Origin of the sequence: Streptomyces sp. NPDC055955, from assembly GCF_042270245.1 — a bacterium.
Lineage (GTDB): Bacteria > Actinomycetota > Actinomycetes > Streptomycetales > Streptomycetaceae > Streptomyces.
Window position 1 is genome coordinate 1 of sequence record NZ_JBHJYS010000028.1, and the last position, 57,069, is coordinate 57,069.

The window sequence follows — 57,069 nt, forward strand, 5'->3', positions numbered from 1 at the left end:
CCCATCGGCGTCTTCCGCTCCACCGAGCGACCCGTCTACGACGTCCAGATGTCCGACCAGCTCGACGAAGCCATCGAACAGAACGGAAAGGGCGACCTGGCCGCCCTGCTGGCCGGCGGCGACACCTGGACCGTCGTCGGCTAGTCGCCCCCAGCACCCGAACAGCCGAACAGACCCGCGTCCCCTTACGGGGCGCGGGTCTCGTCGTATGCGCTGCGGGCCTGCGCCACCGCTTCCATGCGGCGCTCCGTCCAGGTCGCCAGCGTGCGGACCTGTTCCGCCGCCTCGCGGCCGAGGTCCGTGAGCGAGTAGTCCACGCGCGGCGGGATGACCGGCTTCGCGTCGCGGTGCACCATGCCATCGCGCTCCAGGGTCTGGAGCGTCTGCGTGAGCATCTTCTCGCTGACCCGGCCGATCTCCCGGCGCAGTTCGCTGAAGCGGTACGAGCGCTCCTCAAGGGCGATCAGGACGAGGACGCCCCAGCGACTGGTGACGTGTTCGAGCACGAGGCGGTACGGGCACATGTCCTCGCCGCCGGAACTCCCCTTGCTTACTGCCATGCCAGTACCTTACTTCAAAGTGGGTACTTTCCAATAGTTAGCGCTACCCGTAGGCTCGGTGCCAGATAACCCCCTAAGACCGGATAACCCCCAAAGAGGAGATTCCAGACATGAGCATCGTCGTCACCGGAGCCACCGGACACCTCGGCCGTCTCGTCATCGACGGCCTCCTCGCCGCCGGCGTCCCGGCGGAGCGCGTCGCCGCCGTCGTCCGCGACAAGGAGAAGGCGGCCGACCTCGCCGCCCGCGGCGTCGAGCTGCGGATCGCCGACTACAGCGCGCCCGAGACACTGGCCGGGGCCTTCGCCGCCGGTGAAAGGGTCCTGCTGATCTCCGGCAGCGAGGTCGGGCAGCGTGTGGCGCAGCACCGGGCCGTGATCGACGCCGCGAAGGACGCGGGCGTCGCGCTGCTGGCCTACACGGGCGTCCTCGGCGGGCCGGGCGCCGACTTCGCCCTGGCGGCCGAGCACAAGGTGACCGAGCAGGCGATCCTCGACTCCGGCCTGCCGTACACGTTCCTGCGCAACGGCTGGTACCACGAGAACTACACCGGGAACCTCGCCCCGGTCCTGGAGCACGGCGCCGTCACCGCCTCCGCGGGCGAGGGGCGCGTCGCCTCCGCCGCCCGCGCCGACTACGCCGCCGCCGCGGTGGCCGTCCTCACCGGCGAGGGCCACGAGAACCAGGCGTACGAGCTGAGCGGCGACGTCGCCTGGTCCTTCGCGGAATACGCCGCCGAGCTGTCGAAGCAGACCGGCCGGACGATCACGTACCGCTCCGTCACGCCCGAGCAGAACCGGGAGATCCTGCTCGGTGCCGGACTGCCCGCGCCCGTCGCCGACATCTTCGTCGGCGTCGACACCGCCATCGAGCAGGGCCTGCTCGCCGCCACCGGCGGCGACCTGTCCCGGCTGACCGGCCGCCCCACGACCCCGCTCGCGGACGCGATCAAGGCCGCGCTCGCCTAGCCACGGGTGGTCTCCCACCTGCACGGACACCCTGTCATGACCGTATAGAGATACGGACATGACAGCCGGCACCCCGCGGCGCTACCTTCATGGGTGGCCGCCACGGGGCGTCCGCATGTGTGGAGGAGGGGCCGTGGAGGCTGGGCAGTCGAGAAGCGAACAGCGCACAGGGCTGTTGAACGGCATCGCGGCTTACGGAATGTGGGGCCTGGTGCCCCTGTTCTGGCCCCTGCTCAAGCCCGCCGGCGCCGGTGAGATCCTCGCCCACCGCATGGTGTGGTCGCTGGCCGTGGTCGGCGTCGCCCTGCTCTTCGTACGCCGCTGGGCCTGGGCCGGCGAACTGCTGCGCAACCCGCGCAGGCTGGCGCTCGTCACCGTCGCCGCGGCCGTCATCACGGTCAACTGGGGCGTCTACATCTGGGCCGTGAACGCGGGCCATGTCGTCGAGGCCTCGCTCGGCTACTTCATCAATCCACTGGTCACCATCGCGATGGGCGTCCTGCTCCTGGGCGAGCGGCTGCGGCCCGCGCAGTGGGCGGCGGTCGGCGTCGGCCTCGCCGCGGTCCTCGTTCTCGCCTTCGGATACGGGCAGCCGCCCTGGATCTCCCTCTGCCTCGCCTTCTCCTTCGCCACGTACGGCCTGGTGAAGAAGAAGGTCAACCTCGGCGGCCTGGAGTCGCTCGCCGCCGAGACCGCGATCCAGTTCGTGCCCGCGCTCGGTTATCTGCTGTGGATCGGCGCACAGGGCGAGTCGACCTTCGGTGACGGCGCGGGGCACGCCACGCTGCTCGCGGCGACGGGCCTGGTCACCGCGCTCCCCCTGGTCTGCTTCGGCGCCGCCGCGATCCGCGTACCGCTGTCGACGCTGGGGCTGCTCCAGTACCTGGCGCCGGTCTTCCAGTTCCTGCTCGGCATCCTGTACTTCCACGAGGCGATGCCCGCCGAGCGCTGGGCGGGCTTCGCTCTCGTATGGGTGGCGCTCACGCTCCTGACGTGGGACGCGCTGCGGACGGCCCGGCGGGGGCGGATCGCGCTTGCCGAGCAGGAGGCGCGGGTGACGGCTCCGGAGACGGTGCCGGAGGCGACGGCGAACCCCCAGGCACAGACCCAGCCGCAGCCCTAGAGACCCAGCCCCAGCCACAGCCCCCGCCCCAGCCGTGGACGGATCCGCGGCGCGGGCGGCCGGCCGCCCCATCTCCCGTGCGCCGACAGGTGCGCACCCGGCGTCCCCCACCGGCACCCCATGGGCCGCGCGGAGGGCGGAAGGCGGTCCGCCACGCGCCGGCCCTCTTCGAGGCGAGCCCGCACACCGGGGGTCACCGCTCCGCGCCCCCGGGGCTCCTGCGAACCCTCTGGACGGAATTACTTGCGCATGCATAAACTGCACGTGCAGGTAATCGGCGCGACCAACCGACCCCGGAGTGCCCCATGTCCCGCACGTTCCTCTTTCTGCTCGGCAGCAGCCGCGGCGAAGGCAACACCGAGATCCTGGCCCGCAAGGCCGCCGAGCAGCTCTCCCCCGAGGTCGGGCAGCGCTGGATCGACCTCACCGCGCACCCCCTCCCCGAATTCGAGGACCTGCGCCACGACAGCGACCACAGCCGGCCCACCGGGGACAGCGCGGCGCTGCTCCTGGACGCGACCCTCGAAGCCACCGACATCGTCATCGCGTCGCCGCTGTACTGGTACTCCCTCTCGGCCCCCACCAAGCGCTACCTCGACTACTGGTCGGGCTGGCTGCGCACCCCCGGCATCGACTTCAAGGCGACGCTCGAAGGGCGCACCCTGTGGGGCGTGACGGCGCTCGCCCACGAGGAGCAGGTCGTCGCAGACCCGCTGGTCGGTACGCTGCGCAACTCGGCCGCGTACATGGGCATGCGCTTCGGCGGCGTCCTGCTCGGCAACGGCAGCAAGCCCGGCGACGTGCTCAAGGACGAGCAGGCACTGCTGCGCGCCAAGACGTTCTTCGCGCCCGACCGGCAGCCGGAGATCGCCCGCTTCCCGTACGAGGTGCAGTAGCGCGGCAGTCGGCTACGCCGTGATGTCCTTCGCCGTGAAGCGCGCCCACGCCGCCGAGCCGAACACGGCCGCGTACAGGCCCTGGAGGCCCAGGTTCTTGACCAGGTCGTCCCAGTAGACCGGCTCGCGCATCAGGTCGGCGAAGGACAGCCAGTGGTGCGAGAACAGATACGGCTGGATCGCGTGCAGCTGGGGGATCTGGTCGAGGATCTGGACGGTGATGAGCAGGCCCACCGTCGTCGCCATCGCCGCGATGCCGCTGTTGGTGAGGGTCGAGACGAACAGTCCGAGCGCGGCGATCCCGACGAGTGACGCGGCCACGACGAGGGCGATCAGCAGGGCCCGCACGAGTCCCTCGCCGAAGCCGATCCGGGTGCCGGAGATCGTCACGAGGTCGCCGAGCGGGAAGAGCAGGGCGCCGGTGGCGAGCGCCGTCAGCGCCACGACCAATGTCGCGACCAGGCAGAACGTCATCGTCGTCGCGTACTTGGTGAGCAGCAGGCGGGTGCGGCCCGCGGGGGCGACGAGCAGATAGCGCAGCGTCCCCGCGTTCGCCTCGCCGGCGATCGCGTCGCCCGCGATCACCCCGACGGCCATCGGCAGGAAGAACGGGAGCGTCGCGGCGAGCGACGTGAAGACCAGGAACAGGCCGTTGTTGGTGATCTGCGCGATGAACGCGGGTCCTCCCCCGCCGCCGCCCGCGGCCGGTGAACCGCCGCTGGTCTCGATCTTCACGGCGATCCCGACGAGGACGGGCACCCCGGCCAGGACGGCGAGCAGGGCGATCGTGCGCCAGCGGCGGAACGTGGTGACCAGCTCGCTGCGGAACAGGCCGAGCGTCCAGATCCGCTTCCGCACGGGCGACGCGTCCGTCACAGCGGTGGCGGTGGCGCCGGCGGGCGTGGCCTCAGCCTGCGACATCGAATCCCTCTCCCGTCAGGGCCACGAACGCGTCCTCCAGCGAAGCCCGTTCAAGTCCGAAGCCGCGGACCCGGACGCCCGCGGTGACCAGCGCGGCGTTCAGCTCGGCGAGGTCGGTGCCCGGACCGGGCGGCTCGCCCGTCACCTGGCCGTCCGCCACGGTCAGGTCCGCGATGCCACGCTCCTTCAGGACACGCGCCGCGTCGCCCGGGTCGGGGGTCGTGACCACGAGCCGGCCGCGGGCGCCCGCCGCCAGTTCGGCGACCGGACCCTGCGTGACGAGCCGGCCCCGTGCCATCACGGCCGCGTGCGTGCAGACCTGCTCGATCTCGTCGAGGAGGTGCGAGGAGAGGAAGACCGTCGTACCGTCCGACGCCAGCTCCCGCACCAGGGAACGGATTTCGCGCATGCCCTGCGGGTCGAGGCCGTTCGTCGGCTCGTCGAGCACGAGGAGCCGACGGGGCTGGAGCAGCGCGGCCGCGAGTCCGAGGCGCTGCTTCATGCCGAGCGAGTACGCCTTCGCCTTCTTGCCCGCGGCGGCCGTCAGGCCCACCCGGTCGAGGGCGTCGGCGACGCGGGCGCGGCGGGTGCGGGGGTCGGCGGCCGGGTCCGCGGAGTCGTATCTGACGAGGTTGTCCCGGCCGGACAGGAACCCGTACAGGGCGGGGCCCTCGATGAGCGCGCCGACGTGCGGGAGGACCGTGCGCGTGGCGCGGGGCATGGGGAGGCCGAGGACGCTGGCCGCGCCGGACGTCGGCTCGATCAGACCCATCAGCATGCGGATGGTGGTGGTCTTGCCCGAGCCGTTCGGCCCGAGGAAGCCGAAGACGCTGCCGGCGGGAACGGTGAGGTCGAGTCCGTCGACCGCCAACTGGTCGCCGCCGTAGCGCTTGGTGAGAGCCCGTGTCTCGATCACGGACTCCTCGGCAGTGCTCGCCGCCATCTCGCTCCCGTCGTGCCCGTCGCTCCTGGTGGAGTGCGGGAGTGGAGGCACCGGGACCGGCGCCTCCACTCCTGCCTGCCAACTCTCGTGCCGCGTACGGCTACTGCGCCGCGTTCGCCGCCTTCACGAGCGCGTCCTTGGTGACCGCGCCCGCGTAGACCTTGCCGTCGTCCGTGACGAGCGCGTTGATCAGGCGCGTCGAGAAGACCGTGCCCGAGCCGAACCTGCCTGTCACGTGGTCGCCGAGCGCGTCCATGAACTTCTGCGCCTCCGGCGGGACGTCGCCCGAGGCCGAGCCGCCCGTCGGGAGGCCCTGCCCACCGGGCAGCTTCAGCTCGGCGATGGACGTCCAGCCCTCGCCGATGACCTTCAGGTCCTTCATGCCGCCGCCCTGGGCGCCCTTCAGCTCCTTCGGCATGTCCTTGGGCATGTCCTTGGGCATGCCCTTCGGCATGTCCTTCGGCGCGTGGGACTTGTCCCGCGCCTTGAGGTCGTCGCCCTCGGTGACCTTGGTGCCCTTCGGCGGGGTGAAGTCGAACGTCGAAGCGGCCGGCTTGGAGAAGTCCACCTTGGTGAAGCCCGCGTCCACGACCGCCTTGCCGCCGCCCGCGGGCGTCAGCGTGAACTTCAGCGGCACACCGGTCTTCGCGTCCACCGAGACGGTGATCCCGCCGACCGTCGAACCGGCCTGCTTCGGCTTGACGAGCAGCTTGTACGCGTCACGCCCCGCGACCTGCGAGGTGCCTTCCACGGAGATCGACGTCGTCTTGCCGGACGCCTTCAGGACCTCGTCCGCGAGCTCCTTCGGCGTGGCCGGGACACCCTGCGGCGTCTCGCCCTTGCGGTGCTTCGCGGCCCGGTCGCCCGCGGCGGCGTCCTTGGAGTGGTACGCCTCGTTCGACGCGCTGTCGTAGGCCCAGACCTCGTCGCCGTTGTGGATCACGCTGTACTCGGCGGCGTTGTCCAGGACCGACAGCTTGTGCCGGTCGGCGCCGTCCGCCGCGATACGCAGGGTGTGCGTGCCGGTGGCCAGCTCCATCAGCTTGGACTGCGGGTCGGCGGAGGAGCCCGCCTTGCCGTCCGAGGAGCCGCCGGCGCCCGGGGTGAAACCGCCCGCCATACCGCCCAGGGACGGCAGTCCGAGATCCGTGGAGATCTTCACCGTGCCGGACATCTGCTGCACGTCCGACTTGGCGATCTTCTCGATGAGCTGCTGTGCGCTGATCTTCGGCAGATCGGGATTGCCGGAGTCGGCCAGCGCGGGGACGAGCCCGATCGTCGCCGCGGCCACCCCCACCACCGCGACCGGGACCACATAGCGGGTCGCCTTGCGACGGCCGGCGCTTTCGGATTCGTACGGTGCCATGTTGTTGCCCTACCTCCGTGTTGGGCGGCGGCCTACCGTCCTTGCTCGTCTGTCCACCCCAAGCCGCCATTCTCACCCGAACTGGTCGGGAGTGGTGCTATCAATCTGACCAAATCGGCCGGGCGGAAGCGTCAGACCCCAGGATCAACTCCGCGTACTCCCGCGGTATGACACGGAAGGGCGGCGCGTCCCCCATCCCGTAGGGGACGCCGCCGGTCTTCAGGCGCGGGATCTCGGTGGTGCCGGAGAGCAGCCCGTACCGCTTGCCGGCCTGTGACCCGCATCACCGGTCACGTCGCCGTGGGCGCCGCCGTCTTCGCGCTCGCGCTCAGCGGATGCGGCAGCTGCGGTGGCCGAAGCAGCAGCGACACCAAGAGCGGCAGTTCCCCCGCCAGTTCCGCCACTCCGACCGCCGCCGAGGTCGACAGGGTCGGCAGGGTCGTCACCGACAGCAGGGGCCACGTCCTGTACCGCTTCGGCGAGGATTCGGCGAGGCCACCGAGGTGACCTGCTACGACAACCGCGCCACGCTCTGGTCTGCCGCCACGACCGCCGACGCCAGGAGCGTCACGGCCGAGGGCGTCGACAAGAGGCTGGTCTCGACGGTGAAACGGTCGGACGGCACCACCCGGATCACCCTCGCCGGCCGGCCGCCCCACCGCTACGCCAGGGACGCCGAACCGACGCAGGCATACGGGCAAGGGCGTGGACGGCACAGGGTTCGCGGCGCTCCCCCACCGGCGCCGGGCACAGGGCGGCGCGGGGCCGGGCAGCAACGGCTACCGACCCCGCGGACCCGCGCGTCGACGGCCCCGTGAGGCGGGAGGGCGTCAGCCCGCCCGGTGCACCACCGCGTCGCACAGCTCCAGAAGGGACGCCTTCGCGTCGCACTCGGGCAGCGGCGCGAGGGTCGCCCGTGCCTCCTCCGCGTACCGCACGGTGTCCCTGCGGGCCTGCTCCAGGGACGGGTGGACGCGCAGCCGCTCGAGCGCCTCGGCGTGGCGCGCGTCGTCCGTCAGATCGGAGTCGAGGAGCTCGCACAGGGCGCGGTCCTCGGGCAGGCCGAGCTGCTCGGCGCGCTCGCGCAGGCGGAGCACCGGCAGCGTGGGAATGCCCTCGCGCAGGTCGGTGCCGGGGGTCTTGCCGGACTCGTGCGAGTCGGAGGCGATGTCCAGGACGTCGTCGGCGAGCTGGAAGGCGACGCCGAGGCGCTCGCCGTACTGCGCGAGGACGTCCACGACGCGCTCGTCGGCACCCGCCATCATCGCGCCGAACCGCACGGCCACGGCGATCAGCGAGCCGGTCTTGCCACCGAGGACGTCGAGGTAGTGGTCGACCGGGTCGCGGCCGTCGCGCGGTCCGGCCGTCTCCAGGATCTGCCCGGTGACGAGGCGCTCGAAGGCCTCCGCCTGGATGCGGACGGCCTCGGGCCCGAGGTCGGCCAGCATGTGGGAGGCGCGCGAGAAGAGGAAGTCGCCGGTCAGGACCGCGACGGAGTTGCCCCAGCGGGTGTTGGCGCTGTCGACGCCGCGGCGCACGTCGGCCTCGTCCATCACGTCGTCGTGGTAGAGCGTCGCGAGATGCGTCAGCTCGACGACGACGGCGGCGGGCACGACACCCGGCGCGTACGGGTCACCGAACTGCGCGGCGAGCATCGCGAGGAGGGGCCTGAAGCGCTTGCCGCCCGCGCGCACGAGATGCTGCGCGGCCTCCGTGATGAAGGGGACCTCGCTCTTCGTTGCCTCGAGCAGACCCTCCTCGACAGCCGCCAACCCGGCCTGGACATCGGCTTCGAGAGCCTGGTCCCGCACGCTAAGACCGAAAGTCCCGACGACGGTCACGAGAGGTTCTCCTGTCTGCTGACGATCACATGGCGAACTCGGTCGATCATTTGGTCGATGACACGGTTTGTCGATGTGTCGCTGCCATCACTCAAGTCAGCGTATCCGGTCGCGTTTCGATCACAGTGGGGGCCTGCCCGCACAGACCAGGCCGAGCGACCCACGAACACCCCCGGTATGTTCTTGATCAGCTCATACGACCGAGTAGACCGGGAGTCTCCCCTTTGTCCCGCACCACGGCCGAGACCGAGCCGAGCGAACCGGAGAGCGAGCAGCCGCCGCCGGGCGACGACCACGCGTTCCTCGGCCAGCCGCGCGGCCTGCTCACGCTGTCGGGCCTCGAGGTCTGGGAGCGTTTCTCGTTCCTCGGCATGCAGGCCATCCTCGTCCTCTACTTCGCGGACACGGTGACACACGGCGGCCTGGGCATGTCCGCGGGAACGGCGGCGTCCGTATCGGCAGCGTACGGAACCCTCGTGTACCTCGTCTCGGTGGGGGGCGGCTGGCTCGCCGACCGGATCCTCGGCTCGTACCGCGCGGTCCTCTACGGCGGCGTCCTGATCGCCTGCGGCCACTACGCCATGGCGGTGCCGACGGCGGCCATGACCTGGGTCGGCCTCGGCCTGATCAGCGCGGGAACCGGCCTGGTCAAACCCAATGTCGCCACCATGGTCGGCAAGCTCTACCGCACCGACGACGAGCGCCGCGACGCCGGCTTCGCGCTGTACTACATGGGCATCAACATCGGTGCTTTCGCGGGCCCCTTGATCACCGGCTGGCTCGGCGACCACAAGGGCTGGCACTGGGGCTTCGGGGCCGCCGCGATCGGCATGACGTTCGGTCTCGTCCAGTACGTCGCCGGGCGGCGTCACCTGGCCGGACGCAAGCACTCCGCCGAGTACGCCCTGCCGCCCGAGGGGATGCGGCGCGCGGTCCGGCTCATGATCGCGGGCGCGATCGCCGTCGCCGTGCTCGCCGTGGTCCTCGTGTGGGCCGGCCGGCTGACGATGAGCCGTTTCGTGGACGTCCTCACGGTCATCTCGGTGATCGCGCCGCTCGTGTACTTCGCGGTGATGTTCCGCAGCCCCCGGGTGACCGCCGAGGAGCGCGGCAGGCTCAGGCCGTACGTCGTGCTCTTCCTGGCCTCCGTGGTCTTCAACTTCATCCTGTTCCAGGCGTACTCGACGATGATCCTGCTGGCCTCGACGAACGCCAGGACCGAGATCCTCGGCTTCCACTTCCCCGCCGGCTGGTACGCGTCCGCGCTCGGCGCCTTCGAGGTCGCGCTCGCCCCCGTGGTGGCCGGTCTGTGGGCCCGGATGGGGCCGCGGCAGCCGCACGCCTCCAACAAGATCGCGTTCGGTGTGATCCTGGGCGGCCTGTCGTTCCTGCTCATGGTCATCCCCACCTCGGGCCACAGCGGGGACACGTACAAGATGGCCGCCTGGTGGATCGTCGGCTCGTATCTGCTGCTCGGCCTCGGCGACATCCTCCTGGAGACCTCCGGCATGTCGGCGACGACGAAGCTCGCCCCGAAGGCCTTCTCCAGCCAGACCATGTCGCTCTGGTTCCTGTCGCTCGCCCTCGCCAACGGCATCCAGGCACAGACCGTGAAGCTCTACGGCGAGGTCTCCAATCCCGTGTACTTCGGCGTCAACGGCGCCATCGCCGTCGCCATCGGCCTGGTCGTGATCGCGCTCGCGCCATGGCTGCGCAGGACCATGCACCCCGTTCACTGAGGTGACTCCCATGTCAGAAAACCCGGCCATCACCATCCGTACCTCCTTCCCCTACGAGACGACCCGCGAGGACGTTCGCGTACCCCTGCCGGACGGCACCACGCTGTTCGCCCGCATCTGGCGTCCGGTGACCGACGAGCCGGTGCCCGCCCTCCTCGAATACCTTCCGTACCGCCTGAGCGACTGGACCGCACCGCGCGACTGGCAACGCCACCCCTGGTACGCGGGCCACGGCTACGCCTCCGTGCGCGTCGACGTGCGCGGGCACGGCAACTCGGACGGCCTGCCCGGCGACGAGTACGACACGACGGAGCTCGCGGACGGGGTCGCCGTCGTCAACTGGCTGGCCGCACAGCCCTGGTGCAGCGGCAAAGTCGGCATGTTCGGCATCTCCTGGGGCGGCTTCAACTCCCTCCAGATCGCGGCCCTCGCGCCCGAGCCGCTCAAGGCGGTCGTCACGGTCTGCTCGACGGACGACCGCTATGACAACGACGTGCACTACATGGGAGGTTCCGTCCTCGCGGTGGACATGCACGCGTGGGCGGCGACCATGCTCGCCTTCGTGTCGCGCCCGCCCGACCCGCAGTTCGTCGGCGACGACTGGCGCGCGATGTGGCTGAAGCGCCTCGAAGCCGTCGACCCGTTCATCCACACCTGGCTCGGCCACCAGACGCGCGACGCCTACTGGCGGCACGGCAGCGTCTGCGAGGACTACACCGCCGTCCGGGCGGCCGTCCTCGCGGTGGGCGGCTGGCACGACCCCTACCGCGACACCGTCCTGCGTCTGGTCGAGAACCTGCCCGACCAGCAGGTACGCGGGATCATCGGCCCCTGGTCGCACCAGTACCCGGACCGCGGCCTGCCGCCGGGCCCCGCGATCGGCTTCCTCCAGGAGACCCTCCGCTGGTGGGACCACCACCTCAAGGGCGTCGACAACGGCGTCATGGCGGAGCCCAAGCTCCGCTCCTGGATCAGCGACTCGCACCCGCCCGCCACCGTGTACCCGACGCTGCCGGGCCACTGGGCCGGCGACCCGTCCTGGCCGTCCCCGAACGTCGCGCCCCTCGCGTACGCCCTCCAGGGCCCGCCCGTGATCGTGCGGTCGCCCCAGCAGACGGGCCTGGACGCGGGCCGCTTCTTCCCCTTCGGGAACGACGCGGACCTGCCGCCGGACCAGCGGGACGAGGACGCGAAGTCGGCGTGCTTCGACTTCGCGGTGCCCTCGGACATCCAGATCCTCGGCCGGCCGCAGGTGACGCTGCGGATCACCAGCGAGGCGCCGCGCGGGCAGGTCGCCGTCCGGGTGTGCGACGTGGCACCGGACGGCTCCTCGACGCTCGTCACGCGCGGCGTCCTGAACCTCTCCTCGCGTGAGGGCCGCGACAAGGCCGTCGCCTGGCCCCCCGGCACCACGGACGAGGTCTCCTTCGAGCTGAACGGGATCGGCCACACCTTCCCCGCCGGGCACCGCATCCGCCTCGCGGTGTCGTCCGCGTACTGGCCGTGGATCTGGCCGCAGCCCGGGTCGGAGGCCGGCTTCACCCTCGAACCGGCGGGCAGCACCCTCGAACTGCCGGTCAGGATGGTCGACGCCGAGAACGGCGCCGACATCGGCTTCGAGCGGCCCGAACAGTCCGAGCCCATGGGTGTCGTCCACCCGGCCACCCTGGACGAACAGCGCCCCGAGCGGCTCTGCGTCCGCGACGTCGCCAAGGGTGAATGGCGCCTGGAGGTCGACCCCCGTTACGGCGGCACCCGTGTCTACCCCGACGGCCTCGAATTCACCGAGGACGCCGTGGAGACGTACGTCATCCAGGAGTCGGACCCGCTGAGCGCGCGGACCCGCTCCGACTGGTCGATCCGTCTGCACCGGCCCGAGCTGGCGTGGGACGTGACGATCAAGACCCGCTCCGAGATCGCCTGCGACGCGGCGGACTTCATCACCAGCAACGAGGTGGTGTGCCGGGACGGCGACGAGGTGGTCTTCCACCGGACATGGGAACAGCGGATTCCGCGTACGGCGGGGTGAGCTGAGCGGGCGGGGCCGGCGGGCGCGTGGCTAGCGTCGTACGAAGTGGCGTTCCAGAATCACCGCTACGCCGTCCTCCTCGTTCGACAGGGTCACCTCGTCGGCCGCCGCCCTGAGTTCGGCGTGGGCGTTGGCCATCGCGACGCCGTGGCCCGCCCACGCGAACATCGGCAGGTCGTTCGGCATGTCACCGAACGCCATCGTGCGCTCCGCCGTCAGGCCGAGCCGCTCGGCGGCCAGCGCGAGCCCCGTCGCCTTGGTGACACCGCACGGCTGGAGCTCCACGGTGCCGGGGCCCGACATGGTGACCGTCGCCAGGTCGCCGACGACCGCCCGCGCCACCGTCGCCAACTCGTCGTCGGTCAGCCGGGGATGACGGAGCAGCACCTTGCTGATGGGCTCGGCCCACAGCTCCTCGCGGCGCTCGACGCGCACGGCGGGAAGTGTGGGGTGCGGCATCACATAGCCGGGCTCGATGAGCGTCAACCCGTCCCTGCCGTCCTGATCGACCGCCGCGTCGACCTGGCCGACCTCGGCCTCGATCTTGCCGAGCGCCTGTTCGGCGAGGTCACGGTCGAGGGTCAGGGACCACACGATGCGGTCCGTCGCCGCGTCGTACAGCTGGGCGCCCTGGGCGCAGACCGCGAGCCCCGTGCCGCCGAGCTCGTCGAGCAGCGGCCGCACGCGCGGCGCGGGCCGTCCCGTCACCACGAGGTGGCGGGCCCCCGCGGCGGCCGCGGCCGCGAGGGCACCACGCGTTCGGCCGGAGACCGTGTCGTCGCCGCGCAGCAGCGTCCCGTCCAGGTCTGTGGCGATGAGTTCGAACGGGGCGGAGCGCAACGGAGCGGGCATGATCGAGAGAATACGGACCGCTCCCCCGGGCCGCTCCGCCCGGCCACCCCCTCCGTGGCCCCGGCCCCTGCCCCGCTCGTCCACCGTGCGCGGGGTGCCTCACGCAAGGGGTCCGCAGGCCGTCGCCGAGGAAGTCCACGCGTCCTGCCCCTCTTCGGACCCGGCCCCACCCCACCCGCGTCCCCCGACAGGGCGCCGAGCCGGAAGTCACCACTCCGGCAAGGCGTTTCCGGACATTGCGAACTCTTTGGGCACTGCCCCAACACGTCGCTCCCACGTAACGTGTGGCCCACCCCTATGGAAAGCGAGGCAGGTACGCATGTCCGAGCAGACCCCGCTCACTCCCCTCGACCTCCCCGAAGGCGACCCCTTCGGACCGCACAACCTCCCGTACGGGGTGTTCTCCCTGCCGGGGGACGCCGTGGAAGCGCGCCGGGTCGGCGTGCGCCTCGGCTCGTACGTGCTGGACGCGGGCGCCGCGGCGGCAGCGCTCGGCTCGCCCTACGTCTCCCTGCTCGCCCGTCCCACCCTGAACCCGCTCATGGCGGCGGGCCGCACCGCCTGGTCGGACGTGCGCCGCGCGCTCACCGCCTGGGTCACGGTCCCGGCCCACCGCGAGACCGTACGGCCCCTGCTGCACCCGCTCGCCGATGTCACCCTGCACCTCCCCTTCGAGGTCGCTGACTACGTCGACTTCTACGCCTCGGAGAACCACGCCCGGAACCTGGGCCGGATGTTCCGCCCGGACGAGGAGCCGCTGAAGCCCAACTGGAAGCATCTGCCGGTGGGTTACCACGGCCGCGCCGGGACGGTCGTGGTCTCGGGCACGGACGTGGTCCGCCCCTCGGGCCAGCGCAAGCCCCCGGCCGACCCTGCTCCCGTCTTCGGCCCCTCGGTGCGGCTCGACATCGAGACGGAGCTCGGGTTCGTCGTCGGGACGCCGTCCGCGCAGGGCACGCCGGTGCCGCTGTCCGCGTACCGCGACCACGTGTTCGGGCTCTGCCTCCTCAACGACTGGTCGGCGCGCGACATCCAGTCCTGGGAGACCGTGCCGCTCGGCCCGCACCTCGGCAAGTCGTTCGCCACGTCGGTCTCGGCCTGGATCACTCCGCTCGACGCGCTGGACGAGGCGCGCGTGGCGCCCCCCGAGCGCACGTACCCGCTGCTGCCGTATCTGGACGACTCGGCACCGTCCGCCGACGGCATCGCGGACGAGCCCGGCGGCTACGACCTGCACATCACCGTCACTCTCAACGGCCATGTCATCTCCGAGACCTCCTCCGCCTCCCTCTACTGGACGGCGGCGCAGATGCTGGCCCACATGACGGTCGCCGGCGCCTCCCTGCGCACGGGCGACCTGTACGGCTCCGGCACGATCAGCGGCGCCTCGGAGAACGCGCGCGGCTCCCTCATCGAGATCACCTGGAACGGCCGCGACCCCATCGAACTCCCCAACGGCAAGCGGACGTTCCTCGAGGACGGCGACGTGGTCACGATGACGGCGTGGGCCCCCGGCCCGGGCAACACCCGCGTGGGCCTCGGCGAGGTGACCGGGCGGATCGTGGCGGGCGCCTGAGCAGGGAACGCCCCGGTTCAGTACTGGAGCGCTGTCGCCACGTCCCGGCCGATGCGTTCGACGGCGTCGAGGTCGAGGCCGTAGTGCACGAAGCGGCCGTCGCGTTCGGTGCGTACGAGGCCGAGGTCGCGCAGCGCACGCAGGTGACGGGAGACCTGCGGGCGGGTCATCGAGAGCCTGTCCGCCAGGTCTGCCGTGGTCAGCGGCTGGCGCGCGATGAGCCGGCACAGGCGCACCCTGCGCGGATCCGTGAGGGCGAGCATGCGGCTTCGGGCCAGGGTGACGCCGACCTCGGGGGCGTCCACCGGGAAGTGCAGGACGGGCGGCAGCCCCGGTTCGTTCTTCACGATCAGGTGCGGCGCCCCGTAGCGGGTGGGGATCAGCAGCACCTGGGTGCGGGCCGGGGTGATCACGGAGTGGTGCAGCTTGTCGAAGACGACCCGGGGCGGGTCGGCGAGGCGGGTGCTCGACGGGCTCAGCGACGCCAGGGCCGGGGCCGGCCCCTCATCGGCGAGGCGCTGGCGCATGCGGTGCGCGGCGGCGGCGAGCGCGGGTTCCGTCTCGGCCCACAGGTCGGCGAAGAAGGCCGAGCGGCACAGGCCGAGGAACGCGAGCAGTTCGGCGCGCACCCCTTCCGGATCGCTCAGCAGATCGGCGGCGAGCGCGCGGTGGGGCGCGGGCAGCCCGGAGACCGCGTGCCGCAACCCGTCGGCCTGCACGGGCTCCTGGCGCAGCCGGGCGAAGTCGAAGCCGCGGTAGCCGCTGGCGCAGGCGTAGGCCGTCAGCTCGGCGAACCGGTCGGTCGGCAGCTCGGCGAGGGAGCGCAGCTGCTCGGGCAGGGTGCGCCGGGCGCCGTCGGCCGCGAGATAGAAGCCGCGCCAGCGCAGGGCGGCCCACAACGGCGAGAACCGTTCGAGACCGGCACGGAAGTCGTCCCCCGCCGCGCCGACGACCCGCTCGGCCAGCGTCCGGTGCTCGGGGTGATGGGACCGCTCGGTCAGCACGTGCAGGGACGCGGCCAGCTCGGCGAGCGGGGACACTCCGACGGCGAAGTGGGCGGGAGTGGCCCCTTCGAGTACGAGGACGACCGACATGAACCGGAGTGTACGGAGCGACGGCGCACCGCTTCGGGCCCGGGCGCTCTGACCGAACGGCCCGCTCAACGGCCCGGGCGGGTGGACACGGCGGGACCGCTTCACTGCGCGGGCGGCGCGAACCGGCGGATCGTGGCAGAACCCGGCCGGGGCACCCGGGCCGGTCAGGCCCCGTCGAACTCCGCCCGGGCCGCCGCCAGGAACACCGGGTCCGCCGCCAGGTCCAGGACCACCCGGGCCAGGCCCGTCGCGGCGATCTGCGCGCGGTCATGTGCGAAGCCGGTGGCCGCCGCCTCACGCATCGCCTCGGAGTGGCTGGGCGTGCCGTGCGGCGCGATCTGCACATAAGGGTGAATGACGGGCACGAGCTGCGACAGATTACCGATGTCGGACGATCCCGCCGGGGTGTCCGGGTCGCCGGGCACGATGTCGGCGAGGCCGAGGCCGCGCACCGTGTCCCCGAAGCGCTCGGCCATCACGGAGTTGTTGCGCCGGTCCGCGTACATGGGCCCGGTCTCCGCCAGCTCGGCCTCGGTCTCGGTGGCGAGCGCCGCGCCCAGGGCGGCCTTGCGCACCCGCTCGACCAGCACCTCGGCGGAAGCCGCCGTCCGGTCACGCACATAGAGGTCGACCGAGGCGTGGGCGGGCACCACGTTCGGGGCCTGCCCGCCGTCCGTGACGATCCCGTGCACGCGGGCCGTGGGCGGCATGAACTGGCGCATCGCGTCGAGCGCCTGGAGGAAGAGCTGGGCGGCCGCCAGCGCGCTGCGCCCCTCCCACGGCGACTTCGCGGCGTGCGCGCTGACGCCCGTGAAGTCTGCCCGCAGGTGCGCGGCGGCAAGGCCGTGCCGGGCGGTCAGGGAGCGGTCGGCGGGGTGGAACATCACCGCCGCGTCGACTCCCTCGAAGACTCCCGCGTCGGCGAGCCGGATCTTGCCCGCGCCGCCCATCTCCTCGCCGGGCGTGCCGATCACCGCGATCGTGCCCGGGTGGTCGGGCATGGCGCGCACGGCCGCGATCGCCGCCGCGGCCCCGCCCGCCGCGATGAGGTTGTGTCCGCACCCGTGCCCGATCCCGGGCAGCGCGTCGTACTCCGCGAGCACGGCGACGTACGGGCCCGGCGTCCCTGTCCGGTGCACCGCGACGAACGCCGTCTCCATTCCTCCGGCGGGCGACTCGACGGTGAAGCCCTCCTCTCCGAGCCACCCGGTGAGTACGTCCCGCGCGTGGAACTCGGCGAACTTCAGTTCCGGTCGCCGGTGCACGGCCCGGCTCACCTCCTCCATACGAAGGCGCAGTGCGGTCAGCTCCGCGGTGAGCGTCTCGGTCGAGGCGGCCGTGGCGGCGGGGGCGGGGATGGGGGAAGCGGCGGGCACGAGGGCTCCTGACGTGCTGATGAGCTGGGTCCTACGTCGAGACTGCGGCCGGCGTCCCACGCCTCGGCCCGGATTACCGCACGCCAGGTAACCCTGGTCAGACTCCTTCCTGCTGCTCGTAGGGTCGCCGCACCGCAGACCACCCCCCAGCAGACGTACGACAGAAGGAGGGACCGATGGCAGCCGTGGACGCCCCTGCCGCAGCACCCGCGCCCCCGCACGGATTCATGAGATTCCTGGGCGGGATCGAACGGGCGGGCAATCGCCTGCCGCACCCCTTCTGGCTCTTCTGGATCCTGTTCGCCGTCACAGCCGTCGCGAGCTGGGGCATGGCCGAGGGCGCGCTCGGCGTCGCCGACCCGGGCACCGGCAAGCTGGTCGCCGTGCGGACCGTGCTCACCGTGGACGGTGCCCGCGAGTTCCTCTCCTCCGTCGAGCAGAACTTCGTCACGTTCGGGCCGCTCGGCACGGTCACGATCGTGATGCTCGGCGTGGCGGTCGCGGAGCGCACCGGCCTGTTCGAGGCGCTCGCCGTGAAGTCGCTGTCGCGGGTCTCGGCGAAGTACGTGGTGCTCGCCGTCGCCCTCGCCGGCGCCCTGTCGAAGTTCCTCTCCGACTCGGCCTACATCATCCTGATCCCACTCGGCGCGATCGCGTTCCAGACCGTGGGCCGCTCCCCCGTCCTCGGCATGATCGTCGCGTTCGTCTCCATCAACGCGGCCGGAGACGCCAACCCCCTCATCGCCCCCGGCGACGCGGCCTTCGCCGCGATGGCGACCGAGGCCGCCCAGACCGTCTCCCCGCACACCTCCGTGCGCCCGACGGACAACATGTACTTCACGACCGTCTCGGCGATCGTCCTCGCGCTCGTCATCACCTACGTCACCGAGAAGATCCTGGCCCGCCGGGAACACACGCTGCTGCCCGACGACGCCGAGGCCGCAGTCGAATCGGCCCGCCCGGCTCCCGGCTCCCGCGAGATACGGGCGCTGAAGCTCACCGGCGTTGCCGCGCTTGCCTATTGGGGTCTGGTCACGCTCGCCTTGCTGCCCCGGAGCTCGCCACTGCGTGCCCCCGACGGCGCGATCGTCGAATCCCCGCTCTTCGACAACATCGCCGTCTTCCTCGCCCTGTTCTTCCTGGTCATCGGCTTCGTCTACGGACGCCTGACCGGGGCCATCGGCTCCAACCACGACGTGCCCGCCTTCATGGCGGACGGCCTGCGCTCCATCGCACCGCTGCTCGTGATCTTCTTCGCGGTCTCGCAGTTCGTGGCGCTGTTCAAATGGACCAACATCGGTACGTACGTCGCCGTGCGCGGCGCCGACGTCATCCGCGACGCGGGCGCTCCGACGCTCGTCCTCTTCGCCCTCCTCATCGCCGCCGTCGCCTGCATGAACCTGCTGATCACCAGCGGGCAGGCGCTGTGGGCCCTTGTCGCGCCCGTCCTCGTGCCGATGCTGATGCTGCTGCACATCAGCCCCGCGACGACCATGGCGCTGTATCGGATCGCGGACTCCTGCACGAACTCCATCACCCCGATGTCGACGACCTTCATGCTGACCGTCGGCTTCATCCAGACCCGCAAGAAGCGGGCCGGGATCGGGACGCTCGTCTCCTGCACGCTGCCGGTGGCGCTCAGCATGCTCGTCGTGTGGACGGTCCTGTTCTTCGTGTGGTGGCTGCTGGGGATCCCGCTGGGGCCGGGGGCACCCGTGCGATGACGGGCTGAGGCACCGTCACCAGTCGATGTCGTCGGGTTCCGGCTCCGGCTCGTGCTCGGGCCAGTGCTCTTCCGGCGCCGCCGCCTCCGTGGCGGCGCCGGAGCCGGTCGGGGTCGAGTCGCCGCCGGAACCGGCGCCGTCCAGGCCCGCCAGGACCTCGAGGACACCCTCGCCCCACGTCGCCAGCTTCTTCTCGCCGACGCCGCCGATCGCGCCCAACTGGCCGATGGACGTGGGGTGCTGGACGGCGATCTCCTTGAGCGTCGCGTCGTGGAAGATGACGTACGCCGGGACCCCGTTCTCCTTCGCCTGCGCGCCGCGCCACGCGCGCAGTGCCTCGAAGACGGGCAGCAACTGCTCCGGCAGGTCCGCCGCGGGCGACTTCGCCTTGCGATCGCGCGAGGCCGAGCGGGACGTGGCGGGCCGGGGCGCCTCCTTGCGCAGCCGCACCTCCCGCTGCCGCCCGAGGACACTCCCACTGTCCTCGGTGAGCACCAGCGTCCCGTACTCACCCTCGACGGCGATGAGCCCCTGGGCCAGCAACTGCCTCACCACGCCCCGCCATTCGGCCTCGCTCAGGTCCTCGCCGATGCCGAAGACGGAGAGCTGGTCGTGGTCGAACTGGATGACCTTGGCCGTGCGCCGGCCCATCAGGATGTCGATGATCTGACCCGCGCCGAACTTCTGTCTGCGCTCCCGGTCGAGGCGCACCACCGTGGAGAGGATCTTCTGCGCGGCGACGGTGCCGTCCCAGGTCTCCGGCGGCGAGAGGCACGTGTCGCAGTTGCCGCAGCCGGCCGTCTGCGACTCCTGCCCGAAGTACATGAGCAACTGGGACCTGCGGCACTGCGCCGTCTCGCACAGCGCCAGCATGGCGTCGAGGTGGGACCCCGCCCGGCGCCGGAACGCCTCGTCGCCCTCCCCCGTGTTGATCAGCTTCCGCTGCTGGACGACGTCCTGCAGCCCGTACGCCATCCAGGCCGTGGACGCGAGCCCGTCACGCCCGGCGCGGCCCGTCTCCTGGTAGTAGCCCTCGACCGACTTCGGGAGGTCGAGATGCGCGACGAACCGGACGTCGGGCTTGTCGATGCCCATGCCGAACGCGATGGTCGCGCAGACGACCAGGCCCTCCTCGCGCAGGAAGCGGGACTGGTGCGCCGCGCGGGTGCCCGCGTCGAGACCCGCGTGGTACGGGACCGCCTCGATGCCGTTCCGGCTGAGGAACTCGGCCGTCGCCTCCACCGACTTGCGCGACAGGCAGTACACGATGCCCGCGTCGCCCTCGTGCTCCTGCTTGAGGAAGCTGAGGAGCTGCTTCTTCGGGTCGGCCTTCGGCACGATCCGGTACTGGATGTTGGGCCGGTCGAAGCTCGCCACGAAGTGCTTCGCGTCCGGCATGCCCAGGCGCTGGGTGATCTCCTGGTGCGTGGCGTGTGTCGCGGTCGCCGTGAGCGCGATGCGCGGGACGTCCGGCCAGCGCCGGCCGAGGACGGACAGGGCCAGGTAGTCCGGGCGGAAGTCGTGCCCCCACTGCGCCACACAGTGCGCCTCGTCGATCGCGAAGACGGAGATCCTGCCGCGGGAGAGCAGGTCGAGCGTGGAGTCGAGGCGCAGCCGCTCCGGCGCCAGATAGATGACGTCCAGCTCGCCCGCGAGAAACTCGGCCTCGACGGTGCGGCGCTCGTCGAAGTCCTGCGTCGAGTTCATGAACCCGGCGCGGACGCCGAGAGCGCGCAGCGCGTCCACCTGGTCCTGCATGAGGGCGATGAGGGGCGAGATCACGACGCCCGTGCCGGGCCTGACCAGGGCCGGGATCTGGTAGCACAGGGACTTTCCGCCGCCGGTCGGCATCAGGACGACGGCGTCCCCGCCGTCCACGACATGGTCGATGATCGCTTCCTGCTCACCGCGGAACGCGTCATATCCGAAGACGCGGTGCAGCGTCTCCAGCGCGCCGCCGCGCATCGCCGTCGCCACGCCGGGCTCCGTCACCTCGCTCATGCCACCGATCCCATTCATCGCCCTGTCCCCCGTACGTCCATGCTGTGTGGTTCGACCACTGCTGCCACGATAGGGCTCCGCACCGACAGCCCGAAAAGTTATCCACAGGCTGGGGGCGAAGTCACCTCCCGGCCCGGGCCCCGGGGACGCGCCCTCCACCGCGGCTCGGAACGCCTCCGCCCGGCGCCCCCTCGCGGGGACACCGGGCGGTGACGACCGTACGCGGCGCGGTTACCGTACGAACACGCTCGCCTGGTTCGCCAGGTCCAGGAAGTACTGCGGCGCGAGGCCCAGCACCACCGTGACCGCCACTCCCATCGCGATCGTGGTCATGGTGAGCGGCGAGGGCACGGCGACCGTCGGGCCGTCCGCCTTCGGCTCGCTGAAGAACATGAGCACGATCACACGGATGTAGAAGAACGCCGCGATGGCCGACGAGATCACACCGACCACGACGAGCGCGCCCGCGCCGCCCTCCGCCGCTGCCTTGAACACGGCGAACTTTCCGGCGAAGCCCGAGGTCAGCGGGATGCCGGCGAAGGCGAGCAGGAACACCGCGAAGACGGCCGCGACCAGCGGCGAGCGGCGCCCGAGACCCGCCCACTTCGACAGGTGCGTGGCCTCGCCGCCCGCGTCCCTGACCAGCGTCACCACGGCGAACGCGCCGACGGTCACGAACGAGTACGCGCCCAGGTAGAAGAGCACGGCCGAGATGCCGTCGGGCGTCGTGGCGATGACACCGGCGAGGATGAATCCGGCGTGCGCGATCGACGAGTACGCGAGGAGCCGCTTGATGTCGGTCTGGGTGATGGCGACGATCGCGCCGCCCAGCATCGTGATGATCGCGACGGCCCACATGACCGGCCGCCAGTCCCAGCGCAGGCCGGGCAGGACGACGTACAGGAGCCGCAGGAGGGCGCCGAAGGCGGCGACCTTCGTGGCGGCCGCCATGAAGCCCGTGACCGGCGTGGGCGCGCCCTGGTAGACGTCCGGGGTCCACATGTGGAACGGCACGGCGCCGACCTTGAACAGCAGACCCATGACGACCATGGCGACGCCGATGAGCAGCAGCGCGTCGTTCCCCATGGTGTCGGCGAGCGCCGGGTCGATGTTCTGGATCGACCCGTCCACGACGTCGGCGATCGTCGCGTACGACACCGAGCCCGCGTACCCGTACAGGAGGGCGATGCCGAACAGGGTGAACGCCGAGGCGAAGGCACCGAGGAGGAAGTACTTGACCGCCGCCTCCTGCGACATGAGCCGCTTGCGGCGGGCCACGGCGCACAGGAGGTAGAGCGGCAGGGAGAAGACCTCCAGGGCGATGAACAGCGTCAGCAGGTCGTTCGCCGAGGGGAAGACCAGCATGCCGCCGATCGCGAAGAGCGCGAGCGGGAACACCTCGGTGGTGGTGAACCCGGCCTTCACGGCGGCCTTCTCGCTGTCGCTGCCGGGCACGGCCGAGGCCTGCGCGGCGAACGAGTCGACGCGGTTGCCGTGCGCCTCCGGGTCCAGGCGGCGCTCGGCGAAGGTGAAGATCGCGACGAGGCCGGTCAGCAGGATCACGCCCTGGAGGAACAGGGCCGGGCCGTCGACGGAGATCGCGCCCATGGCCGCGATGTGCGCCTTCGTGGTGCCGTACCCGCCGGCCGCGAGTCCGACCACCGCGGCGAACGCGGCGGCCAGGGCGACGACGGCGAGGAACACCTGGACGTAGTAACGGGACTTGCGCGGCAGGAACGCCTCGACAAGGACCCCGAGGACCGCCGCCCCGATGACGATCAGGGTGGGCGACAATTGGCCGTACTCGATCTTCGGCGCGTTGATCTTCGAGATTTGTTCCTTGAGCGGCGACGTGGCCGCCGTTGTCCACAGGCTGTGGACGGCTGCTGCGCTCACTTGGCCGCCTCCACCGCTGGCTTCGGGTCCTTCTCGTGTACGTCGGACAGGGTCTGCTTGACCGCCGGGTTCACCAGATCGGTGACCGGCTTCGGGTAGACGCCCAGGAAGATCAGCACGGCGATCAGCGGGACGACCACCGCGAGTTCACGCACCCGCAGGTCCGGCAGGGCCGAGACCTCCGGCTTCACCGGGCCCGTCATCGTCCGCTGGTAGAGGACGAGCGTGTAGAGCGCGGCGAGCACGATGCCGAAGGTCGCGATGATCCCGATCACCGGGTAGCGCGAGAACGTGCCGACCAGGACCAGGAATTCACTCACGAAGGGCGCGAGGCCCGGCAGCGAGAGGGTCGCGAGGCCGCCGATCAGGAACGTGCCGGCGAGCACCGGGGCGACCTTCTGCACGCCTCCGTAGTCCGCGATCAGGCGCGAGCCGCGGCGCGAGATCAGGAAGCCCGCCACCAGCATCAGGGCGGCCGTCGAGATCCCGTGGTTGACCATGTAGAGCGTCGCGCCCGACTGGCCCTGGCTCGTCATCGCGAAGATGCCGAGGACGATGAACCCGAAGTGCGAGATCGACGCGTACGCCACCAGGCGCTTGATGTCCCGCTGACCGACCGCGAGCAGCGCACCGTAGACGATGCTGATGAGGGCCAGTACGAGGATGACCGGCGTCGCCCACTTCGACGCCTCCGGGAAGAGCTGGAGGCAGAAGCGGAGCATCGCGAACGTGCCGACCTTGTCGACCACCGCCGTGATGAGGACGGCGACCGGGGCGGTGGCCTCCCCCATCGCGTTCGGCAGCCAGGTGTGCAGCGGCCACAGCGGCGCCTTCACCGCGAAGGCGAAGAAGAAGCCGAGGAAGAGCCAGCGCTCGGTGCTGGTCGCCATGTGCAGCGAACCGTTCGCCCGCGCGGCGACGATCTCCTGGAGCGAGAAGTTCCCCGCCACCACGTAGAGACCGATCACGGCCGCCAGCATGATGAGGCCGCCGACGAGGTTGTAGAGGAGGAACTTCACGGCGGCGTATGAGCGTTGGGTCGCTGCGTTCTCGTCGCTGCCCGAGTGGGCGCGGTCTCCGAAGCCGCCGATGAGGAAGTACATCGGGATGAGCATGGCTTCGAAGAAGATGTAGAAGAGGAAGACGTCGGTGGCCTCGAAGGAGATGATCACCATCGCCTCGACACCGAGGATCAGGGCGAAGAAGCCCTGCGTCGGCCGCCACCTCGAACTCCCGGTCTCCTGCGGGTCGGCGTCGTGCCAGCCCGCGAGGATCACGAACGGGATCAGGAGGGCGGTGAGCGCGATGAGCGCCACCGCGATGCCGTCCACACCCAGCTCGTACCGCACCCCGAAGTCCTTGATCCAGGGGTGGGATTCGGTGAGCTGGTAGCGGGCACCGCCGGGCTCGAAGCGCACGAGCACGACCGCGGCCAGCACGAGCGTGGCGACCGAGACGAGCAGCGCGAGCCACTTCGCCGCCGTGCGCCGCGCGGCCGGGACGGCAGCCGTGGCGATGGCTCCCACGGCGGGGAGCACCGCCGTCGCTGTCAGCAGAGGAAAGGACATTGCTATCAGACCGCCCTCATCAGCAGGGTCGCGGCGACGATGAGTGCCGCACCGCCGAACATCGAGACGGCGTACGAGCGGGCGTAGCCGTTCTGGAGCTTGCGCAGCCGGCCGGAGAGCCCGCCGACCGAGGCCGCCGTCCCGTTGACCACTCCGTCGACCAGGGTGTGGTCGACGTAGACCAGGGAGCGGGTGAGGTGCTCGCCGCCGCGCACCAGGACCACGTGGTTGAAGTCGTCCTGGAGCAGGTCACGGCGGGCGGCCCGGGTGAGCAACGAGCCGCGCGGGGCGACGACGGGGACCGGGCGGCGGCCGTACTGGAGGTAGGCCACGACCACGCCGACCACCAGGACCACCATGGTGGCCGCGGTGACGGTCGTGGCGCTGATCGGCGCGTCCCCGTGGCTGTGCCCGGTGACCGGCTCCAGCCACTGCAGGAAGCGGTCACCGATGCTGAAGAAGCCACCCGCGAAGACGGATCCGAACGCGAGCACGATCATCGGGATCGTCATGGACTTCGGCGACTCGTGCGGGTGCGGCTCGTGGCCCGACCCCGCGGCGGAGCCGCTGTCAGACGCTGTCGGCTGCCAGCGCTTCTCACCGAAGAACGTCATGATCATCACGCGCGTCATGTAGTACGCGGTGATGGCCGCGCCGAGCAGGGCCACCGAGCCGAGGATCCACCCCTCCGTGCCGCCCTTCGCGAACGCGGCCTCGATGATCTTGTCCTTGGAGAAGAAGCCGGACAGACCAGGGAAGCCGATGATCGCGAGATAGCCGAGCCCGAACGTGACGAACGTGACCGGCATGTACTTCCTGAGGGCGCCGTACTTCCTCATGTCCACCTCGTCGTTCATGCCGTGCATGACCGAACCGGCGCCGAGGAAGAGGCCCGCCTTGAAGAAGCCGTGCGTCACGAGGTGCATGATCGCGAAGACGTAGCCGATGGGGCCGAGGCCCGCGGCCAGCACCATGTAGCCGATCTGCGACATCGTCGAGCCGGCCAGCGCCTTCTTGATGTCGTCCTTCGCGCAACCGACGATCGCACCGAACAGGAGCGTGACCGATCCGACGATGACGACGACGAGCTGCGCGTCCGGCGACGCGTTGAACACCGTGCTGGAACGGACGATCAGATAGACACCTGCGGTCACCATGGTCGCGGCGTGGATGAGGGCGGAGACCGGGGTCGGGCCCTCCATCGCGTCACCGAGCCAGGACTGCAGCGGCACCTGGGCGGACTTGCCGCACGCGGCGAGCAGCAGCATCAGGGCGATGCCCGTCAGCGTCGCGCCGCCGCCCTGGTGCTCCCCCGCCGCCTTCAGGACCGGCGCGAAGGCGAACGTCCCGAACGTCGTGAACATCAGCATGATGGCGATCGACAGGCCCATGTCGCCGACGCGGTTGACCAGGAAGGCCTTCTTCGCCGCGGTGGCCGCGCTGGGCTTGTGCTGCCAGAAGCCGATCAGGAGGTACGAGGCGAGGCCCACACCCTCCCAGCCGACGTACAGGAGGAGGTAGTTGTCGGCGAGGACCAGGAGGAGCATCGCCGCGAGGAACAGGTTCAGGTAGCCGAAGAAGCGGCGGCGCCGCTCGTCGTGCTCCATGTACCCGATCGAGTAGATGTGGATCAGCGTGCCCACACCGGAGATCAGGAGCACGAACGTCATCGACAGCTGGTCCAGCTGGAAGGAGACGTCCGCCTGGAAGCCCTCGACCGGGATCCAGCTGAACAGGTGCTGGGTGAAGGTGCGGTCGTCGGCGCTCTTGCCGAGCATGTCGGTGAAGAGGAGGACGCCGATGACGAAGGAGGCGGCCGAGAGCAGCGTGCCGAGCAGATGGCCCACACGGTCCAACCGCCGTCCGCCGCACAGCAGTACGGCCGCTCCGAGCAGTGGCGCCGCTACCAGCAGCGCAATCAGGTTTTCCACTGTGCAGCGACCCCTTACAGCTTCATCAGGCTGGCGTCGTCGACCGAGGCCGAGTGGCGGGAACGGAACAGCGACACGATGATCGCGAGCCCGACCACGACCTCCGCGGCGGCGACGACCATCGTGAAGAAGGCGATGATCTGGCCGTCGAGATTGCCGTGCATCCGGGAGAACGCGACGAACGCGAGGTTGCACGCGTTGAGCATCAGCTCGACGCACATGAACAGCACGATCGCGTTCCGCCTGATGAGCACGCCGGTGGCGCCGATCGTGAACAACAGGGCGGCGAGATAGAGGTAGTTGACCGGATTCACTTCGACGCCTCCTCGGTCCGCTCAAGGCGCTCGGCCGAGCGCTGCTCCAGGGCCTTCAGGTCACCGAGCGCCTCGTCCGACACGTCGCGGATCTGGCCGCGCTCGCGCAGCGTCTGCATGACCGTGAGCTCCGACGGGGTGCCGTCGGGGAGCAGGCCCGCGATGTCGACCGCGTTGTGCCGGGCGTAGACACCCGGGGCGGGCAGCGGCGGCAGGTGCTTGCCCTCGCGCACACGCTGCTCGGACATCTCGCGCTGCGTCCTGGCCCGCTCGACGCGCTCGCGGTGCGTGAGCACCATGGCTCCGAGGGTGGCCGTGATCAGCAGGGCGCCGGTGATCTCGAAGGCGAAGACGTACTTCGTGAAGATGAGGGCGGCGAGCCCTTCCACGTTTCCGCCCGCGTTCGCCTTGCCCAGTCCGACGAACTGGTGGAGCGAGGCGTTCCCGATGCCCGCGAGGAGCAGGATCCCGAAGCCGAGTCCGCACAGCAGGGCCAGCCAGCGCTGCCCCTTGATGGTCTCCTTCAGGGAGTCGGCCGCGGTGACGCCGACGAGCATGACCACGAAGAGGAACAGCATCATGATCGCGCCGGTGTAGACGATGATCTGGACGACGCCCAGGAAGTACGCGCCGTTGGCCAGGTAGAAGACCGCCAGGACGATCATGGTCCCGGCGAGACACAGCGCGCTGTGCACCGCCTTCCTCATCAGGACCGTGCACAGGGCACCGATGACGGCGACCGTGCCGAGGACCCAGAACTGGAAGGCCTCACCGGTGGAGGTGTCGGCGGCAAGCGTGGCCGCGGCGGCGAGCCGGCTCATGCCTCCGCCCCCTCGGGTTCGGGCTTCTCGCCCTTGGAGACGGCGACCTGACGCACCGTGCCAGGCGCGGCCTCCGTGACCAGCCCCCGGTAGTAGTCCTGCTCGTCCGTGCCGGGGAAGATCGAGTGGGGCGATTCGACCATGCCCTCCTCGAGCCCGGCGAGCAGCTGCTCCTTGGTGTAGATCAGGTTCTCGCGGCTGCTGTCGGCGAGCTCGAACTCGTTCGTCATCGTCAGCGCGCGCGTGGGGCACGCCTCGATGCACAGGCCGCACAGGATGCAGCGGGCGTAGTTGATCTGGTAGACGCGGCCGTACCGCTCGCCCGGCGAGTAGCGCTCCTCGTCGGTGTTGTCCGCGCCCTCCACGTAGATGGCGTCCGCGGGACAGGCCCAGGCGCACAACTCGCAGCCGATGCACTTCTCCAGGCCGTCCGGATGACGGTTGAGCTGGTGCCGGCCGTGGAAGCGCGGGGCCGTGGTCTTGGGCTGCTCCGGGTACTGCTCCGTCAGCCGCTTCTTGAACATGGCCTTGAAGGTCACGCCGAAGCCGGCCACGGGGTTCTGGAAGCCGGGCTTGGTCTGCCCGCCCTCCGTCGACTCCTCAGCCATGGGACGCCTCCTTTCCGTCACGAGGACCCTCACCGGTTCCGTCACCGGCAGTATCCGGTCCGCCACTGACAATCAACTCCCGCTCGCCGCGCGGGCGTCGGCGCGGCACGGCCGGCGGGGTCTGGCCTGGCAGCGGCGGAACCGGGAAGCCGCCTGCCATCGGGTCGAAGGCCGCGGCGCGTTCGGCCGCCTCCTGTGCCTCGCGTTCCTTGCCCCCGCGGTCCCTGAAGATGTCGACGAGGAACGAGAGCAGCAGCAGCGCGAGGACTCCGCCGCCCACGTACAGGGCGATGGAGGCGAAGTCGTAGTTCTCGTTGCGCAGGGTCCGCACGGTGGCGACGAGCATCAGCCAGACCACGGAGACCGGGATGAGGACCTTCCAGCCGAGCTTCATCAGCTGGTCGTAGCGCACGCGCGGGAGCGTGCCGCGCAGCCAGATGAAGAAGAACAGCAGCAGCTGGACCTTGATGACGAACCAGAGCATCGGCCACCAGCCGTGGTTCGCGCCCTCCCAGAAGGTGGACACCGGCCACGGGGCCCGCCAGCCGCCCAGGAAGAGCGTCACCGACACGGCCGAGACCGTCACCATGTTCACGTACTCGGCGAGCATGAACAGCGCGAACTTGATCGACGAGTACTCGGTGTTGAAGCCGCCGACGAGGTCGCCCTCGGACTCCGGCATGTCGAACGGCGCACGGTTCGTCTCGCCGACCATCGTCACGATGTAGATGAGGAACGAGACCGGCAGGAGCACGATGTACCAGCGGTCGTGCTGCTGGGCGACGATCTCCGAGGTGGACATCGACCCGGAGTAGAGGAAGACCGAGGCGAACGCCGCGCCCATCGCGATCTCGTACGAGATCATCTGGGCGCAGGACCGCAGACCACCCAGCAAGGGGTAGGTCGATCCGGAACTCCACCCCGCGAGCACGATGCCGTAGATGCCGACCGAGGCGACCGCCAGGATGTAGAGCATCGCGATCGGCAGGTCGGTGAGCTGCATCGTGGTGCGGTGGCCGAAGATCGAGACCTCGTTGCCGGAGGGCCCGAAGGGGATCACGGCGATCGCCATGAAGGCCGGGATCGCGGCGACGACCGGGGCCAGGATGTAGACCACCTTGTCGGCGCGCTTGACGACGACGTCTTCCTTCAGCATCAGCTTGATGCCGTCGGCCAGCGACTGGAGCATGCCCCAGGGGCCGTGCCGGTTGGGGCCGATGCGCAGCTGCATCCAGGCGACGACCTTGCGCTCCCACACGATGGAGAAGAGCACGGTCACCATCAGGAAGGCGAAGCAGAAGACCGCCTTGATCGCGACCAGCCACCAGGGATCGCGGCCGAACAACGAGAGGTCTTCGAGAGCGAGCGGGATCATGACTGCACCTCCTTGGCCTCGTCGATGCCCGCGGGGCCGATCCGGACGAGCGTGCCGGGCACGGCCCCCGTGTCGGAGGCCACGCCCCCGCCGGTGGAGTTCAGCGGAAGCCACACGACGCGGTCCGGCATCTCCGTGACCTGGAGCGGGAGTCGGGTCGTGCCCGCGGGTCCCGTGACGGCGAGCACGTCGCCGTCCTTGACGCCCGCCTCGGCGGCCGTGGCGGCCGACACGCGCGCGCGTGCCGCGTGCCGGGTGCCGGCGAGCGCGTCGTCGCCCTCCTGGAGGCGGCCCTGGTCGAGCAGCAGCCGGTGCCCCGCGAGGACGGCCTCACCGGACGCGGGCCGCGGCAGCTGCGTGGCCGACTCCAGCGCGTCCGTCGCGCGGGGCCCGCTCCAGCCGCCCAGGCGGTCGAGCTCCCCCCGCGCGGCCCGCAGGTCCGGCAGGCCCAGGTGTACGTCCATGGCGTCCGCGAGCATCTGGAGGACCCGCGCGTCGGCGGGCGCCAGGGAGCGCGTCATCTGGTCGGGCTTGAGCGCGGCCTCGAAGAGGCGCGCCCGGCCTTCCCAGTTGAGGAACGTGCCCGCCTTCTCGGCGACCGCGGCGACCGGGAGCACGACGTCCGCGTGGTCGGTGACCTCGCTGGGACGCTGCTCCAGGGAGACGACGAACGCCACCTCGTGCAGTGCTTCACGCGCGCGTGCCGGGTCCGGCAGGTCGGCGACCTCGACACCGGCGACGACCAGGGCCCGCAGCTCGCCGCCGGCGGCGGCCTCCACGATCTGGCCCGTGTCGCGCCCGTAGCGGTGCGGGAGTTCGGACACTCCCCAGGCGGCCGCGACCTCTTCCCGCGCGCGCGGGTCGGTGGCCGGGCGTCCGCCCGGAAGCAGCGACGGCAGCGCGCCCGCCTCGATCGCACCGCGCTCCCCGGCCCGGCGCGGAATCCACACCAGCTGGGCGCCGGTCGCCGTGGCGGCCCGTACGACGGCCGTCAGGGCGCCCGGCACGGCCGCGAGCCGCTCGCCGACGACGATGACGGCGCCCTCGGCACGCAGCGCCTGCGACGCCTCGGCGCCCCCGTCCTCCAGGCCGAAGCCGGAGGCGAGCGCGTCGAGCCACTCGGTCTCGGTGCCCGGAGCGGCCGGCAGCAGCGTGCCGCCCGCCTTCTCCAGACCCCGCGTCGCGAACGGGGCGAGCCCGAACGTCCGCTGGCCGTGGCCGCGCCACGCCTTGCGCAGCTTCAGGAAGACGCCGGGCGCCTCCTCCTCCGCCTCGATCCCGACGAGGAGCACGGCCGGCGCCTTCTCCAGGGACGTGTACGTGACCCCGACACCGTCGAGGTCGCGCCCGCGCCCCGCGACCCGCGCCGCGAGGAAGTCGGCCTCCTCGCTGCTGTGCACGCGCGCGCGGAAGTCGATGTCGTTCGTGTCGAGCGCCACGCGCGCGAACTTGCTGTACGCGTACGCGTCCTCGACGGTGAGCCGGCCACCGGTCAGGACCCCGGCGCGGCCGCGGGCCGACGAGAGACCCCGGGCCGCGACGTCCAGGGCCTCGGGCCAGGACGCGGGCTCCAGCACACCGTCCGCGTTGCGCACGAGCGGCGTGGTCAGCCGGTCGGGCTTCTGCGCGTAACGGAACCCGAAGCGGCCCTTGTCGCAGACCCACTCCTCGTTGACCTCGGGGTCCGGCGACGCGAGGCGCCGCATGACCTTGCCGCGCCGGTGGTCCGTGCGGGTCGCACAGCCGCCCGCGCAGTGCTCGCACACGCTGTGCGAAGACACGAGGTCGAAGGGCCGGGAGCGGAACCGGTACGCCGCCGAGGTCAGCGCGCCGACCGGACAGATCTGGATCGTGTTCCCGGAGAAGTACGACTCGAAGGGGTCGCCCTCGCCCGTGCCGACCTGCTGGAGCGCGCCGCGCTCGAGGAGCTCGATCATCGGGTCACCGGCGATCTGGTTGCTGAACCGCGTGCAGCGGGCGCAGAGCACACACCGCTCACGGTCGAGCAGGATCTGGGTCGAGATCGGGACCGGCTTCTCGAACGTCCGCTTCTTCCCGTCGAAGCGGGAGTCGGACTGGCCGTGCGACATGGCCTGGTTCTGCAGCGGGCACTCGCCGCCCTTGTCGCAGACCGGGCAGTCCAGCGGGTGGTTGATGAGGAGCAGCTCCATCACACCGCGCTGTGCCTTCTCGGCGACGGGCGAGCTGAGCTGGCTCTTGACCACCATGCCGTCGGTGCAGGTGATGGTGCAGGACGCCATCGGCTTGCGCTGGCCCTCGACCTCGACGATGCACTGGCGGCAGGCGCCGGCCGGGTCGAGCAGGGGGTGGTCGCAGAAGCGGGGGATCTCGATGCCGAGCTGTTCGGCGGCGCGGATGACCAGGGTGCCCTTGGGCACGCTGATCCCGATGCCGTCGATCGTCAGCGAGACGAGATCTTCCGGCGGCACCGCCGCCTCGCCGCCCCCGGAGGGAGCGCCTGTGGTTACCGTCATGCGTTCACCTCCGTGCGCTGGTCCGCCCAAGCGGTCGACTTGGCGGGGTCGAAGGGGCAGCCCTTGCCCGTGATGTGCTGCTCGTACTCCTCGCGGAAGTACTTGAGCGAGGAGAAGATCGGGGACGCGGCGCCGTCGCCGAGCGCGCAGAACGACTTGCCGTTGATGTTGTCGGCGATGTCGTTCAGCTTGTCGAGGTCGCTCATCGAGCCCTTGCCGGCCTCGATGTCCCGCAGCAACTGCACGAGCCAGTACGTCCCCTCACGGCACGGTGTGCACTTGCCGCAGGACTCGTGGGCGTAGAACTCGGTCCAGCGGGTGACCGCCCGCACGACGCACGTCGTCTCGTCGAAGCACTGGAGCGCCTTCGTGCCGAGCATCGATCCCGCGGCGCCCACGCCCTCGTAGTCGAGGGGCACGTCGAGGTGCTCGTCGGTGAACATCGGGGTCGAGCTTCCGCCGGGAGTCCAGAACTTGAGGCGGTGGCCCGGGCGCATGCCGCCGCTCATGTCGAGGAGCTGGCGCAGCGTGATGCCGAGCGGCGCCTCGTACTGGCCGGGGTTGGTGACGTGCCCGCTGAGCGAGTACAGCGTGAAGCCCGGGGACTTCTCGCTGCCCATCGACTTGAACCAGTCCTTGCCGCGATGCAGGATCGCGGGAACCGACGCGATGGACTCGACGTTGTTGACGACAGTGGGGCACGCGTAGAGCCCCGCGACCGCGGGGAAGGGGGGTCGGAGCCGCGGCTGGCCACGGCGGCCTTCCAGCGAGTCGAGCAGTGCGGTCTCCTCGCCACAGATGTACGCGCCCGCGCCCGCGTGCACCGTGAGTTCGAGGTTCAGCCCACTGCCCAGCACGTTCTCGCCGAGGTAGCCCGCCGCGTAGGCCTCCCGTACGGCCTCGTGGAGCCGTCGCAGTACGGGGACGGCCTCGCCCCGCAGATAGATGAAGGCGTGCGAAGAGCGGATCGCGTAGCACGCGATCACGATCCCCTCGATGAGGGAATGCGGGTTCGCGAAGAGGAGCGGGATGTCCTTGCAGGTCCCCGGCTCCGACTCGTCGGCGTTGACCACCAGATAGTGCGGTTTGCCGTCGCCCTGCGGAATGAACTGCCACTTCATTCCGGTGGGGAAGCCCGCGCCGCCACGGCCGCGCAGGCCGGAGTCCTTCACATAGGCGATCAGGTCGTCCGGCGACATGGCGAGGGCCTTGCGCAGACCCTCGTAGCCGTCGTGCCGCCGGTAGACGTCCAGGGACCAGGACTTGTCCTCGTCCCAGAACGCCGAAAGTACCGGCGCGAGCAGCTTCTCGGGGCTGGTGTCGTTGTCGATCTCGGCTGCCAAGGTCATCACTCCCCCTCCTCGGCGACAGGGCCCGCCGGGTGGGCCGGATCGGAGGACGACGTGTCCTGGGGCGCATCGTGCGAGCTCAGGTGCTCGGCGGGCGACGCCTCGTGCGGTGGCGCGTCGCCGACGTCCCCGTGGGGACCTCCGTCGCGCGGATGGACCACGCGCGCGGGGGCGGCCTCGCCCCTGGCGAGACGCAGGCCGATCAGCGAGGCAGGTCCCGCGCTGCCGCTCGCCTCGACGGCACCGGGCCGCTCGTCCGGGAAGCCGGCGAGGATCCGCGCGGTCTCCTTGTACGTGCACAGGGGAGCGCCGCGGGTGGGTTCGACCTGCGTGCCCGCGCGCAGGTCGTCGACCAGCCGCTTCGCGCTGCCCACCGTCTGGTTGTCGAAGAACTCCCAGTTGACCATCACGACGGGCGCGAAGTCGCAGGCCGCGTTGCACTCGATGTGCTCGAGGGTGACCTTGCCGTCCTCGGTGGTCCCGCCGTTGCCGACGCCCAGGTGCTCCTGGAGGGCCTCGAAGATGGCGTCGCCGCCCATCACGGCGCACAGCGTGTTCGTGCAGACCCCGACCTGGTAGTCGCCGCTCGGCTTGCGCCGGTACATCGTGTAGAAGGTCGCGACGGCGGTGACCTCGGCGGTGGTCAGGCCCAGCATGTCGGCGCAGAACTGCATGCCCGTGCGCGTGACATGGCCCTCCTCCGACTGCACGAGGTGCAGCAGCGGGAGGAGCGCGGAGCGCGATCCCGGGTAGCGGGCGATGATCTCGCGCGCGTCCGTCTCGAGCCGGGCTCGGACGTCGTCCGGGTAGTCGGGCGCGGGCAGTTGGGGCATGCCCAGGCTGACGCCCTGGCCCTGCTCGGAAGGAGTGGTGGTCACCGGTCGACGCCTCCCATCACGGGGTCGATGGACGCGACGGCGACGATGACGTCGGCGACCTGGCCGCCCTCGCACATCGCCGCCATGGCCTGAAGGTTGGTGAAAGACGGGTCGCGGTAGTGGACCCGGTAGGGACGGGTGCCGCCGTCGGACACGACGTGCACCCCCAGCTCCCCCTTGGGGGATTCGACGGCGGAGTACGCCTGCCCGGCGGGGACCCGGAAGCCCTCGGTCACCAGCTTGAAGTGGTGGATCAGGGACTCCATGGAGGTGCCCATGATCTGCTTGATGTGGTCGAGCGAGTTGCCGAGTCCGTCCGGGCCGAGCGCGAGCTGCGCCGGCCAGGCGATCTTCTTGTCGGCGACCATGACCGGGCCCGGGGCGAGCCGGTCCAGGCACTGTTCGACGATGCGCAGCGACTGGCGCATCTCCTCCAGGCGGATCAGGAAGCGTCCGTAGGAGTCGCAGGTGTCGGCGGTCGGGACCTCGAAGTCGTAGTTCTCGTAGCCGCAGTACGGCTGCGACTTGCGCAGGTCGTGCGGGAGGCCCGCCGAGCGCAGGATCGGTCCGGTGGCGCCGAGGGCCATGCAGCCGGTGAGGTCGAGATAGCCGACGTCCTGCATGCGGGCCTTGAAGATGGGGTTCCCGGTGGCGAGCTTGTCGTACTCGGGAAGGTTCTTCGACATCTTCTTCACGAACTCGCGGATCTGGTCCACCGCGCCGGGCGGCAGGTCCTGGGCGAGTCCGCCGGGCCGGATGTACGCGTGGTTCATGCGCAGGCCGGTGATGAGTTCGTAGATATCGAGAATGAGTTCACGATCGCGGAAGCCGTAGATCATGATCGTCGTGGCGCCGAGCTCCATGCCGCCGGTGGCGATGGCGACCAGGTGCGAGGACATCCGGTTCAGCTCCATCAGGAGCACTCGGATGATCGACGCCCGGTCGGGGATCTCGCCCTCGATACCGAGGAGCTTCTCGACCGCGAGGCAGTAGGCCGTCTCGTTGAAGAACGGCGTCAGGTAGTCCATGCGCGTCACGAACGTGGTGCCCTGCGTCCACGTGCGGTACTCGAGGTTCTTCTCGATGCCGGTGTGCAGATAGCCGATGCCGCAGCGGGCCTCGGTGACCGTCTCGCCGTCGATCTCCAGGATCAGCCGGAGCACGCCGTGCGTGGACGGGTGCTGCGGGCCCATGTTGACGATGATGCGCTCGTCGTCGGCCTTGGCCGCGGACTGGACGACCTCGTCCCAGTCGCCACCGGTGACCGTGTACACGGTCCCCTCGGTCGTCTCGCGCGGCGATGCAGAAGGAGTAGACATCAGGAGTACGACCTCCGCTGGTCCGGAGCCGGGATCTGGGCGCCCTTGTACTCGACGGGGATGCCGCCGAGGGGGTAGTCCTTGCGCTGCGGGAAGCCCTGCCAGTCGTCCGGCATCATGATCCGCGTCAGCGCCGGGTGGCCGTCGAAGACCAGACCGAAGAAGTCGTACGTCTCGCGCTCGTGCCAGTCGTTCGTCGGATAGACGGCGACCAGCGACGGGACGTGCGGATCCGCGTCGGGGGCGCTGACCTCGAGGCGGATCAGGCGATTGTGGGTGATCGAGCGCAGGTGGTAGACGGCGTGCAGCTCACGGCCCTTGTCGTCCGGGTAGTGCACCCCGCTCACGCCCGTGCAGAGCTCGAAGCGCAGAGCCGGGTCGTCGCGCAGGGTCCGGGCGACGCGCACCAGGTACTCGCGTTCGATGTGGAAGGTGAGCTCGTCGCGGTCGACGACGGTCTTGTCGATCGCGTTCTCGGGGACGAGGCCCTGTTCCTCCAGGGCCCCCTCCAGCTCGTCGGCCACCTCGTCGAACCAGCCGCCGTACGGCCGCGAGGCGGCGCCCGGCAGCCGTACGGAGCGGACGAGGCCGCCGTATCCCGACGTGTCGCCGCCGTTGTTGGCGCCGAACATGCCGCGCTGGACGCGGATCTCCTCGCCCTGGTCGCCGCGCTGCCCCGGCAGGTTGGCCGCGCTGAGGTCCTTCTCGGGGTTGACCCCGTTGCTGTCCGCGTCGCTCACCGCAGCAGCCCCTTCATCTCGATCGTCGGGAGCGCCTTGAGCGCCGCTTCCTCCGCCTCGCGGGCCGCCTCCTCGGCGTTCACGCCGAGCTTGGAGGACTGGATCTTCTGATGGAGCTTGAGAATCGCGTCCATCAGCATCTCCGGTCGCGGCGGACAGCCGGGCAGGTAGATGTCCACAGGGACTACGTGGTCGACGCCCTGCACGATCGCGTAGTTGTTGAACATCCCGCCCGACGAGGCACACACGCCCATGGAGATGACCCACTTGGGGTTCGGCATCTGGTCGTAGACCTGCCGCAGGACGGGCGCCATCTTCTGGCTCACGCGCCCGGCCACGATCATCAGGTCCGCCTGCCGCGGCGAGCCGCGGAAGACCTCCATGCCGAAGCGCGCCAGGTCATAGCGACCGGCGCCCGTCGTCATCATCTCGATGGCGCAGCACGCCAGGCCGAACGTGGCGGGGAAGACGGATGACTTGCGCACCCAGCCCGCGGCCTGCTCGACGGTGGTCAGCAGAAAGCCGCTCGGCAGCTTTTCTTCGAGTCCCATGGCTAAGGCCCCTCAGTCCCATTCCAGGCCGCCGCGCCGCCATACGTACGCGTACGCGACGAAGACGGTGAGCACGAAGAGCAGCATCTCCACGAGCCCGAAAACACCCAGGGCGTCGAAGGTGACGGCCCAGGGGTAGAGGAAGACGATCTCGATGTCGAAGACGATGAAGAGCATCGCCGTCAGGTAGTACTTGATGGGGAAGCGCCCGCCGCCGGCCGGCGTGGGGGTCGGCTCGATACCGCATTCGTAGGCCTCGAGCTTGGCCCGGTTGTACCGCTTTGGACCGATAAGCGTGGCCATGACCACGGAGAAGATCGCAAAGCCTGCCCCGAGGGCTCCCAGTACGAGGATGGGCGCATACGCGTTCACCGCTCCTCGCTCCTCTCAGTCGGCGCTGACTGCTGGCGGATACGTCGGGCCCGCCCCCGCTCCCCCGCGAAGCCACCCCCCGACTGCACGAAGATCGCTCACATGTGAAGCAGGTCACAAGCCCAACTGCCCCGCATCCTATGCCTGCCGGTCTGTGATCTGCGACACGGGGTGCGCCAACAGCTTTGTGATCTCCACCACCTGACGAAGGATCATGAAGTCGGATGAGCGGTGATCTTCACACGCGAAGCGCCTGAGTGATCACCAGAGGTGACATCTTGGCTCGTTACCCCAGGTAGAAGCGTTGGTTCACTATCAAGAGGTGGCGCACGCAGGCAAATTGGCGCTGGACAGAACTGGCTGATAGTGGCCGCCGTTCACACATCCGAGGGAAAGGTGTGGACGTAAGTGGACGCGGGCACGCGCTCATGAGGAGCGCGCGACAGCGAAGGTGACCCCATTGTGACCTGTGCCACATGGACCGTTACCTGTTAGAAACCGGGCTTGGCCATCGGCATCAACGAGTGGTAGGTCGAGGGCAATTCGGGCGTATTACAGAAAGCCCGTGATCACAGCCTTGAGCAGCCCTGTCCGGATTGCCCGTTACGGCGTCAATAAAGGCCGCCACGCCCGGGATTCAAACGTTCACACGGCAACTGTGGCGCACCACACGTTTCTTGAAGGAACCGTGGAGGCCCTGATAGCGGTTGTACTCATGTCCCACACCGCTCACATACCCAGCCACCGGAAGCCCCGTCGCAGCGCGTCGAAAATCGCCCTGCGCGCCGGAGTTGCCGGTGGCGTCCTCAGCACCCTGGCAGTGGCCGGTGCGTCCGGCCCGGCGTTCGCCGCCGAGCCGGTGACCGAGACCATCGAGATGCCGACGATCACGGCGGACCTCTCCACTCAGGTCGCCCAGTCCGCGGACGCCACCCAGCAGGCCGCGAACTCGTACGCGCTGCAGGCCGAGCAGGACCTGGCCGTCGCGAAGGCCGCAAAGCAGGCCAAGGCGGACCAGGCCCTCGCGGAGAAGAAGGCGGAGGCCAAGAAGAAGGCCGAGGCCGAGGCGAAGCGCAAGGCCGAGGAAGCGCGTGCGTCGCGCTCCGCCGAGCGCACCACGCTCTCCACCGCCTCCGCGGCCTCCAAGGTCGCGGCCCCCGCCAGCGGCAGCGTCGCGTCCGTCATCGCCTTCCTGAAGGCGCAGCTCGGCGACGCGTACGTCATGGGCGGCACCGGCCCCAACTCCTGGGACTGCTCCGGCCTGACCCAGGCCGCGTTCGCGCAGGCCGGCGTCAGCCTGCCGCGCGTCTCGCAGGACCAGTCGACGGCCGGCACCCCGGTCTCCCTCGACAACCTGCAGGTCGGCGACCTCCTCTACTGGGGCGCCGCGGGCTCGGCGTACCACGTGGGCGTGTACATCGGTAACGGCCAGTACCTGGACGCCGCCAACCCCTCCAAGGGCGTCGTCATCCAGGACCTGTCCGGATACCCGGCGACCGGCGCGGTCCGCGTTCTCTGAGGTTCTCGCAGCGCATACAGGCGGACACACAGGTACGGCAGAGGCCGTCGCTCCCCCCGCTCGGGGTGCGGCGGCCTCTGCCGTACGGACGAGAAGGGCCGCGGGAAGGGCCGCGAAGGGGCCTCAGCCCAGATCGAAGGTGTTCGGCAGGCCGAGCCGGTAGCGGGCCTCGTCGACGCGTTTGAGGGGTTCGAGCTCGGGCGGCCGGTACAGCTCCCAGATCCGGCAGCGCTCGGCATCCGAATTGTCCTGGTCCAGGAGGGCGTTGACGGCCCGCCTGGCGGACTCGTTGGCACCTTCCATCGTGGCGAGGTCCACGTCGGTACGGACGTAGTCCCCGGCGAGGAAGAGGTTCGGCACCGCGGTGCGGGCCGTGGGGCGCAGGTGCCAGGTGCCGGTCGGGTGGATGAACAGCGGTTCGCGGTTGCCGGGAGCGGGCCCGCCGAGCCCCGTCACCGCCGGGTCCATGAACCAGGACAGCCGGTCCGCGTCCTCGATGAGCGCGCGCCCGCTGTCGTTGACGCCGTCCTTGAGCTGCGCCCAGCACTCCTCCACGATTTCCTCGCGGGTGCACTCCCGGGCCCGCTTTCCATAGAGAATGCCGGGAACATCCCATTCCGAGATGATCGTCGAGACGCAGTCGACGGCCCGCCCGTCGCCGTAGTCGGCGGCGAAGTCCCGCCCGTCCCAGAACTGCGCCTGGCCGATCGCCGTCACCGCCCATGGCGAGTCGAGGCAGTTGACGTGTCCGTGCACCAGCGGAACGGGCCGGCGCACATAGAACATGATCCCGGTCATCCAGTCCGTGCGGAGCCGGTCGCAGCGCGCGAGCTGCGGGTCGGCCGCGCGTAACGCGGCACCCCAGGTGGGCCGAGCGTGTTCGACGGGCATGGCCTGGACGTAGTAGTCGGCGGTGACGACGCGCTCGCGTCCGCCGTCGGGGTCGGTGATCCGGACGCCGGTGACGCGCCCGTCGGCGTAGAGCACCTCCCGTACGTCACTGGAGAACACGAACCCGACGCCGAGGGAGGCGAGGTGGGCGCGCCAGGGGTCGATCCACGCCTCGCTCGTGGGAGCGTTCAGGACGCGGTCGATGTCGGCGTCGGACCCGTCGAGGCCACGGCCGAGCAGCCCCCAGAGGATCAGCGCCTCGATGATGACGCGGCCGACCGTGCGGGTGGAGGCCTCCTGGGCGCGGGTGGCGACGAGATTGCGGGTCTGGCCGATGCCGAGGAGCGTGCGGTACTCCTCGCTGAAGTCGCCGGCGCGGATGAAGTCCCACCACGGCACGGCCTCCCACTCGCCCTCGCGGCGGGCTTCGCAGCTGGTGAGATGGACGAGGAGGCGGTTCGCGAAGTAGGCGACCTCATGCGCGGGCAGACGGGTCCCCGTGTCCAGGGCCGCCGTGATCTCGTCGCGCAGCCAGGTCGTCGTCAGATCGCCCGGGCGCGGTGGGGTCGTGGCACGCCGCAGCGGGAAGTGCAGGTCCGGGCGGCCCTCGTGGCGGGCGAAGAGTTCCTCGGTGGCGTTACGGAGATTGCCGCGCACACCGCCCGGACTGCCGGGGAACGGGATGCGGCGCATCGTGTCGGGCAGGTTCCGGTAGAAGCCGGGGAAGAAGCGGAAGCCGTGCTCGCCGGGGAGGGGTCTGCGACCTCCCGAGGCCGAGCCCGGTACGTCCATGGAGCGGGCCTTGCCGCCGAGGACGTCGTAGTACTCGTGGACCGTCACCGCGTAGCCGCGTTCGGCGAGTTCATGGGCCGCCGAGAGCCCGGAGACGCCGCCGCCGAGGACGGCGACGCTGGTGCCGGCACCGGCACCGGCGGCCGCCGTGGCGCCGGTCACCGGCAGCGCGGCGGCCCCGACCGCGGCGCCGGTGCCGGCCAGGATCCGTCTACGGGTCGGTCCGCCCGGTCCGGTGGAAGTGGTCATCCCCTGCCCCCTGACACATGTGACATGAATGCGTCAGGCTAGGGAGCCGGGGCGCGCTCGGTAACCCGGCGGGCGGCAGCGCCCACAGCACCCTCACATCGTCCGCACTTCAGCCCTTCGGGGACAGTTCACCCATAGGGCCCCAACTGCCTCCCGGAATCTCCGTGTTGATGATCTCCGGTACGGAGGCGATCAGACCGGACATCGTCTCCAGGCCGGCCTTGAAGTGGTCGGAGCCCACGTGCGCGGCTCCCGCGTCCCCGTCCCGGAAGCCTTCCAGGAGGACGTACTGGTTCGGGTCCTCGACGCTGCGGGACCAGTCGAAGAAGAGGTTGCCCTCCTCGGCGCGCGTGGCGCGGGTGAACTCGGCGGTGTGCTCCAGCCACGAGTCGGCGTACTCGGGCCGGGCGGTGAACTTCACGGCGATGAAAATCATGCATCCAGGGTGGCCCCCGCGGAGCGCGGGGGCCAAATCGGGCGAACCCCCGATCGCAGGAGTGCGTACGGGGCGTCGCCCGGACGTCACGCCTTCGGTGCCACCTTGCTCAGGCCGTTGATGATGCGGTCCATCGCGTCGCCGCCCGTCGGGTCGGTCAGGTTGGCGAGCATCTTCAGCGTGAACTTCATGAGCACCGGGTGCGTCAGGCCGCGCTGCGTCGCGATCTTCATGACCTTCGGGTTGCCGATGAGCTTCACGAAGGCGCGGCCGAGCGTGTAGTAGCCGCCGTAGGTGTCCTTGAGGACCTTCGGGTAGCGGTGGAGGGCGAGTTCGCGCTGGGCGTCGGTCGCGCGGGCGTGCGCCTGCACGATGACGTCGGCCGCGATCTGGCCGGACTCCATGGCGTACGCGATGCCCTCGCCGTTGAACGGGTTCACCATCCCGCCCGCGTCGCCGACCAGGAGCAGACCCTTGGTGTAGTGCGGCTGGCGGTTGAAGGCCATGGGCAGGGCGGCGCCGCGGATCGGCATCGTCATGTTGTCCGGGGTGTAGCCCCAGTCCTCCGGCATCGAGGCGCACCAGGCCTTCAGGACCTCGCGCCAGTCGAGCTCCTTGAACGCGGCGGAGGAGTCGAGGATGCCGAGGCCGACGTTCGACGTGCCGTCGCCCATGCCGAAGATCCAGCCGTAGCCGGGCAGCAGCCGGTCCTGGGCGCCGCGGCGATCCCACAGCTCCAGCCAGGACTCCAGGTAGTCGTCGTCGTGGCGCGGCGAGGTGAAGTACGTGCGGACGGCGACGCCCATCGGGCGGTCGTCGCGCCGGTGCAGGCCCATCGCGAGGGACAGCCGGGTCGAGTTGCCGTCCGCGGCGACGACGAGGGGCGCGTGGAAGGTGACTTCACGCTTCTCCTCACCGAGCTTGGCGTTGACGCCGGTGATGCGGCCCGTGCGGTCGTCGAGGATCGGGGCGCCGACGTTGCAGCGCTCGTACAGGCGCGCGCCCGCCTTCTGCGCCTGCCGGGCGAGCTGCTCGTCGAAGTCGTCGCGCTTGCGGACGAGTCCGTAGTCCGGGTAGGAGGCGAGATCCGGCCAGTCCAGCTGGAGCCGGACGCCGCCGCCGATGATCCGCAGGCCCTTGTTGCGCAGCCAGCCCGCCTCTTCGGAGATGTCGATACCCATCGACACGAGCTGCTTGGTGGCCCGCGGGGTGAGGCCGTCGCCGCACACCTTTTCCCTGGGGAACGCGGTCTTCTCCAGAAGGAGGACGTCGAGTCCGGCCTTGGCCAGGTAGTACGCGGTCGTCGAACCGGCTGGCCCGGCCCCGACGACGATCACATCTGCGCTGTGCTCGGAGAGGGGCTCGGTCACGGCGGGTTCTCCCGAAGACTCGAAATCTGCGTGCCGCACGGCACCGGATGTGGGCAGTCTATGCAGCGGTACTGATCACCCAGCCGAAGGGCCGCCCTGTGAACCGAGCTCTGCCTGATGTACAGCTGCGGGTCCCCACCGACGAGGACGCCTTCGCCTGGCACCGCGTCTTCGACGACCCGGAGGTCATGGAGTTCCACGGCGGGGCCGCTGCCGAGCTGTCCGTGTACGAGGAGCTGACCGCCCGGCAGCGCCGGCACGACGCGGAGCGCGGCTTCTGTCTGTGGACGATGACCGGCACGGACGGCGCCGTCATCGGCTTCACGGGCGCGCAGCCCTGGCCGCACGCCTGGGGTCCGGCGGGCGAGATCGAGATCGGCTGGCGGCTCGGGCGGGCGCACTGGGGCCGCGGCTACGCGACGGCGGCCGCCCTCGCGACCGTGGAACGCGTACGGGCCGCAGGTGTACGGAGCGTGGTGGCGATGGTCGACTCGCGCAACGAGCGGTCGGTGGCGGTGACGCGGCGCCTCGGCATGGAACCCGCCGAAACGTTCACCGTCCCGGGTGACTCGCGTACGGGCCTGTGCTTCAGGCTCGCGCTGTAGGCCCTTTCGGGCTCGCCTCGTCAGCCCTGCCGCTTCCGGTCGGGGGTCCGACGGAGCTACCCTTCGGGTACCGCTGGGGGTGAAGTCTGTGCGCATTACACCCAAGACGCCCGAAGTGCGCGTACCGAAGTTCGTCGGCCTCATGGCCGTCGACGCGCGCGAGGCCGCGGCGGCGCGCGGCGTGCAGCTGATCGCGCCCGACCGCCCCGACTTCCGTCTCACCGTGGTCGACTACGTCGTACGCCAGTACCCACTGCCCGACACCGAGGTGCCCCGCGGCGCCGTCGTCACCGTCTGGTTCGACCTGGCGGACGGCGAGGGCCACGGCGGCTCCGGGGTGAACGAGCCCCGTATGCCGGGGCCGCGCGGCGGCGGGCTGCAGCGCGAACTGGACGAACCGGGCGAGACGTACACGGTGGTCGGCATGTAGGGGTCGGCACGCAGCGGCCGGCGCAGGCGACCGGCCGTGACCGTCGTGGCGCCGGGCCGGAGTCAGTTCGCCAGGCGCCAGGACTCCAGGCCGGTCCGGTACGTCCTCTTCAGGTCGGCCCACACGTCCTGCTGCCCCACGAGGAAGATCGTGTACTCGGTGCCGTCCTCGGCGATGTACGACTGGTCGATGCCGTGCATCGTCCGGCCGCCCTCGTCGCGGTAGGTGTACTCCCAGATGGCGCCGGGCCGCCCCTGGAAGGTGTTCCGGCGCAGGTCGATCCGCTGGTAGTCCTGCTTCTTCTTGTCCTCCTCGGCGTGCTTCTCCATGTTGAGGACGTTGTCGTACGAGGTGTAGCCCGCGTCCGGGATGACGCCGACGAGGTAGTGCTCGGCACCGGTACTGCCCGCGTAGGTGATCTGGCTGCCGTTCTCCACGCCCTGGCGCGACCACACGTCGGGGATCACGAAGGAGAAGCCCATGGGGTCGACGGCCTTGCGGTAGCCGGACGGAACGGTCGCGTCCGGGGTCGGGCCCGGCGTGGCGTCCGTGGCCCGGTCCGGCGTCGCACTCGGGGTGGGGCTCGGCGCCGGGGTCGGCGCCTGCGACGTGGCGGGCCGCTCGGCGCTGACGGCGGGCTTGTCGTCGCGGCCCGCCCTGTCGTCCTTGCCGCCGTGGTCCTGGAACAGCAGCACCCCGGCCGCCACCCCGCCCCCGATGACGAACGCGCCGGCGACGGTGGCCACCCAGATCCCGGCGCGACGCGGGGACTTGGCGGCCGGGGCGGCCGGCTGCGCGCCGAGCTGGAAGGTGCGCGGGTCGTACAGCAGAGCGGGGGCGGGGCCGGGGGCAGGGGTGGGTCCGGGAGGAGGCGTGGGGGTGGGCGCGGGAACGGCGGTGGCCGTCGGCAGGGCGGCTGCCACGGCGGGATTCGGCGGGTCGTTGGGGGCGGGGGGTTCGTTCGGGGCGGGCGGGGCGTTCGGGACGGGCGGATCGTCGGGCGCTTCCGGCGCGGTAGGCGCCTGCACGGGAGCGGCCGACGCGGGATACGCCGGCACCGCGGCATCCGGCACACGGGCGTCCGGCGCGGGCCCGAACGCCCCCGGCGGCACCTGCGGTTCCGGGACGAGCCCGGTCCGCGCTCCCGCCATCTGCATCAGATACGGCGCGAGGAACGCCGCCGCGAACACCCACAGCAGCCCGAACAGGAGCGCCTCCGCCATGCCGAGGCCCACGCCGGCGCTGCCCGTGCCGCTGCCTCCGAGGTCGGACGCGGCCCCGGTGGCCTGCAGACCGAGCCCCCCGAGTGCGCCGAGCAGCAGGAACAGACCGAGGAAGATCCCGGCCGCCAGGAGCTGCTCGCGACGGTCGGCCGACCGTCGGGCCGCCATCACGCCCACGGTCAGCGCGCAGACGGTGCCGAGGGCCAGCGCCCCCACGACCGCCCAGGAGTTGGTGGCGTCACCGAGCTCGGAGAGACCGAACGACTGGTGCTGGTATCCGCCCCCGTACGTCGAACTGCCGCCCGCCTCGAAGGAGATGGGCGCGCCCCAGCCGAGGCCGAGCGCCATGGCGCCGAGGTTGGGCAGCACGAGCAGGGCGACGAGCAGCGGTGACAGGTCGGCCCCGCCGAGGTCGGACACGTCGGAGGCATCGCCCAGGTCGTCGAGCTGGGCGATGCTGATGAACGCGGCGATCGAACAGATCACGAGGACGACGGCGAGCGCGCGCAGCGCCGTCCCGGTGGCCCGCACCAGCGCCGACGCCGCCGGCCGGGTGGCGAGCCACTGGGCCAGGTCGTCCCGGTGCAGCATTCCCGCGGCGACGGCGAGCGAGACGAGGAGCGCGCCGAGCGCGGCGAGCACGGGTGACGACGAGATCCGCACGCCCTGGATCGCGGGCTGCGCGAACAGGCCGAGTACGAGCACGCCGGCGGTCACCAACAGGGCGACACGCAGGGCGGCTTCGAGCCCGGGAGTGCCGGGGACAGGAGTGCCCGGGACAAGGTGGCCGCCGGGCACGGCCGGGCTCGCCGCACGGGCCCGGAGGCGTGAGCGCAGGACGCGTACGCCGATCCAGAGCGCCAGGATCCACAGGGCGGTGACGGTGAGAGGAACGAGGGAGAGCGCGGCGCCGCCGCTGAGCTCCGCTCCCATGTCACCGCCGCCGGAGCCGAACGGTGAGCCGCCGCCGAAAGGCGAGGAGCCGCCGGAGGCCGACACCTCGAAGCCGCCGCCGAGCGACTGGAGCAGCAGCGCGAGCGAGATCCGCATCCGGTCGCCGAACCCGACGACGACGTCGCCGCCCTGCCCGTACGAAGGGATGGCGAGGGCGACGGCGGCGATCATCAGGAGTCCGACGGGCCACAGCGCGGCCTGCGCCGAACCGGCCCAGTCGCCGCGGAAGGCGCGCCCGAAGAAGGCGCCGACGGGCGAGGGCCCGCCGGGAGCGAACGCGGGCGGCGGCGGTGCGGCGGGCGGCGCGAGCGGCGGAACGGGCGGCTGACCGGAGGCTGCCGCGCCAGGCGCCGCGGGCCCCTGAACCGTCGGCTCGCGCTCCGGCGTTCGTTCCCGCCCGCACTTCATGCAGAAGCGGGCCTCGTCAGGAGCCTGGGCTCCGCAGTGCGGGCAGAACGACGCCATGGGAAATGCTCCGTCATCCGGGAAAGTCGTACCGTCACCAGAGGTGACCGGCTGTCACCACGTATTCAACGGACATATCTTTCCCGGTGACCGGTTCCCTGCGGCGGGGAAACGGCACAACGGACCTGCACGGAGCGGGAATTGAGGGCCCGCCACGTGGAAGCCCGCTACTTGACGCCCCGGTGCAGCGCCACGACGCCACCCGTCAGGTTGCGCCAGGCCACGTCCGACCAGCCGGCCTTCTGGAGGCGGGCCGCGAGCGCCGGCTGGTCGGGCCAGCTGCGGATCGACTCGGCGAGGTAGACGTACGCGTCCGGGTTCGAGGACACGGCGCGGGCCACCGGCGGCAGGGCCCGCATCAGGTACTCGGTGTAGACGGTGCGGAACGGCGCCCACGTCGGCTGCGAGAACTCGCAGATCACGACGCGCCCGCCGGGCTTCGTCACCCGGTACAGCTCGCGCAGCGCCGTGTCCGTGTCCTGCACGTTCCTGAGGCCGAAGGAGATGGTCACGGCGTCGAAGGTGTCGTCCTTGAACGGCAGCTTCGTCGCGTCGCCCGCGGTGAACGGCATCCACGGGTGCCGCTTCTTGCCGACCTGGAGCATCCCGATCGAGAAGTCACAGGGCACGACGTAGGCGCCGGCCTGCGCGAAGGGCTGCGAGGACGTCGCCGTACCGGCCGCGAGGTCGAGGACCTTCTGCGCGGGCCGCGCATCGACGGCCTTCGCGACCTCCTTGCGCCACAGCCGGGCCTGGCCGAGCGAGAGCACGTCGTTGGTGAGGTCGTACCGGTCCGCCACGTCGTCGAACATCGAAGCGACTTCGTGCGGCTGCTTGTCCAGGGATGCGCGGGTCACGCGTCCATTGTGGCAGTACGCCCCCGGGCCGGCGTCAGCGGCGCCGGTACACCAGGCGGCCTTCGACGACCGTGGCCACACAGCTGGCCGGGCCGAGCCGTACGAGCGAGGCGCGGTCCGGCACGTCGAACACGGCGAACCTGGCCGGTCCGCCCACGACCAGCGGCGGCAGCAGGACGAGCGGCACGGGCGAGAAGGACACCGGCCCGGGCTGGTTCGGCGGGCGCTGCCCGAGAGCGAGCCCGGCCCTGCGCACCGCGTCCACCACGGCACGGGAGCGCAGCTCCCCGGCCACGGCCACCGTGCCGTGCGCGAACAGCTGCTGGATGCCACGCCGCGCGCTGGCCCCGACCCGGGACGGATCCGCTCGGAAGATCTCCCGCGCGCGCTCCCCGACGACCGGCCGCGTGCCGAACTCGTCGGCCTCGCGCGGGTCCGGGTGGTAGGTGCCCTCGAGGATCTCGGGCCCGTACGGGTTGAGCAGGCCGGGCGTGAGGATGCCGGGCCACCGCCGCACCCGCGCCTGCGGGCGGACGGCGGCGAGGTCCTCGTACGGGCCGAGGGCGGCGACGGACGCCCCGTCGACCAGGACCGCGGCCTCGGGCGAGGCCTCGGCCACATGGATCGTCAGCAAATGAGCCTCAGTTGGTGGAGACGAGCTTCAGCTCGGGGTGTGCCGTGCCGCCCTCGATCGCGGTGGACGAGATGTGCGACTGGACGCGGTCGTCGACCGGGTCGTTCGCAGGGTCGTCGTGCACGACGAGGTGCTCGTACGTCGTGGCGCGCTGCGCGGGGACGCGGCCCGCCTTGCGGATGAGGTCGATGATCTCCAGGCGGTTCGAGCGGTGCTTGGCACCGGCCGAGGAGACGACGTTCTCCTCCAGCATGATCGAACCGAGGTCGTCGGCGCCGTAGTGCAGCGACAGCTGGCCGACCTCCTTGCCGGTGGTCAGCCAGGAGCCCTGGATGTGGGCCACGTTGTCGAGGAAGATCCGCGCGATGGCGATCATCCGCAGGTACTCGAAGAGCGTGGCCTGCGTGCGGCCCTTCAGGTGGTTGTTCTCCGGCTGGTACGTGTACGGGATGAACGCGCGGAAGCCGCCCGTGCGGTCCTGTACGTCGCGGATCATGCGGAGGTGCTCGATGCGCTCGGCGTTGGTCTCGCCGGTGCCCATCAGCATCGTGGACGTCGACTCGACGCCGAGGCGGTGGGCCGCCTCCATGATCTCCAGCCAGCGCTCGCCGGACTCCTTCAGCGGGGCGATCGCCTTGCGGGGGCGGGCCGGGAGGAGCTCGGCGCCGGCGCCCGCGAACGAGTCGAGGCCGGCCGCGTGGATGCGCTCGATGGCCTCCTCGACGGAGACCTTGGAGATGCGGGCCATGTGCTCGACCTCGGACGCGCCGAGGGAGTGGATGACCAGCTGGGGGAACGCCTGCTTGATGGCGGAGAAGTGCTTCTCGTAGTACTCGACGCCGTAGTCCGGGTGGTGGCCGCCCTGGAACATGATCTGCGTGCCGCCGAGTTCGACGGTCTCGGCGCAGCGGCGCAGGATGTCGTCGAGGTCGCGCGTCCAGCCCTTGGCGGTGTCCTTGGGCGCGGCGTAGAACGCGCAGAACTTGCACGCCGTCACGCAGACGTTCGTGTAGTTGATGTTCCGCTCGATGATGTACGTCGCGATGTGCTCGGTGCCGGCGTACCGGCGGCGCCTGATGGCGTCGGCGGCCGCGCCGAGCGCGTGCAGGGGAGCGTCGCGGTAGAGGTCGAGCGCCTCTTCGGGGGTGATGCGTCCACCCGCGGCGGCACGGTCGAGGACGGTCTGAAGGTCGGCCTTCTCGGTCACCGGGCGTCCCTTTCGTTTCGTTCGTAAGGGTTAAGCAAAAAAGGCGCGGAGCGCGGCGAAATAAGGGTGGTGGTGGGAGACGGGCGGGCGGACCGTCTCAGCGTACGCCAGCACGTCCTGCCGCCCGACGTCAGGCGGCGTAGGCCCCCATCAGCACGCCGGCCAGCGCGCCCGCGAGCAGGAACGGCCCGAACGGGATCGCCGTCCTGCGGCCGGCCCGCCGCGCGATCACGAGGACCGTGCCGTACAGCGCGGCGAACAGGAACCCGGCGAACGTGCCGATGAACACGAGCCCCCATCCGTACCAGCCGAGCGCCGCACCCAGGCCCAGGGCCAGCTTCACGTCGCCGAAGCCCATCCCCTGAGGGTGGATGAGGAAGAGCACGAGGTAGCCCCCGCCGAGCGCGAGCGCGCCGAGGAGCGCCGCCGGCCAGTCGCCACCGGGCTCGGGCAGCAGCGCGGCCAGGCCGAGCAGAGCCGGGGCGGCCGCGGCGAGCGGCAGAGTGAGGACGTCGGGCAGCCGCTTCACCCGGGCGTCGACCACCGCGAGGAGCACCGCGGGCGGCGCGAGGAGGAGCCAGGCGCCGAGTTCGGGGCGGGTTCCGGTGGCGGCGGCGAGCGCGGCGCAGACGGCGGCGGTGAGCAGGACGGGCGTCAGGGCGCCGGGGCCGAGCGCGCGGCCGCACACCGCGCACCGCCCGCGGCCCAGCCACCCGCGCACACCGCCCGGCAGCGGATGCCCGTCCGGACAGCTCGCCCGCCACGCCTCGTCCGGCTCCACGGACAGCCGGTACGCGGCCCGCGGAACGAACAGTCCGGCGGCGGCGCCCCACACCGCCCCGGCCACGACCAGCAGCACATCCACCATCCCCGCCCCTTCCCCCGTGTCCACCGGCGCCTCACGCTCCGGCGCCGTCTACCGGCCGAGCACCGCCAGCGCGAACGCGAGCCGCAGGTCGAGCCAACCGGCCTGCGGCACATACGACTTGACGCCGTCCACGTACCCCTGTGTCAGTACGGTCTCCTCGCCGCCCCGCCAGGTCACCGGCTTCGCCGCGCGCGTACTGGACCGGTCGCCGCCCTCCGCGCCCAGGCTGAGCACGGAGTCCACGACGCCGCCGACGAGCGCGCCCGCGCCCCGCACCGCGCCGTCCCTGCCGCGCGTCACGATGTCCTTCGCGCTGCCCTTGGCCCAGTGGTAGCGGGCGACGGCATCGGGGCGGCCCGGCTGCCGCAGCCACAGTCCGTGCTGGACAGTGCGTTTGACGGCGGGTGTGCGGTGGACGTGGCCGAGTTCGGCGCCCGCCGCGTCGGTGACCACGTGCGCGTCGCCCGCCGCCGTCACCGTGCACACGAGTCGCTGCGCGCCCCCGGCCTCGTGCAGCTCATACGGTCCGCCGTCCTCGCCGCCGCCCAGGACGTACGCGGCGGGCGCGAAGTGGCGCACGCCCGCGGCCGTCGTGGGGACGCGCACGGCGAGGCGTCCCTTCACGGGCTTGCGCGGGAACGCGGCGGCCCGCTCCATGTCGGTCACGACGAACCAGCGGACGCCCTCCCAAGTCACCGGCTCGACCAGCGGCCCGTTCGCTCCCCGGCTCCTGCCGAATCCCATGTCCCCGCTCCCCCTTCGTGTGTCACGCAAGGCCCGGCCCGGTCACGTCAGCCGGCGGGCCGCATCGTGGCGACGGGGTCGCCCGCGCGCGGGTTGTCCGTCTCGTAGGTGAGGCGGTCGCCCGACTTCGATTTGACCAGGCGGACTTCGTGGCGACCGGTGGTGCACTGCCCGCCGTTCGACGTCTTGGCGATGCCCGTGGCGACGATCCGGTCCTTCTCGACCCTCTTGAGGACGAGGACGTCCTCGCAGACCGCGCCGATCGGGTCGGTCTGGTGGAACGTGCCGAACTCCTCGCCGATCCTGCCCTGTTCGACGGTGACGCGGAACGTGCCCATCGGCAGCGTGCCGCCGAGCCCGGTGCCGGGGCCCTCCCAGGTGCCCACGTAGGAGGCGGGGACCGAGCCCTTCGGGGCCGAGGCGGAAGCGGAAGGTGAGGCGGAGGCGGAAGCAGAAGCGGAGGCGGAAACGGAAGGTGAGGCAGAAGCGGAGGCGGAAGCCGAGGCCGTCGCCGCGGGCGGACGGCCGCCCGCCGTGTCGCTTCCGCCCTTCGAGGAGCCGGGCAGCAGGTCGAACAGGAACACCGATCCCAGGGTGACGGCGGCGAGCGCGCCCGCGACCCCCAACGCGACCGTGCAGCTGAGCCTGCGTCCTCGCCCGCCGGCGCCGGGCACGGACGTCGCGGCCACACTGACGGAGAGCTTCCCGGGACCCGGCACCTCGGCGCGCGGCGCGGGCACGGCGGCGTCGGCCGGGGCGGGCACGTGCGGGGCGGCCGGTCCGTACGTGGGGTCGGGCGGCCCGAACACCCCGGCCGGCGCCGCCGTCGCGTCCGGCGGCCGGTCGACCGAGGGTTCGCTGAAGCCGACCGGACCCGAACGCTCCGCTGCGCCCTCCGGCGCCGCTCCCTCCAGGTCGAGGAGTGCCACCGCGCTGCGCCCCACCTGTTCCACCAGCGCGCCAGGCAGCCACCCCGCCGCCACGAGCCGGGCCGCGCCCTGCGGGGCGAGCGCGCTCGCCACCTCGTCAGGCGTGGGTCGCGCGGCCGGGTCCTTCGCCAGGCACGCGGCGGCGACGTCGCGCAGCTCCCCGCGCGCCAGGCCGAGTTCGGGCTCCTCGTGCACCACCTTGTAGAGGAGCGCGGCGGACGAGTCGCCGGGGAACGGGGACGTGCCGGTCACCGCGTAGATCAGGACCGCGCCGAGGGAGAAGACGTCGGCGGCGCCCGTGACGCCTTTGCCGAGGATCTGCTCGGGCGCCATGTATCCGGGCGACCCGATCGAGACGCCGGTGGAGGTGAGGGAGGCGGTGCCGTCCGTGGCGCGGGCGATACCGAAGTCGATCAGGCGCGGGCCGTCCACGGTGAGCAGCACGTTCGACGGCTTCACGTCGCGGTGGACGAGCCCGAGACCGTGCACCGCCGACAGTGCCTCGGCGAGGCCCGCGCCCAGGACCCGTACGGAGTGATCGGGCAGGGCGCGCTCCTTCACGGCCTGCGCGAGGGAGGGGCCGGCCACGTACCCGGTCGCGACCCACGGCACGGACGCCCGCGGGTCGGCGTCGAGGACCGGCGCCGTCCAGGCTCCCCCGACGCGGCGCGCGGCGTCGACCTCGCGCCGAAAGCGCGCCCGGAACTCCTCGTCGAGTGCGAAGTGCGGGTGGACCACCTTCACGGCGACGGTGCGGCCGCCGGCGCTGCGCCCCAGATAGACGCGGCCCATCCCGCCCGAACCGAGCCTTCCGAGCAGCCGGTAGGGCCCGATCGTGGTCGGTTCGCCGGCTTCCAGCGGCTGCATGGCCTGGCCTCCCCCTGTGCCCACGCTCCCGTCGTGACAGGGTAGTCCTCCCCTGTCACGGCTTCCCGTGGTCGCCGCATCGCGGAACGCATCGCTCCGATATCCGCGTGCCCGGCGTATTCAAAATGTTCACCGGTGAAATTCCTGACGTTCACAGTCGATCGCATCCGAACGGCCCGTTGTTCCCGGATAGCCGGAATTGCCCCACAGGCGAGTGGGGCGGCACGCAGAAGGCGTACGGGAATTCCCGCGGGGGGAATTCCCGTACGCCTTCCGGATCCGGCGGCGCTACCGCCTCACGGCTGCAGCAGATCGACCTGGACATCGGCCGCGAAGCCGGTCGTGGGACCCACCCGGCGGGCGAACTCCGTGACGCCCTCCAACTGCCGTGCGCCGAAGCGGAAGTCGAGCGTAGTGAAATAGCGCTCGAGGACCCGCTCGTCGAAGACCTCCCACCGGGAGGCCTGTTCGGCGACCTTGGTGACCTCTTCCAGGGACACGTCCCGGGAGGCGAGGAACGCCTCGTGCACCTTGCGCGTGATGAGCGGCTCGCGCTCCGCGTAGTCCTTGCGGGCGGCCCACACGGCGAAGACGAACGGCAGTCCCGTCCACTCCTTCCACAGGGCGCCCAGGTCATGCACCTGCAGCCCCAGACGCGGCGCGTCGTGGAGGTTGGCGCGCAGGGCCGCGTCCCCGATGAGCACGGCCGCGTCCGCTTCCTGCATCATCAGGCCCAGGTCGGGCGGGCACGTGTAGTAGTCGGGCTGTACGCCGAACCGGTCGGCGAGCAGCAGCTGCGCGAGGCGCACGGACGTGCGCGAGGTGGAGCCGAGCGCGACCCGCCGCCCGTCGAGCTGGTCGAGAGGTACCTGCGAGACGATCACGCACGACATCACCGGGCCGTCGCATCCGACCGCGAGGTCGGGGAAGGCGACGAGCCGGTCGGCCGCCTTCAGGAACTCGACGAGGGTGATGGGCGCGATGTCGAGGTCGCCCTGGACGAGGCTCTCGCTGAGCTTCTCCGGGGTGTCCTTCGTGAGCTCGAGGTCGAGGAGCGTTCCCGTCCTGGCAAGTCCCCAGTACAGGGGCATGCAGTTGAGGAACTGGATGTGGCCGACGCGTGGCCGGTTGCGCTGCGGGGTCTCGGGAGAATTGTCCACATCGCGAGGCTAGACCCCATGCGGTACGGTGCAGGCTTCAGGGTCCCCGAGTCGACCCCGTCAACCCTTCGACGCCCCGTGTCAAACCTCCGGGTGACGTGATCTTTCCCTCTATTGCATTCCGGTGCCTGCGTGCTAGGCTCGCCCGCAAGTTGCAGTTTGGTTTCCCTTGCAGTACAGAGCCTGCGGAGCATGTGACCGCGGGCTCTCGTCGTTTTCAGACTTTTGCAGTTGTTCGCAAGTGCATTTGCAGGTTCTGGAGCAGGGCGACCCTTTGGCCCAAGGAGGGCTTATGGCTACCGGAACCGTGAAGTGGTTCAACGCTGAAAAGGGCTTTGGCTTCATCGCCCAGGAAGGCGGCGGCCCGGACGTCTTCGTCCACTACTCCGCGATCAACGCAAACGGCTTCCGCTCCCTCGAGGAGAACCAGGCCGTGAGCTTCGACGTCACGCAGGGTCCGAAGGGCCCGCAGGCGGAGAACGTCACCCCCATGTAAGTGGGGCGTCCCCAGGTTTGCCCTTGGGACGTCGTGACTCCGGAACGGATGCAGTACCCAAGGAGCCCCGCTCCGCCAAGTGCCCCGGCACGCGGCGGAGACGGGGCTCCTGCCTTTTCGGCTCACGCGTACTGCATGACCAGAACACAGGTCGTCCCCGGCTCCAGGGCTCGGCAGGTGTGCGGGACGTCGCCGGGGTACGACATGTAGTCACCCGGGCCGAGTTCGACCGGATCGTCCTGAGGCCCCGCGAGGACCCGGCCGGTGCCCACCACGATGTGCTCGACGGCACCCGGCATGTGGGGCTCCGACTCACGGGGCGCGCCGGGCTCGACCTGGAGGAAGTAGAGGTCGCGGCGGGAACCCGGCGGGTTCGGCGAGAGCAGCGTCGCCGCGTAGTCCGCCTGCTCCGACGGAACGGCGACGCCCTGGCCCGCCCTGATGACCTGGACGACGGGGCGCGGCGGGTCGAGCAGCAGACTCGGCGGGACGTCGAGCGCCACGCTCAGCGCCCAGAGGGTCTCCAGACTCGGGTTCCCGCTCGCCGACTCCAGCTGCGAAAGCGTGGACTTGGCGATCCCCGCGCGCTTGGCCAGCTCGGACAGGGAGATCCCGGCCCGGCCGCGCTCCCGGCGCAGGGCCGCGGCGATGCGGTCGAGGGGGAGGCGGGGGGTCTCGCCGGCCATGCTGCTCCTACTCACCGTTCGTTCGCTGGGGCGGACCAAAACGTTCGCCTTGACGAACTTATGGTCTCGTGTCCATTCTACGAGTATGCGTTCGCCACACCGAACAGAAGGCCCCCTAGAGCGAACGGCGGCCTTCGGCGCGCCCTCGGACCCCGCCGCCGTTCCCGCCCGCGCCGACCGGCGCCTCCTGCGCGATATCGCGCTCGTCTGCCTCGCCGACGCCGTCGTGGGTGTCTCCTTCGGCGCGATCGCGGTCGCCGGCGGGCTGCCCGTCTGGGTTCCCGTGGTGATGTCTCTGATCGTCTTCGCCGGATCGGCGCAGTTCAGCACCGTCGCCGTGCTCGCGGCAGGTGGCGGTCCCGTGGCCGCCGCGGCGACCGGGCTGCTGCTCAACACCCGCACGGCGGCGTTCAGTCTGGCCGTCGCGGACGCGCTCGGCCGGTCCTGGCCCGTGCGCCTCGTCGGCGCGCACCTCGTCACCGACGAGACGGCGGCGTTCGTCCTCGCCCAGCGTGATCCCCGGCGGCGCAGAGCGGCGTTCTGGATATCGGGCCTCGGGCTCTTCGCCGCCTGGAACCTCAGCGTGCTCGCCGGAGCGCTCGCCGGCTCCGCACTCGGGGACACCGCCAGGTTCGGCCTGGACGCGGCGTTCCCGGCGGTGCTCCTCGCGCTCGTGCTGCCCGCACTGCGCGGCTCGGCCGGGGTGCGGCGGGCCGCGGCGGCCGGCGCGGTGATCGCGGTCGCCGCGACGCCGGTGCTGCCCGCGGGGGTGCCGGTCCTGCTGGCGCTGACCGGACTGCTCGTGGCCCGCACCCCCCGGCGGAGGTCCCCGCCCCGCGCACCCCGCCCGGGACCCCCGTCCCCTACGACCTCCCCGGGAGCCTCCTCGTGAACGCCACGCTCGTCGCCGTCCTCGTCCTGGCCGCCGGAACGTACGCCTTCCGGCTCGCCGGGCCCCTGCTGCACGGGCGGGTCGAACTGCCCGCGCGGGTGCAGGAGTTGCTGACCGTGGGGGCGACCGTGCTGCTGGTGGGCCTCCTCGCGACGGGGGCGCTGACCGAAGGGCACGGCTTCGCCGGGTGGGCGCGGCCCGCCGGAGTGCTGGCCGGCGGGGTGCTCGCGTGGCGGAAGGCGCCGTTCGCCGTCGTCGTCGTGGGCGCCGCCGCGACGACGGGCCTCCTGCGGCTCGCGGGGGTGTCGTAGCGGCCACGCAGGTGCGGCGATCCGTTCCGGATCGGGCGGGTAACGCCTCCGACCCGCTCCCAGTCGGGCTCATTCGGCGAGATGCGAACAGATAGCGGCACCGATCGGTCGTGCGGACCGGAGCCGGGGGAACCGCCGCTACTGTGATCGGCCCGCGTCACCGACCGGACCCCGCGCGGCGGACAGCCGTACCGATGTCCGCTCGCACATCGATTCCGGGACCGCCCGCCCGGCGCGTGCCGGCCGCATCCGACCGGAACGCAGCAAGAGGCAGCACGACGGAGGCACCAGAACATGCCGGAGCTCCTGCACACCCGGGCCGTGGGACTGGTCGGCCGGGGCGGCGCCGCGGCCGCTCTCGAAGGGCTGCTGCGCACGGAGCGCATGGTGACGATCGCCGGGCCGGGCGGCGTCGGCAAGAGCGCGCTCGCCGCCGACGTCGTACGGCGCATGCGCCGCGAACCCTGGTCCGCGACGGGCACCGCCGATCTGGCCACGCTCGACATGCCCGGACTCGTGCCGCACGCGCTCGCCCGCGCCCTGCGCATCGACGGCGGTCCCGCGGTGCCGCAGCTCCCCGCGCTGGCCGCCGCGATCGGGCGGCGGCCAGTGCTCCTCGTCGTCGACACCTGTGAGCGGCAGGCCGCGGAGTGCGCCGCCACGCTGCTGCACCTCGTGGAGGCGTGCCCGGAGCTGCGCGTCCTCGCCACCAGCAGGGTCCCGCTGGACACTCCGGTCACGTTCCCGCTGCCCCCGCTCACCCCTGGCGGCGCGGCCCGCCTGCTCAGAACGGCCGCGCTGGCGCTCGGCGCGCCGCGGGACCCGGACCCCGAGCCGGCCCGCCGCGTCTGCGCGGCACTCGGCGGGCTGCCGCTCGCCGTGCGCATCGCGGCGGGCCAGCTGACCCGCCACGACGCCGACGACCTGCTGTCGCTCATCGGCCGCCCTGAGCATCTGCTCGACCTGCCCGCCCCGATGCCCGGACTGCCGCACCGGCTGCGCTCGCTGCGCGCCTCGCTGCGCTGGAGCCAGCGGCTCTGCTCGCCCGGCGAACGGCTGCTGTGGGCGCGGGCCTCCGTCTTCACAGGGTCTTTCACCCTGTCGGACACAGTGGCGGTGTGCGCGGACGACCGGCTGCCGGCCGACGAGCTCGCCCGCGCCTTCGAGGGGCTCGCGGCCCACTTCCTGTTCACACCCGAGCCGTCGTGCCCCGGCGCCTTCCGTATGACGGCGGCCACGCGCGCGTACGGCAGGCATC

50 protein-coding genes and 1 pseudogene (1 of these 51 only partly in view) are annotated in these 57,069 nt (G+C 71.1%); 15 read left to right on the plus strand and 36 right to left on the minus strand.

Annotated features, from left to right (window positions below):
• A pseudogene (locus ACFC96_RS39160) lies at window positions 1-144 on the plus strand (2-oxoacid:ferredoxin oxidoreductase subunit beta); the annotation flags it as partial.
• Window positions 145-185: 41 nt separating this feature from the next.
• Here the strand turns inward: ACFC96_RS39160 and ACFC96_RS39165 are convergent.
• Window positions 186-560 carry a helix-turn-helix domain-containing protein gene (locus ACFC96_RS39165; RefSeq protein ID WP_366122335.1) on the minus strand — a complete coding sequence of 125 codons (375 nt, stop codon included), beginning with the start codon at window positions 558-560 and terminating at the stop codon, window positions 186-188.
• Between the two features lie 110 nt (window positions 561-670).
• Between ACFC96_RS39165 and ACFC96_RS39170 the strand changes: the two genes are divergently transcribed.
• The 3 genes from ACFC96_RS39170 (at window position 671) to ACFC96_RS39180 (ending at window position 3,547) form a co-directional block, all read left to right on the plus strand.
• Window positions 671-1,528, plus strand: coding sequence for an SDR family oxidoreductase (locus ACFC96_RS39170; protein WP_376617077.1), 858 nt, complete (start codon window positions 671-673; stop codon window positions 1,526-1,528).
• Window positions 1,529-1,643: 115 nt separating this feature from the next.
• The gene (gene rarD / locus ACFC96_RS39175; protein WP_376617079.1) at window positions 1,644-2,651 is read left to right on the plus strand and encodes an EamA family transporter RarD; all 1,008 of its coding nucleotides are present in this window, start codon (window positions 1,644-1,646) and stop codon (window positions 2,649-2,651) included.
• A 305-nt stretch (window positions 2,652-2,956) separates the two neighbouring features.
• Window positions 2,957-3,547, plus strand: coding sequence for a flavodoxin family protein (locus tag ACFC96_RS39180; protein ID WP_376265699.1), 591 nt, complete (start codon window positions 2,957-2,959; stop codon window positions 3,545-3,547).
• Window positions 3,548-3,559: 12 nt separating this feature from the next.
• Here ACFC96_RS39180 and ACFC96_RS39185 read toward each other — a convergent pair whose 3' ends face one another.
• The 5 genes from ACFC96_RS39185 to ACFC96_RS39205 all read right to left on the minus strand — a co-directional run bounded on the left by ACFC96_RS39185 (window position 3,560) and on the right by ACFC96_RS39205 (window position 8,618).
• Window positions 3,560-4,468, minus strand: coding sequence for an ABC transporter permease (locus ACFC96_RS39185; RefSeq protein WP_376617081.1), 909 nt, complete (start codon window positions 4,466-4,468; stop codon window positions 3,560-3,562).
• The gene (locus ACFC96_RS39190) at window positions 4,455-5,411 is read right to left on the minus strand and encodes an ABC transporter ATP-binding protein (protein ID WP_376617083.1); all 957 of its coding nucleotides are present in this window, start codon (window positions 5,409-5,411) and stop codon (window positions 4,455-4,457) included. Before ACFC96_RS39190 ends, ACFC96_RS39185 begins: the two co-directional genes overlap by 14 nt.
• 100 nt (window positions 5,412-5,511) lie before the next feature.
• Complete coding sequence (locus tag ACFC96_RS39195) at window positions 5,512-6,777, minus strand: outer membrane lipoprotein carrier protein LolA (RefSeq protein ID WP_376617085.1); 1,266 nt, start codon at window positions 6,775-6,777, stop codon at window positions 5,512-5,514.
• A 290-nt stretch (window positions 6,778-7,067) separates the two neighbouring features.
• Window positions 7,068-7,223, minus strand: coding sequence for a hypothetical protein (locus tag ACFC96_RS39200; protein WP_376617087.1), 156 nt, complete (start codon window positions 7,221-7,223; stop codon window positions 7,068-7,070).
• 384 nt (window positions 7,224-7,607) lie between these two features.
• A complete protein-coding gene (locus ACFC96_RS39205) occupies window positions 7,608-8,618 on the minus strand; it encodes a polyprenyl synthetase family protein (RefSeq protein ID WP_355688242.1) in 1,011 nt (336 codons plus the stop codon).
• Between the two features lie 224 nt (window positions 8,619-8,842).
• On the opposite strand from ACFC96_RS39205, the gene ACFC96_RS39210 reads away from it, so the two are divergent.
• Window positions 8,843-10,357 carry a peptide MFS transporter gene (locus ACFC96_RS39210; protein ID WP_376617089.1) on the plus strand — a complete coding sequence of 505 codons (1,515 nt, stop codon included), beginning with the start codon at window positions 8,843-8,845 and terminating at the stop codon, window positions 10,355-10,357.
• A gap of 28 nt (window positions 10,358-10,385) precedes the next feature.
• A complete protein-coding gene (locus ACFC96_RS39215; RefSeq protein ID WP_376265881.1) occupies window positions 10,386-12,386 on the plus strand; it encodes a CocE/NonD family hydrolase in 2,001 nt (666 codons plus the stop codon).
• A 30-nt stretch (window positions 12,387-12,416) separates the two neighbouring features.
• On the opposite strand, the gene ACFC96_RS39220 is transcribed toward ACFC96_RS39215, so the two are convergent.
• The gene (locus ACFC96_RS39220) at window positions 12,417-13,238 is read right to left on the minus strand and encodes an HAD family hydrolase (protein ID WP_376617091.1); all 822 of its coding nucleotides are present in this window, start codon (window positions 13,236-13,238) and stop codon (window positions 12,417-12,419) included.
• Between the two features lie 319 nt (window positions 13,239-13,557).
• Between ACFC96_RS39220 and fahA the strand changes: the two genes are divergently transcribed.
• Window positions 13,558-14,814 carry a fumarylacetoacetase gene (gene fahA / locus ACFC96_RS39225; protein ID WP_376617093.1) on the plus strand — a complete coding sequence of 419 codons (1,257 nt, stop codon included), beginning with the start codon at window positions 13,558-13,560 and terminating at the stop codon, window positions 14,812-14,814.
• A 17-nt stretch (window positions 14,815-14,831) separates the two neighbouring features.
• Here fahA and ACFC96_RS39230 read toward each other — a convergent pair whose 3' ends face one another.
• Both ACFC96_RS39230 and ACFC96_RS39235 read right to left on the minus strand, forming a co-directional pair.
• The gene (locus ACFC96_RS39230; protein WP_376617095.1) at window positions 14,832-15,908 is read right to left on the minus strand and encodes a DUF5937 family protein; all 1,077 of its coding nucleotides are present in this window, start codon (window positions 15,906-15,908) and stop codon (window positions 14,832-14,834) included.
• A 164-nt stretch (window positions 15,909-16,072) separates the two neighbouring features.
• A complete protein-coding gene (locus ACFC96_RS39235; protein ID WP_376617097.1) occupies window positions 16,073-17,284 on the minus strand; it encodes a M20 family metallopeptidase in 1,212 nt (403 codons plus the stop codon).
• 176 nt (window positions 17,285-17,460) lie between these two features.
• On the opposite strand from ACFC96_RS39235, the gene ACFC96_RS39240 reads away from it, so the two are divergent.
• The gene (locus tag ACFC96_RS39240; protein WP_376617099.1) at window positions 17,461-19,008 is read left to right on the plus strand and encodes an AbgT family transporter; all 1,548 of its coding nucleotides are present in this window, start codon (window positions 17,461-17,463) and stop codon (window positions 19,006-19,008) included.
• 15 nt (window positions 19,009-19,023) lie between these two features.
• Here ACFC96_RS39240 and recQ read toward each other — a convergent pair whose 3' ends face one another.
• The 15 genes from recQ to ACFC96_RS39315 all read right to left on the minus strand — a co-directional run bounded on the left by recQ (window position 19,024) and on the right by ACFC96_RS39315 (window position 37,226).
• Complete coding sequence (gene recQ / locus ACFC96_RS39245; RefSeq protein WP_376617101.1) at window positions 19,024-21,009, minus strand: DNA helicase RecQ; 1,986 nt, start codon at window positions 21,007-21,009, stop codon at window positions 19,024-19,026.
• A gap of 231 nt (window positions 21,010-21,240) precedes the next feature.
• Entirely contained in the window at window positions 21,241-22,905 is a 1,665-nt protein-coding gene (nuoN, locus tag ACFC96_RS39250; protein ID WP_376617103.1) for an NADH-quinone oxidoreductase subunit NuoN, read from the minus strand.
• Entirely contained in the window at window positions 22,902-24,473 is a 1,572-nt protein-coding gene (locus ACFC96_RS39255) for an NADH-quinone oxidoreductase subunit M (RefSeq protein WP_376617105.1), read from the minus strand. The genes nuoN and ACFC96_RS39255 overlap by 4 nt, the downstream gene beginning before the upstream one ends.
• Window positions 24,474-24,478: 5 nt before the next feature.
• Window positions 24,479-26,404 carry an NADH-quinone oxidoreductase subunit L gene (nuoL, locus tag ACFC96_RS39260; protein WP_376265729.1) on the minus strand — a complete coding sequence of 642 codons (1,926 nt, stop codon included), beginning with the start codon at window positions 26,402-26,404 and terminating at the stop codon, window positions 24,479-24,481.
• A 14-nt stretch (window positions 26,405-26,418) separates the two neighbouring features.
• Window positions 26,419-26,718: an NADH-quinone oxidoreductase subunit NuoK gene (nuoK, locus tag ACFC96_RS39265; RefSeq protein ID WP_100598032.1), complete on the minus strand. Its 300-nt coding sequence runs from the start codon at window positions 26,716-26,718 to the stop codon at window positions 26,419-26,421.
• Entirely contained in the window at window positions 26,715-27,539 is an 825-nt protein-coding gene (locus ACFC96_RS39270) for an NADH-quinone oxidoreductase subunit J (RefSeq protein ID WP_376265731.1), read from the minus strand. The genes nuoK and ACFC96_RS39270 overlap by 4 nt, the downstream gene beginning before the upstream one ends.
• The gene (nuoI, locus tag ACFC96_RS39275) at window positions 27,536-28,147 is read right to left on the minus strand and encodes an NADH-quinone oxidoreductase subunit NuoI (protein ID WP_227296714.1); all 612 of its coding nucleotides are present in this window, start codon (window positions 28,145-28,147) and stop codon (window positions 27,536-27,538) included. The genes ACFC96_RS39270 and nuoI overlap by 4 nt, the downstream gene beginning before the upstream one ends.
• Window positions 28,140-29,522, minus strand: a complete 1,383-nt coding sequence (nuoH, locus tag ACFC96_RS39280) for an NADH-quinone oxidoreductase subunit NuoH (protein WP_376265736.1) — start codon at window positions 29,520-29,522, stop codon at window positions 28,140-28,142. The genes nuoI and nuoH overlap by 8 nt, the downstream gene beginning before the upstream one ends.
• Window positions 29,519-32,017, minus strand: coding sequence for an NADH-quinone oxidoreductase subunit G (locus tag ACFC96_RS39285; RefSeq protein ID WP_376265739.1), 2,499 nt, complete (start codon window positions 32,015-32,017; stop codon window positions 29,519-29,521). Before ACFC96_RS39285 ends, nuoH begins: the two co-directional genes overlap by 4 nt.
• Window positions 32,014-33,369, minus strand: a complete 1,356-nt coding sequence (gene nuoF / locus ACFC96_RS39290) for an NADH-quinone oxidoreductase subunit NuoF (RefSeq protein WP_376265742.1) — start codon at window positions 33,367-33,369, stop codon at window positions 32,014-32,016. The genes ACFC96_RS39285 and nuoF overlap by 4 nt, the downstream gene beginning before the upstream one ends.
• A complete protein-coding gene (nuoE, locus tag ACFC96_RS39295) occupies window positions 33,366-34,244 on the minus strand; it encodes an NADH-quinone oxidoreductase subunit NuoE (protein WP_376265745.1) in 879 nt (292 codons plus the stop codon). The genes nuoF and nuoE overlap by 4 nt, the downstream gene beginning before the upstream one ends.
• On the minus strand, window positions 34,241-35,563 hold the full coding sequence (locus ACFC96_RS39300) for an NADH-quinone oxidoreductase subunit D (RefSeq protein WP_266673186.1): 1,323 nt from the start codon (window positions 35,561-35,563) through the stop codon (window positions 34,241-34,243). Before ACFC96_RS39300 ends, nuoE begins: the two co-directional genes overlap by 4 nt.
• Window positions 35,563-36,303, minus strand: a complete 741-nt coding sequence (locus ACFC96_RS39305; RefSeq protein WP_266673184.1) for an NADH-quinone oxidoreductase subunit C — start codon at window positions 36,301-36,303, stop codon at window positions 35,563-35,565. The genes ACFC96_RS39300 and ACFC96_RS39305 overlap by 1 nt, the downstream gene beginning before the upstream one ends.
• On the minus strand, window positions 36,300-36,854 hold the full coding sequence (locus ACFC96_RS39310) for an NADH-quinone oxidoreductase subunit B family protein (RefSeq protein WP_006133126.1): 555 nt from the start codon (window positions 36,852-36,854) through the stop codon (window positions 36,300-36,302). The genes ACFC96_RS39305 and ACFC96_RS39310 overlap by 4 nt, the downstream gene beginning before the upstream one ends.
• Window positions 36,855-36,866: 12 nt before the next feature.
• Window positions 36,867-37,226, minus strand: a complete 360-nt coding sequence (locus ACFC96_RS39315; RefSeq protein ID WP_007383963.1) for an NADH-quinone oxidoreductase subunit A — start codon at window positions 37,224-37,226, stop codon at window positions 36,867-36,869.
• Between the two features lie 715 nt (window positions 37,227-37,941).
• Here ACFC96_RS39315 and ACFC96_RS39320 point away from each other — a divergent pair.
• Window positions 37,942-38,745 carry a C40 family peptidase gene (locus ACFC96_RS39320; RefSeq protein ID WP_376265749.1) on the plus strand — a complete coding sequence of 268 codons (804 nt, stop codon included), beginning with the start codon at window positions 37,942-37,944 and terminating at the stop codon, window positions 38,743-38,745.
• A 123-nt stretch (window positions 38,746-38,868) separates the two neighbouring features.
• On the opposite strand, the gene ACFC96_RS39325 is transcribed toward ACFC96_RS39320, so the two are convergent.
• From ACFC96_RS39325 to ACFC96_RS39335, 3 genes are all read right to left on the minus strand, one after another.
• The gene (locus tag ACFC96_RS39325) at window positions 38,869-40,677 is read right to left on the minus strand and encodes an FAD-dependent oxidoreductase (RefSeq protein WP_376617107.1); all 1,809 of its coding nucleotides are present in this window, start codon (window positions 40,675-40,677) and stop codon (window positions 38,869-38,871) included.
• Window positions 40,678-40,786: 109 nt separating this feature from the next.
• Window positions 40,787-41,113, minus strand: a complete 327-nt coding sequence (locus ACFC96_RS39330) for a putative quinol monooxygenase (RefSeq protein ID WP_116511241.1) — start codon at window positions 41,111-41,113, stop codon at window positions 40,787-40,789.
• Between the two features lie 86 nt (window positions 41,114-41,199).
• A complete protein-coding gene (locus tag ACFC96_RS39335; protein ID WP_376265755.1) occupies window positions 41,200-42,483 on the minus strand; it encodes a geranylgeranyl reductase family protein in 1,284 nt (427 codons plus the stop codon).
• 98 nt (window positions 42,484-42,581) lie between these two features.
• Here ACFC96_RS39335 and ACFC96_RS39340 point away from each other — a divergent pair, with 98 nt between their 5' ends.
• Together ACFC96_RS39340 and ACFC96_RS39345 are read left to right on the plus strand one after the other, a co-directional pair.
• A complete protein-coding gene (locus ACFC96_RS39340) occupies window positions 42,582-43,088 on the plus strand; it encodes a GNAT family N-acetyltransferase (RefSeq protein ID WP_376617108.1) in 507 nt (168 codons plus the stop codon).
• 88 nt (window positions 43,089-43,176) lie between these two features.
• Window positions 43,177-43,518 carry a PASTA domain-containing protein gene (locus ACFC96_RS39345; protein ID WP_376265761.1) on the plus strand — a complete coding sequence of 114 codons (342 nt, stop codon included), beginning with the start codon at window positions 43,177-43,179 and terminating at the stop codon, window positions 43,516-43,518.
• Between the two features lie 62 nt (window positions 43,519-43,580).
• Here the strand turns inward: ACFC96_RS39345 and ACFC96_RS39350 are convergent, their stop codons facing one another.
• The 8 genes from ACFC96_RS39350 to ACFC96_RS39385 all read right to left on the minus strand — a co-directional run bounded on the left by ACFC96_RS39350 (window position 43,581) and on the right by ACFC96_RS39385 (window position 53,426).
• Entirely contained in the window at window positions 43,581-46,160 is a 2,580-nt protein-coding gene (locus tag ACFC96_RS39350) for a zinc ribbon domain-containing protein (protein WP_376617110.1), read from the minus strand.
• Window positions 46,161-46,327: 167 nt separating this feature from the next.
• Complete coding sequence (locus ACFC96_RS39355; protein ID WP_266673174.1) at window positions 46,328-47,017, minus strand: demethylmenaquinone methyltransferase; 690 nt, start codon at window positions 47,015-47,017, stop codon at window positions 46,328-46,330.
• Window positions 47,018-47,051: 34 nt separating this feature from the next.
• Complete coding sequence (locus tag ACFC96_RS39360) at window positions 47,052-47,651, minus strand: hypothetical protein (RefSeq protein WP_227296703.1); 600 nt, start codon at window positions 47,649-47,651, stop codon at window positions 47,052-47,054.
• 7 nt (window positions 47,652-47,658) lie between these two features.
• The gene (gene mqnC / locus ACFC96_RS39365) at window positions 47,659-48,858 is read right to left on the minus strand and encodes a cyclic dehypoxanthinyl futalosine synthase (protein WP_116511252.1); all 1,200 of its coding nucleotides are present in this window, start codon (window positions 48,856-48,858) and stop codon (window positions 47,659-47,661) included.
• A 130-nt stretch (window positions 48,859-48,988) separates the two neighbouring features.
• Window positions 48,989-49,726, minus strand: coding sequence for a prepilin peptidase (locus ACFC96_RS39370; protein WP_376617112.1), 738 nt, complete (start codon window positions 49,724-49,726; stop codon window positions 48,989-48,991).
• 48 nt (window positions 49,727-49,774) lie between these two features.
• Window positions 49,775-50,470, minus strand: coding sequence for a hypothetical protein (locus tag ACFC96_RS39375; protein WP_376265768.1), 696 nt, complete (start codon window positions 50,468-50,470; stop codon window positions 49,775-49,777).
• Between the two features lie 47 nt (window positions 50,471-50,517).
• Window positions 50,518-52,266 carry a serine/threonine-protein kinase gene (locus ACFC96_RS39380; protein WP_376617114.1) on the minus strand — a complete coding sequence of 583 codons (1,749 nt, stop codon included), beginning with the start codon at window positions 52,264-52,266 and terminating at the stop codon, window positions 50,518-50,520.
• A 296-nt stretch (window positions 52,267-52,562) separates the two neighbouring features.
• Window positions 52,563-53,426 carry a menaquinone biosynthetic enzyme MqnA/MqnD family protein gene (locus ACFC96_RS39385; RefSeq protein ID WP_376617116.1) on the minus strand — a complete coding sequence of 288 codons (864 nt, stop codon included), beginning with the start codon at window positions 53,424-53,426 and terminating at the stop codon, window positions 52,563-52,565.
• Window positions 53,427-53,718: 292 nt separating this feature from the next.
• Here ACFC96_RS39385 and ACFC96_RS39390 point away from each other — a divergent pair, with 292 nt between their 5' ends.
• The gene (locus ACFC96_RS39390; protein WP_006138897.1) at window positions 53,719-53,922 is read left to right on the plus strand and encodes a cold-shock protein; all 204 of its coding nucleotides are present in this window, start codon (window positions 53,719-53,721) and stop codon (window positions 53,920-53,922) included.
• A 122-nt stretch (window positions 53,923-54,044) separates the two neighbouring features.
• Here the strand turns inward: ACFC96_RS39390 and ACFC96_RS39395 are convergent, their stop codons facing one another.
• Window positions 54,045-54,608, minus strand: coding sequence for a helix-turn-helix domain-containing protein (locus tag ACFC96_RS39395; RefSeq protein WP_116511266.1), 564 nt, complete (start codon window positions 54,606-54,608; stop codon window positions 54,045-54,047).
• 85 nt (window positions 54,609-54,693) lie between these two features.
• On the opposite strand from ACFC96_RS39395, the gene ACFC96_RS39400 reads away from it, so the two are divergent.
• From ACFC96_RS39400 to ACFC96_RS39410, 3 genes are all read left to right on the plus strand, one after another.
• Window positions 54,694-55,500 carry an AzlC family ABC transporter permease gene (locus ACFC96_RS39400; protein ID WP_376617118.1) on the plus strand — a complete coding sequence of 269 codons (807 nt, stop codon included), beginning with the start codon at window positions 54,694-54,696 and terminating at the stop codon, window positions 55,498-55,500.
• Complete coding sequence (locus tag ACFC96_RS39405; RefSeq protein WP_376265779.1) at window positions 55,497-55,811, plus strand: AzlD domain-containing protein; 315 nt, start codon at window positions 55,497-55,499, stop codon at window positions 55,809-55,811. The genes ACFC96_RS39400 and ACFC96_RS39405 overlap by 4 nt, the downstream gene beginning before the upstream one ends.
• 294 nt (window positions 55,812-56,105) lie before the next feature.
• A protein-coding gene (locus tag ACFC96_RS39410) for a hypothetical protein (protein WP_376617120.1) crosses the window boundary here: on the plus strand, window positions 56,106-57,069 show its 5' portion. 86 nt of this gene lie beyond the right edge of the window; 964 of the gene's 1,050 nt are visible here — the first part of the coding sequence; it begins with the start codon at window positions 56,106-56,108; the stop codon falls past the right edge of the window.

What these genes read in the sequence shown, in the direction of transcription:
- ACFC96_RS39165 (WP_366122335.1), bottom strand. Translation starts at nt 560, where the DNA reads ATGGCAGTAAGCAAGGGGAGTTCCGGCGGCGAGGACATGTGCCCGTAC.
- ACFC96_RS39170 (WP_376617077.1), top strand. Translation starts at nt 671, where the DNA reads ATGAGCATCGTCGTCACCGGAGCCACCGGACACCTCGGCCGTCTCGTC.
- rarD (WP_376617079.1), top strand. Translation starts at nt 1,644, where the DNA reads ATGTGTGGAGGAGGGGCCGTGGAGGCTGGGCAGTCGAGAAGCGAACAG.
- ACFC96_RS39180 (WP_376265699.1), top strand. Translation starts at nt 2,957, where the DNA reads ATGTCCCGCACGTTCCTCTTTCTGCTCGGCAGCAGCCGCGGCGAAGGC.
- ACFC96_RS39185 (WP_376617081.1), bottom strand. Translation starts at nt 4,468, where the DNA reads ATGTCGCAGGCTGAGGCCACGCCCGCCGGCGCCACCGCCACCGCTGTG.
- ACFC96_RS39190 (WP_376617083.1), bottom strand. Translation starts at nt 5,411, where the DNA reads ATGGCGGCGAGCACTGCCGAGGAGTCCGTGATCGAGACACGGGCTCTC.
- ACFC96_RS39195 (WP_376617085.1), bottom strand. Translation starts at nt 6,777, where the DNA reads ATGGCACCGTACGAATCCGAAAGCGCCGGCCGTCGCAAGGCGACCCGC.
- ACFC96_RS39220 (WP_376617091.1), bottom strand. Translation starts at nt 13,238, where the DNA reads ATGCCCGCTCCGTTGCGCTCCGCCCCGTTCGAACTCATCGCCACAGAC.
- fahA (WP_376617093.1), top strand. Translation starts at nt 13,558, where the DNA reads ATGTCCGAGCAGACCCCGCTCACTCCCCTCGACCTCCCCGAAGGCGAC.
- ACFC96_RS39230 (WP_376617095.1), bottom strand. Translation starts at nt 15,908, where the DNA reads ATGTCGGTCGTCCTCGTACTCGAAGGGGCCACTCCCGCCCACTTCGCC.
- ACFC96_RS39240 (WP_376617099.1), top strand. Translation starts at nt 17,461, where the DNA reads ATGGCAGCCGTGGACGCCCCTGCCGCAGCACCCGCGCCCCCGCACGGA.
- recQ (WP_376617101.1), bottom strand. Translation starts at nt 21,009, where the DNA reads ATGAGCGAGGTGACGGAGCCCGGCGTGGCGACGGCGATGCGCGGCGGC.
- ACFC96_RS39255 (WP_376617105.1), bottom strand. Translation starts at nt 24,473, where the DNA reads ATGTCCTTTCCTCTGCTGACAGCGACGGCGGTGCTCCCCGCCGTGGGA.
- ACFC96_RS39270 (WP_376265731.1), bottom strand. Translation starts at nt 27,539, where the DNA reads ATGAGCCGGCTCGCCGCCGCGGCCACGCTTGCCGCCGACACCTCCACC.
- nuoI (WP_227296714.1), bottom strand. Translation starts at nt 28,147, where the DNA reads ATGGCTGAGGAGTCGACGGAGGGCGGGCAGACCAAGCCCGGCTTCCAG.
- nuoH (WP_376265736.1), bottom strand. Translation starts at nt 29,522, where the DNA reads ATGATCCCGCTCGCTCTCGAAGACCTCTCGTTGTTCGGCCGCGATCCC.
- ACFC96_RS39285 (WP_376265739.1), bottom strand. Translation starts at nt 32,017, where the DNA reads ATGACGGTAACCACAGGCGCTCCCTCCGGGGGCGGCGAGGCGGCGGTG.
- ACFC96_RS39300 (WP_266673186.1), bottom strand. Translation starts at nt 35,563, where the DNA reads ATGTCTACTCCTTCTGCATCGCCGCGCGAGACGACCGAGGGGACCGTG.
- ACFC96_RS39310 (WP_006133126.1), bottom strand. Translation starts at nt 36,854, where the DNA reads ATGGGACTCGAAGAAAAGCTGCCGAGCGGCTTTCTGCTGACCACCGTC.
- ACFC96_RS39320 (WP_376265749.1), top strand. Translation starts at nt 37,942, where the DNA reads ATGTCCCACACCGCTCACATACCCAGCCACCGGAAGCCCCGTCGCAGC.
- ACFC96_RS39325 (WP_376617107.1), bottom strand. Translation starts at nt 40,677, where the DNA reads ATGACCACTTCCACCGGACCGGGCGGACCGACCCGTAGACGGATCCTG.
- ACFC96_RS39330 (WP_116511241.1), bottom strand. Translation starts at nt 41,113, where the DNA reads ATGATTTTCATCGCCGTGAAGTTCACCGCCCGGCCCGAGTACGCCGAC.
- ACFC96_RS39350 (WP_376617110.1), bottom strand. Translation starts at nt 46,160, where the DNA reads ATGGCGTCGTTCTGCCCGCACTGCGGAGCCCAGGCTCCTGACGAGGCC.
- ACFC96_RS39370 (WP_376617112.1), bottom strand. Translation starts at nt 49,726, where the DNA reads ATGGTGGATGTGCTGCTGGTCGTGGCCGGGGCGGTGTGGGGCGCCGCC.
- ACFC96_RS39375 (WP_376265768.1), bottom strand. Translation starts at nt 50,470, where the DNA reads ATGGGATTCGGCAGGAGCCGGGGAGCGAACGGGCCGCTGGTCGAGCCG.
- ACFC96_RS39380 (WP_376617114.1), bottom strand. Translation starts at nt 52,266, where the DNA reads ATGCAGCCGCTGGAAGCCGGCGAACCGACCACGATCGGGCCCTACCGG.
- ACFC96_RS39390 (WP_006138897.1), top strand. Translation starts at nt 53,719, where the DNA reads ATGGCTACCGGAACCGTGAAGTGGTTCAACGCTGAAAAGGGCTTTGGC.
- ACFC96_RS39395 (WP_116511266.1), bottom strand. Translation starts at nt 54,608, where the DNA reads ATGGCCGGCGAGACCCCCCGCCTCCCCCTCGACCGCATCGCCGCGGCC.
- ACFC96_RS39400 (WP_376617118.1), top strand. Translation starts at nt 54,694, where the DNA reads ATGCGTTCGCCACACCGAACAGAAGGCCCCCTAGAGCGAACGGCGGCC.